At 45.7% G+C, this 57671-nt stretch carries 57 protein-coding genes and 1 pseudogene (1 of these 58 running past the window's edge); 24 read left to right on the top strand and 34 right to left on the bottom strand.

All coding sequences use genetic code 11. From position 1 onward, the window contains the following. Window positions 1-69, bottom strand: partial view of a flagellar assembly protein H gene (locus QUA02_RS15030; RefSeq protein WP_333028916.1) — the start only. Its footprint begins 1101 nt before the window's first position; the window shows 69 of its 1170 coding nt (coding positions 1-69); it begins with the start codon at window positions 67-69; its stop codon lies off the left edge, out of view. 70 nt (window positions 70-139) lie between these two features. Further along, on the bottom strand, window positions 140-745 hold the full coding sequence (locus QUA02_RS15025; protein ID WP_333028914.1) for a pentapeptide repeat-containing protein: 606 nt from the start codon (window positions 743-745) through the stop codon (window positions 140-142). A 135-nt stretch (window positions 746-880) separates the two neighbouring features. Here QUA02_RS15025 and purL point away from each other — a divergent pair, with 135 nt between their 5' ends. The 3 genes from purL (at window position 881) to QUA02_RS15010 (ending at window position 5760) form a co-directional block, all read left to right on the top strand. Continuing rightward, window positions 881-3442, top strand: a complete 2562-nt coding sequence (gene purL, locus QUA02_RS15020) for a phosphoribosylformylglycinamidine synthase subunit PurL (RefSeq protein ID WP_333028913.1) — start codon at window positions 881-883, stop codon at window positions 3440-3442. 211 nt (window positions 3443-3653) lie between these two features. Further along, window positions 3654-5381, top strand: coding sequence for a bifunctional serine/threonine-protein kinase/formylglycine-generating enzyme family protein (locus QUA02_RS15015; protein WP_333028912.1), 1728 nt, complete (start codon window positions 3654-3656; stop codon window positions 5379-5381). A gap of 226 nt (window positions 5382-5607) precedes the next feature. Beyond that, window positions 5608-5760, top strand: a complete 153-nt coding sequence (locus tag QUA02_RS15010) for a ribbon-helix-helix domain-containing protein (protein WP_333028909.1) — start codon at window positions 5608-5610, stop codon at window positions 5758-5760. Window positions 5761-5766: 6 nt separating this feature from the next. Here QUA02_RS15010 and QUA02_RS15005 read toward each other — a convergent pair whose 3' ends face one another. Both QUA02_RS15005 and QUA02_RS15000 read right to left on the bottom strand, forming a co-directional pair. Further along, entirely contained in the window at window positions 5767-6138 is a 372-nt protein-coding gene (locus QUA02_RS15005; protein WP_333028907.1) for a GNAT family N-acetyltransferase, read from the bottom strand. Window positions 6139-6251: 113 nt separating this feature from the next. After that, the gene (locus tag QUA02_RS15000; protein WP_333028906.1) at window positions 6252-6533 is read right to left on the bottom strand and encodes a hypothetical protein; all 282 of its coding nucleotides are present in this window, start codon (window positions 6531-6533) and stop codon (window positions 6252-6254) included. A gap of 374 nt (window positions 6534-6907) precedes the next feature. Between QUA02_RS15000 and QUA02_RS14995 the strand changes: the two genes are divergently transcribed. From QUA02_RS14995 to QUA02_RS14985, 3 genes are all read left to right on the top strand, one after another. Then, the gene (locus QUA02_RS14995) at window positions 6908-7159 is read left to right on the top strand and encodes a hypothetical protein (RefSeq protein ID WP_333028905.1); all 252 of its coding nucleotides are present in this window, start codon (window positions 6908-6910) and stop codon (window positions 7157-7159) included. Window positions 7160-7298: 139 nt separating this feature from the next. Further along, a complete protein-coding gene (gene purF / locus QUA02_RS14990) occupies window positions 7299-8765 on the top strand; it encodes an amidophosphoribosyltransferase (protein ID WP_333028903.1) in 1467 nt (488 codons plus the stop codon). A gap of 602 nt (window positions 8766-9367) precedes the next feature. Continuing rightward, on the top strand, window positions 9368-10453 hold the full coding sequence (locus tag QUA02_RS14985; RefSeq protein WP_333028901.1) for a DUF3474 domain-containing protein: 1086 nt from the start codon (window positions 9368-9370) through the stop codon (window positions 10451-10453). Between the two features lie 589 nt (window positions 10454-11042). Here QUA02_RS14985 and QUA02_RS14980 read toward each other — a convergent pair. Both QUA02_RS14980 and QUA02_RS14975 read right to left on the bottom strand, forming a co-directional pair. After that, window positions 11043-11633 carry a hypothetical protein gene (locus QUA02_RS14980; protein WP_333028900.1) on the bottom strand — a complete coding sequence of 197 codons (591 nt, stop codon included), beginning with the start codon at window positions 11631-11633 and terminating at the stop codon, window positions 11043-11045. A gap of 237 nt (window positions 11634-11870) precedes the next feature. Further along, window positions 11871-12260: a DUF1830 domain-containing protein gene (locus QUA02_RS14975; protein WP_333028899.1), complete on the bottom strand. Its 390-nt coding sequence runs from the start codon at window positions 12258-12260 to the stop codon at window positions 11871-11873. Window positions 12261-12636: 376 nt separating this feature from the next. Between QUA02_RS14975 and QUA02_RS14970 the strand changes: the two genes are divergently transcribed. The 3 genes from QUA02_RS14970 (at window position 12637) to QUA02_RS14960 (ending at window position 15909) form a co-directional block, all read left to right on the top strand. Beyond that, window positions 12637-14217: a photosystem II high light acclimation radical SAM protein gene (locus QUA02_RS14970; protein WP_333028897.1), complete on the top strand. Its 1581-nt coding sequence runs from the start codon at window positions 12637-12639 to the stop codon at window positions 14215-14217. A 458-nt stretch (window positions 14218-14675) separates the two neighbouring features. Continuing rightward, complete coding sequence (locus QUA02_RS14965; protein WP_333028895.1) at window positions 14676-15170, top strand: hypothetical protein; 495 nt, start codon at window positions 14676-14678, stop codon at window positions 15168-15170. A gap of 139 nt (window positions 15171-15309) precedes the next feature. Beyond that, complete coding sequence (locus QUA02_RS14960; RefSeq protein ID WP_332944556.1) at window positions 15310-15909, top strand: hypothetical protein; 600 nt, start codon at window positions 15310-15312, stop codon at window positions 15907-15909. 86 nt (window positions 15910-15995) lie between these two features. On the opposite strand, the gene QUA02_RS14955 is transcribed toward QUA02_RS14960, so the two are convergent. From QUA02_RS14955 to ntcA, 4 genes are all read right to left on the bottom strand, one after another. Continuing rightward, window positions 15996-16406 (bottom strand): pre-16S rRNA-processing nuclease YqgF, encoded by a 411-nt coding sequence (locus QUA02_RS14955; protein ID WP_333028893.1) that lies wholly within the window; start codon window positions 16404-16406, stop codon window positions 15996-15998. Between the two features lie 573 nt (window positions 16407-16979). Then, window positions 16980-18113 carry a formylglycine-generating enzyme family protein gene (locus tag QUA02_RS14950; RefSeq protein WP_333028891.1) on the bottom strand — a complete coding sequence of 378 codons (1134 nt, stop codon included), beginning with the start codon at window positions 18111-18113 and terminating at the stop codon, window positions 16980-16982. A gap of 363 nt (window positions 18114-18476) precedes the next feature. Beyond that, window positions 18477-20165, bottom strand: coding sequence for a DUF3084 domain-containing protein (locus QUA02_RS14945; protein WP_333028889.1), 1689 nt, complete (start codon window positions 20163-20165; stop codon window positions 18477-18479). Window positions 20166-20242: 77 nt separating this feature from the next. Beyond that, a complete protein-coding gene (ntcA, locus tag QUA02_RS14940; protein WP_006634020.1) occupies window positions 20243-20908 on the bottom strand; it encodes a global nitrogen regulator NtcA in 666 nt (221 codons plus the stop codon). 340 nt (window positions 20909-21248) lie between these two features. Here ntcA and fabI point away from each other — a divergent pair, with 340 nt between their 5' ends. Next, window positions 21249-22025, top strand: coding sequence for an enoyl-ACP reductase FabI (fabI, locus tag QUA02_RS14935; protein ID WP_333028886.1), 777 nt, complete (start codon window positions 21249-21251; stop codon window positions 22023-22025). Between the two features lie 209 nt (window positions 22026-22234). After that, entirely contained in the window at window positions 22235-22873 is a 639-nt protein-coding gene (gene hisB, locus QUA02_RS14930) for an imidazoleglycerol-phosphate dehydratase HisB (protein WP_333028950.1), read from the top strand. An 80-nt stretch (window positions 22874-22953) separates the two neighbouring features. Here the strand turns inward: hisB and QUA02_RS14925 are convergent, their stop codons facing one another. From QUA02_RS14925 to QUA02_RS14905, 5 genes are all read right to left on the bottom strand, one after another. Beyond that, window positions 22954-23493, bottom strand: coding sequence for a hypothetical protein (locus tag QUA02_RS14925; protein ID WP_333028884.1), 540 nt, complete (start codon window positions 23491-23493; stop codon window positions 22954-22956). 21 nt (window positions 23494-23514) lie between these two features. Further along, window positions 23515-23844, bottom strand: a complete 330-nt coding sequence (locus QUA02_RS14920; protein WP_333028883.1) for a hypothetical protein — start codon at window positions 23842-23844, stop codon at window positions 23515-23517. 26 nt (window positions 23845-23870) lie between these two features. Continuing rightward, entirely contained in the window at window positions 23871-25046 is a 1176-nt protein-coding gene (locus QUA02_RS14915; RefSeq protein WP_333028880.1) for a DNA cytosine methyltransferase, read from the bottom strand. Between the two features lie 92 nt (window positions 25047-25138). Further along, window positions 25139-25285, bottom strand: coding sequence for a hypothetical protein (locus tag QUA02_RS14910; protein WP_333028877.1), 147 nt, complete (start codon window positions 25283-25285; stop codon window positions 25139-25141). 72 nt (window positions 25286-25357) lie between these two features. Next, window positions 25358-25783: a DUF7689 domain-containing protein gene (locus QUA02_RS14905; protein ID WP_333028876.1), complete on the bottom strand. Its 426-nt coding sequence runs from the start codon at window positions 25781-25783 to the stop codon at window positions 25358-25360. Window positions 25784-26371: 588 nt separating this feature from the next. Here QUA02_RS14905 and QUA02_RS14900 point away from each other — a divergent pair. Beyond that, entirely contained in the window at window positions 26372-26620 is a 249-nt protein-coding gene (locus tag QUA02_RS14900; RefSeq protein ID WP_333028874.1) for a hypothetical protein, read from the top strand. Between the two features lie 185 nt (window positions 26621-26805). Here the strand turns inward: QUA02_RS14900 and QUA02_RS14895 are convergent, their stop codons facing one another. Both QUA02_RS14895 and QUA02_RS14890 read right to left on the bottom strand, forming a co-directional pair. Beyond that, window positions 26806-28524 (bottom strand): hybrid sensor histidine kinase/response regulator, encoded by a 1719-nt coding sequence (locus tag QUA02_RS14895; protein WP_333028872.1) that lies wholly within the window; start codon window positions 28522-28524, stop codon window positions 26806-26808. A gap of 40 nt (window positions 28525-28564) precedes the next feature. Then, window positions 28565-28756 carry a hypothetical protein gene (locus QUA02_RS14890; protein WP_445305171.1) on the bottom strand — a complete coding sequence of 64 codons (192 nt, stop codon included), beginning with the start codon at window positions 28754-28756 and terminating at the stop codon, window positions 28565-28567. A gap of 303 nt (window positions 28757-29059) precedes the next feature. On the opposite strand from QUA02_RS14890, the pseudogene QUA02_RS14885 reads away from it, so the two are divergent. Continuing rightward, window positions 29060-29360 (top strand): annotated as a pseudogene (locus QUA02_RS14885) (transposase); the annotation flags it as partial. Window positions 29361-29845: 485 nt separating this feature from the next. After that, the gene (locus QUA02_RS14880; protein ID WP_333028870.1) at window positions 29846-30682 is read left to right on the top strand and encodes a metallophosphoesterase; all 837 of its coding nucleotides are present in this window, start codon (window positions 29846-29848) and stop codon (window positions 30680-30682) included. A 158-nt stretch (window positions 30683-30840) separates the two neighbouring features. Here QUA02_RS14880 and rppA read toward each other — a convergent pair whose 3' ends face one another. From rppA to QUA02_RS14865, 3 genes are all read right to left on the bottom strand, one after another. Beyond that, window positions 30841-31527, bottom strand: a complete 687-nt coding sequence (gene rppA, locus QUA02_RS14875) for a two-component system response regulator RppA (RefSeq protein WP_333028868.1) — start codon at window positions 31525-31527, stop codon at window positions 30841-30843. A 59-nt stretch (window positions 31528-31586) separates the two neighbouring features. Next, on the bottom strand, window positions 31587-32237 hold the full coding sequence (locus QUA02_RS14870; protein WP_333028866.1) for a glutathione S-transferase family protein: 651 nt from the start codon (window positions 32235-32237) through the stop codon (window positions 31587-31589). A 292-nt stretch (window positions 32238-32529) separates the two neighbouring features. Next, entirely contained in the window at window positions 32530-32673 is a 144-nt protein-coding gene (locus tag QUA02_RS14865) for a hypothetical protein (RefSeq protein ID WP_333028864.1), read from the bottom strand. 186 nt (window positions 32674-32859) lie between these two features. Here QUA02_RS14865 and hisG point away from each other — a divergent pair, with 186 nt between their 5' ends. After that, on the top strand, window positions 32860-33504 hold the full coding sequence (hisG, locus tag QUA02_RS14860) for an ATP phosphoribosyltransferase (protein WP_332982837.1): 645 nt from the start codon (window positions 32860-32862) through the stop codon (window positions 33502-33504). 356 nt (window positions 33505-33860) lie between these two features. On the opposite strand, the gene QUA02_RS14855 is transcribed toward hisG, so the two are convergent. From QUA02_RS14855 to QUA02_RS14845, 3 genes are all read right to left on the bottom strand, one after another. After that, window positions 33861-35327 (bottom strand): response regulator, encoded by a 1467-nt coding sequence (locus tag QUA02_RS14855; protein ID WP_333028863.1) that lies wholly within the window; start codon window positions 35325-35327, stop codon window positions 33861-33863. Window positions 35328-35550: 223 nt separating this feature from the next. Beyond that, window positions 35551-37764, bottom strand: coding sequence for an ATP-binding protein (locus QUA02_RS14850; RefSeq protein ID WP_333028861.1), 2214 nt, complete (start codon window positions 37762-37764; stop codon window positions 35551-35553). A gap of 665 nt (window positions 37765-38429) precedes the next feature. Beyond that, the gene (locus QUA02_RS14845) at window positions 38430-39143 is read right to left on the bottom strand and encodes a DUF1997 domain-containing protein (protein ID WP_333028859.1); all 714 of its coding nucleotides are present in this window, start codon (window positions 39141-39143) and stop codon (window positions 38430-38432) included. Window positions 39144-39274: 131 nt separating this feature from the next. Between QUA02_RS14845 and QUA02_RS14840 the strand changes: the two genes are divergently transcribed. Both QUA02_RS14840 and QUA02_RS14835 read left to right on the top strand, forming a co-directional pair. After that, window positions 39275-39934: an NAD(P)H-binding protein gene (locus QUA02_RS14840; protein WP_333028857.1), complete on the top strand. Its 660-nt coding sequence runs from the start codon at window positions 39275-39277 to the stop codon at window positions 39932-39934. A gap of 158 nt (window positions 39935-40092) precedes the next feature. Beyond that, complete coding sequence (locus QUA02_RS14835; RefSeq protein ID WP_333028856.1) at window positions 40093-41379, top strand: glycoside hydrolase family 24 protein; 1287 nt, start codon at window positions 40093-40095, stop codon at window positions 41377-41379. A 108-nt stretch (window positions 41380-41487) separates the two neighbouring features. Here the strand turns inward: QUA02_RS14835 and QUA02_RS14830 are convergent, their stop codons facing one another. Continuing rightward, window positions 41488-41880 carry a hypothetical protein gene (locus tag QUA02_RS14830; protein WP_333028854.1) on the bottom strand — a complete coding sequence of 131 codons (393 nt, stop codon included), beginning with the start codon at window positions 41878-41880 and terminating at the stop codon, window positions 41488-41490. A 255-nt stretch (window positions 41881-42135) separates the two neighbouring features. Here QUA02_RS14830 and QUA02_RS14825 point away from each other — a divergent pair, with 255 nt between their 5' ends. Next, the gene (locus tag QUA02_RS14825; protein ID WP_333028853.1) at window positions 42136-42333 is read left to right on the top strand and encodes a hypothetical protein; all 198 of its coding nucleotides are present in this window, start codon (window positions 42136-42138) and stop codon (window positions 42331-42333) included. Between the two features lie 47 nt (window positions 42334-42380). On the opposite strand, the gene QUA02_RS14820 is transcribed toward QUA02_RS14825, so the two are convergent. Further along, window positions 42381-42725, bottom strand: coding sequence for a Dethiobiotin synthetase (locus QUA02_RS14820; RefSeq protein ID WP_332979451.1), 345 nt, complete (start codon window positions 42723-42725; stop codon window positions 42381-42383). 587 nt (window positions 42726-43312) lie between these two features. Here QUA02_RS14820 and QUA02_RS14815 point away from each other — a divergent pair. From QUA02_RS14815 to QUA02_RS14800, 4 genes are all read left to right on the top strand, one after another. After that, entirely contained in the window at window positions 43313-43555 is a 243-nt protein-coding gene (locus tag QUA02_RS14815) for a hypothetical protein (protein WP_333028850.1), read from the top strand. 221 nt (window positions 43556-43776) lie between these two features. Then, window positions 43777-44577, top strand: a complete 801-nt coding sequence (locus tag QUA02_RS14810; RefSeq protein WP_333028849.1) for a class I SAM-dependent methyltransferase — start codon at window positions 43777-43779, stop codon at window positions 44575-44577. Window positions 44578-44623: 46 nt separating this feature from the next. Next, on the top strand, window positions 44624-44920 hold the full coding sequence (locus QUA02_RS14805; protein WP_333028847.1) for an antitoxin family protein: 297 nt from the start codon (window positions 44624-44626) through the stop codon (window positions 44918-44920). Further along, window positions 44914-45381 (top strand): type II toxin-antitoxin system VapC family toxin, encoded by a 468-nt coding sequence (locus tag QUA02_RS14800; RefSeq protein WP_333028845.1) that lies wholly within the window; start codon window positions 44914-44916, stop codon window positions 45379-45381. The genes QUA02_RS14805 and QUA02_RS14800 overlap by 7 nt, the downstream gene beginning before the upstream one ends. Window positions 45382-45471: 90 nt before the next feature. Here QUA02_RS14800 and hisC read toward each other — a convergent pair whose 3' ends face one another. The 4 genes from hisC to QUA02_RS14780 form a co-directional block, all read right to left on the bottom strand. Continuing rightward, on the bottom strand, window positions 45472-46518 hold the full coding sequence (hisC, locus tag QUA02_RS14795) for a histidinol-phosphate transaminase (RefSeq protein WP_333028843.1): 1047 nt from the start codon (window positions 46516-46518) through the stop codon (window positions 45472-45474). Between the two features lie 73 nt (window positions 46519-46591). Beyond that, window positions 46592-47305, bottom strand: a complete 714-nt coding sequence (locus tag QUA02_RS14790; protein WP_333028841.1) for a glycerophosphodiester phosphodiesterase — start codon at window positions 47303-47305, stop codon at window positions 46592-46594. After that, window positions 47302-48156: an alpha/beta fold hydrolase gene (locus QUA02_RS14785; protein WP_333028840.1), complete on the bottom strand. Its 855-nt coding sequence runs from the start codon at window positions 48154-48156 to the stop codon at window positions 47302-47304. The genes QUA02_RS14790 and QUA02_RS14785 overlap by 4 nt, the downstream gene beginning before the upstream one ends. Window positions 48157-48255: 99 nt before the next feature. Continuing rightward, window positions 48256-49536 carry an esterase-like activity of phytase family protein gene (locus QUA02_RS14780; protein WP_333028839.1) on the bottom strand — a complete coding sequence of 427 codons (1281 nt, stop codon included), beginning with the start codon at window positions 49534-49536 and terminating at the stop codon, window positions 48256-48258. Window positions 49537-49558: 22 nt separating this feature from the next. Between QUA02_RS14780 and QUA02_RS14775 the strand changes: the two genes are divergently transcribed. Next, entirely contained in the window at window positions 49559-50893 is a 1335-nt protein-coding gene (locus QUA02_RS14775; RefSeq protein WP_333028838.1) for a tetratricopeptide repeat protein, read from the top strand. A gap of 166 nt (window positions 50894-51059) precedes the next feature. Here QUA02_RS14775 and QUA02_RS14770 read toward each other — a convergent pair whose 3' ends face one another. Further along, window positions 51060-51581, bottom strand: a complete 522-nt coding sequence (locus QUA02_RS14770; RefSeq protein ID WP_333028837.1) for a GNAT family N-acetyltransferase — start codon at window positions 51579-51581, stop codon at window positions 51060-51062. Window positions 51582-51667: 86 nt separating this feature from the next. Next, the gene (locus QUA02_RS14765; RefSeq protein ID WP_333028836.1) at window positions 51668-52249 is read right to left on the bottom strand and encodes a GNAT family N-acetyltransferase; all 582 of its coding nucleotides are present in this window, start codon (window positions 52247-52249) and stop codon (window positions 51668-51670) included. A 152-nt stretch (window positions 52250-52401) separates the two neighbouring features. On the opposite strand from QUA02_RS14765, the gene QUA02_RS14760 reads away from it, so the two are divergent. Continuing rightward, window positions 52402-54276: an ABC transporter ATP-binding protein gene (locus tag QUA02_RS14760; protein WP_333028834.1), complete on the top strand. Its 1875-nt coding sequence runs from the start codon at window positions 52402-52404 to the stop codon at window positions 54274-54276. 295 nt (window positions 54277-54571) lie between these two features. Here QUA02_RS14760 and QUA02_RS14755 read toward each other — a convergent pair whose 3' ends face one another. The 3 genes from QUA02_RS14755 to QUA02_RS14745 form a co-directional block, all read right to left on the bottom strand. After that, window positions 54572-54790 (bottom strand): hypothetical protein, encoded by a 219-nt coding sequence (locus tag QUA02_RS14755; protein ID WP_333028832.1) that lies wholly within the window; start codon window positions 54788-54790, stop codon window positions 54572-54574. Window positions 54791-55022: 232 nt separating this feature from the next. Continuing rightward, the gene (locus tag QUA02_RS14750; protein ID WP_333028830.1) at window positions 55023-56240 is read right to left on the bottom strand and encodes a DNA double-strand break repair nuclease NurA; all 1218 of its coding nucleotides are present in this window, start codon (window positions 56238-56240) and stop codon (window positions 55023-55025) included. Between the two features lie 528 nt (window positions 56241-56768). Beyond that, entirely contained in the window at window positions 56769-57563 is a 795-nt protein-coding gene (locus QUA02_RS14745; RefSeq protein WP_333028828.1) for an HAD family hydrolase, read from the bottom strand. Window positions 57564-57671 lie beyond the last annotated feature (108 nt).

The following is a 57671-nucleotide window of genomic DNA, read 5'->3' as shown; positions in this document are numbered from 1 at the left end:
TTCTCCGAGGGGCGACAATAACTCTTGCAGGTATTCTTTAGCAAACTGATCGTGGGGAAACTTAGTCATCCGATTTTGAGATTTGAGATTTGAGATTTGAGATTTGAGATTTGAGATTTGAAATTTAGAAGCAGGTTGTCTACCACGGCAATCCTCGCGCATCGGAAAAATCTGCATCGAGAATCGCCCCCGCATCGAATACAGCATCAGTCAAATCAGCCTTTCTAAACGAAGTTACCGACAATTTTTCTATTTCCTCAACAGCGATAAAAAAGCCGATCGCAGTTAACCCAAGAATTACCCCAGAAACCAAAAATAAGACAATTCCCCTGATAGTATCTCCGCCAAAAAATGTCACAATACCGCTAGCCCCGATCGCAGCAGCAGCCCCAGCCACAGCCCCCGCCACAATTCCCGCCTCACCGCGAGTCGCAGCAATCGCCGTAGCAGCCGTTCCGGCCACCGCCACAGCCCCCGCATCCGCCCCGCCAATCAGTCCAGTCAAAGCCCCAGCCGTCGTCACTGTCACCGCCGTTACCCCAGCCCTAGCAATCAAATTTCTCACCCGCCTGCGGCTTTGTCCGGTTCTGACACCCTGAAAATTTGCCCCTCTCAAAATCGCCCCGGTGAAATTGCAGCCTCGAATGTCGCAACCGCTGAAATTCGCCCCAGACAAGTCAAGCCCTTTAAAAGAACGGTTCCGCAAGTTTTGGTTAGCAAAATTGAGATTTCGAGGTTGAGTCATTCGATTTTAGATTTTAGATTTTAGATTTTAGATTAGCAAACCAAAAGCTTGGGATTTTAGATTTTAGATTGTAGATTGTAGATTAACCAAGCACAGGGCATTTAGAATTAAGCCTGTGGTTTATAACGAATTTCCATGTCTCCCATCTCCGAATCCCCATTTTCCCCCGAACAGATTGCCGCTGAAAGACTCACACCAGAAGAATATGAAGAAATAGTTCAGCGTCTCGGCCGCCATCCCAATAAAGCTGAATTGGGAATGTTCGGCGTTATGTGGAGCGAACACTGTTGTTACAAAAATTCGCGACCGCTATTAAAGCAGTTTCCCACAGAGGGCGATCGAATTCTCGTCGGACCCGGAGAAAATGCCGGCGTCGTAGACTTGGGATACGGCTTGCAACTCGCCTTCAAAATTGAATCGCACAACCACCCGTCAGCAGTCGAACCCTTCCAAGGTGCGGCAACCGGTGTCGGCGGGATTCTCCGCGATATCTTCACAATGGGTGCACGCCCGATCGCACTTTTAAATTCCCTGCGTTTCGGCAACTTAGACGATGCTAAAACTCAGAGATTGTTCAAAGGCGTAGTATCGGGAATTTCCCATTATGGAAATTGCATCGGCGTGCCCACAGTTGGCGGCGAAGTTTACTTCGATCCCGCTTATTCCGGCAACCCATTAGTTAACGTCATGGCCTTGGGTTTAATGGAAACTCAAGAAATCGTCAAATCCGGCGCATCGGGAATAGGAAATCCCGTGCTTTATGTCGGTTCAACTACTGGCAGAGATGGCATGGGAGGAGCAAGTTTTGCCAGTGCAGAATTGACCGACAAATCAATGGACGATCGCCCCGCCGTCCAAGTAGGAGATCCATTTTTAGAAAAATCCTTAATTGAAGCTTGTTTAGAAGCATTCAAAACCGGTGCAGTCGTCGCCGCCCAAGACATGGGCGCGGCCGGAATCACCTGTTCCACATCAGAAATGGCAGCCAAAGGCGGCGTCGGCATTGAATTCGATTTAGACAAAGTTCCCGTTCGAGAAAGCGGTATGATTCCCTACGAATACCTGCTTTCGGAATCCCAAGAACGGATGTTGTTTGTGGCCCAAAAAGGACGCGAACAGGAATTAATTGATATTTTCCACCGCTGGGGATTGCACGCCGTAGTAGCGGGTACAGTGATTGAAGAGCCGATCGTCCGAATTCTATTTAAAGGCGAAATCGCTGCCGAAATTACCGCAACTGCTTTGGCAGATAACACACCAATTTATCACCGAGAACTGTTGACAGAGCCGCCAGAATATGCTAGAAAAGCATGGGAATGGACGGCTGATTCCCTGCCACAATCCACAGTTACAGGTATCGAAATTAACGGCAATTTCCAAACTTGGAATCAGATTTTGCTGACGCTTTTAGATACTCCCACCATCGCTTCTAAACGCTGGGTTTATCGCCAATACGACCATCAAGTGCAAAACAATACTGTTATTTTACCGGGAGGGGCTGATGCTGCGGTTGTCAGATTGCGTCCGCTAGAACCTTGCCAATCTTCCCTTGCTAACGGGTTAGAAGTACACCCCCTTGCTAAGGGGGATCTACAGAGAGAAAATGCTGTTTCTCTAGCTTCGGAAAGCAAACAGGAAGAAGAGGTAATTCCTCTATTTAAAAAGGCACAAGGTAGGGAAACTCCAAAAGTTTCTCCCCCCCTTAGCAAGAAGGAAGCGCCCCTGGGGATGATTCCTGGAGTTGCTGCAACGGTTGATTGCAATTCTCGTTATGTTTATCTCGATCCTTATGAAGGTGCAAAAGCCGTCGTAGCAGAAGCAGCGAGAAATTTAAGTTGTGTGGGTGCTGAACCTCTGGCAGTTACTGATAATTTGAATTTTGGCAGTCCCGAAAAGCCGATCGGATATTGGCAGTTAGCGTCAGCTTGTCGCGGGATTGCTGATGCTTGTCGGGAGTTGGGAACGCCTGTTACTGGTGGCAATGTTTCTCTTTACAATGAAACGGTTGATGCTGAGGGAAATCCTCAACCAATTTATCCGACTCCGGTAATCGGAATGGTGGGGTTAATTCCCGATTTGAAGAAGATTTGCGGCCAAGCTTGGCTAAAGAAAGGCGATTTAATTTATGTGCTGGGAATTGGGGAATTTTCCCAAAACTCAGAACTTCCATCTGAAAGCTCAAAAATCGAAACTTCTCCTACTCTGGGAGGTTCGGAATATTTAGCGGCAATTCACGGGATTGTAGCTGGGAAACCGCCAAGGATAGATTTTGAGTTAGAAAGAAAAGTGCAATCAGTTTGTCGCGATGGAATTCGGCAAGGTTGGGTAGGTTCTGCCCATGATTGTGCGGAAGGTGGAATTGCGATCGCCCTCGCGGAATCCTGTATTTCTGCTAAACTGGGTGCAGAAATTCATCTCAGTTTTAATTCGGCAAATGTCGGCCGCTGGGATGAAATTTTGTTTGGTGAAATGGGCAACTGCATTGTAGTTTCAGTCGCACCGAAAAATCAAGGAATTTGGGAGTCTTACCTGCAAGAACATTTGACTAAAATGTGGCATAAAATCGGTGTGGTTGGTGGTGCTGACTCGCCTCTGCGGGTGGTGAGTGCCGACAATCAAGCGTTAATTGAGGTTGGGATGGGTGATATGGGCGATCGGTACTGGAGTGCGATCGAGCGTCGGATTGCATCTGTTTGATTGGGATTAAAAAACCCGGCGGTTGAAACCGCGTCTACAGAGACGAAACCCGCCTTCGCGGGTTGCATTTCTTGAGTTCGCGAAGGCGGACTTTGTTTGTGTAGAAGCGGTTTCAATCGCCGTTTCAAGTTCCGGGTCAATCCCCCAATCAATCGCCGTGTCAATCACCCAATTCATCTATATAATATGAACAATATCATTCATAAAATAAATGATTTGCTGTATCAATCCCGACTGCCCCAATCCTGAAAACCCGGACGGGCCATATTGCATTACTTGTGGCGTCAAACTCGTACCCATCCTGCGAAATCGTTTCCGCACGATCAAATTCCTCGGTAAAGGTGGCTTCGGCAGAACCTATTTAGCAGAAGATATTGATAAACTAAATCAACGCTGTGTCGTTAAACAATTAGCACCCAATGTCCAGGGAACTTGGGCGATTAACAAAGCGGTAGAATTATTTCAGCAAGAAGCTAGACAACTGCAACAGCTAGGACAACATCCTCAAATTCCATCACTAGACGCCTATTTTGAACAAGACAAATATTTGTATCTCGTACAGCAGTTTGTCGATGGGGACAATTTGTTAAACCTTTTCCAAAATCAGGGAATTTGGCAAGAAAACCAAGTTAAGCAACTATTACTCGAACTTCTACCTGTTCTCAAGTTTATTCACGAACAAAAAATTATTCACCGAGATATCAAGCCTGACAATATTATGCGCCGTCGCAGCGACGGTGTGTTAATGTTGATTGATTTCGGAGTTTCCAAACAGTTGTCGGGAACAGTGATGTCGAGACTGGGAACGCGAATTGGTTCGGATGGTTATGTACCCATTGAACAAATGAAAGGGGGTGAAGCTTATCCAGCCAGCGATTTGTTTAGCTTGGGGGCGACTGCTTTTCATCTACTGACAGGGCTATATCCTTTTGATTTGTGGGTGGATCAAGGTTATAGTTGGACAGGAAATTGGCAGCAACATTTGAAAAGTCCCATAGACAAGGGATTGGGATTGATTTTATCTAAGTTGTTGGCAAAAGATATCCAGCAGCGCTATCAATCAGCCGAGGAAGTTCTCAAAGATTTTCAACGTCAGTCAACGCCAAATTTTATACCGACTTTAAAAAGGTTTGACTTTGACACGGTGACGGCTGATGTGCGGGGTAATATAACTAGCTATCAACGCCGTCAAGCACAATTTTTTAGGGAAAATTTAGGTGGCGGTGCAATCTTAGACATGGTAGCAATTCCTGGTGGCCGTTTCGTGATGGGTTCTCCCAATACGGAAGCAGGGCGAAGTAACAATGAAGGGCCGCAGCGTACTGTTAATATCTCTCCTTTTTTTATGGGTACATATCCCATTACTCAAGAACAGTGGGAAGTAGTGATGGGGAATAACCCTTCTGATATCAAAGATTTGAAACGTCCTGTGGAACAAGTAAGCTGGAATAATGCTCTGGAATTCTGCCAGAAAATTTCTCAAAAAACCGGCAAGATTTATCGCTTACCTTCGGAAGCCGAATGGGAATATGCTTGTCGCGCCGGAACTACAACGCCTTTCTATTTTGGCGAAACAATTACCCCGGATTTAGTTAATTATGATGGCAATTATCCCTACGGTGCTGCGCCGAAGGGACTTTACCGCAAACAAACAACGGATGTGGGGAGTTTTCCGCCGAATCCGTTTGGTTTGTATGATATGCACGGGAATGTTTGGGAATGGTGCAGCGATAAATGGCATGGTAATTATAACGGCGCACCGACTGATGGAAGTTCTTGGGAAACTGGAACAGATAATAACCGAGTGCTGCGTGGTGGTGCCTGGAACTGCAATACGGTCTATTGCCGTAGTGCCTATCGTGGCAGGCATTGGGCGGTCCATCGCAGCAGGCACCTCGGTTTTCGCGTAGCGGTAGCTTCGGTTTCTTCCTCGTCCTAGTTTCCGCGTAGTAGTGGTAGGGTGCGTCGCCCGCAACAATCTACAAATCACATCGACAATCTCGCAGCGACACACCGCGAGAGTCAGTCAGGTGCGTCGCCATCTCAAATCTGCAAATTTTATCAAAAATCTCACAGCGACGCACCCTACAAAAACGGAAATTGATCGAACCTGATTTATAATAGTTAAAATATGCCAAAGTCGCACATCAGGAAGGACAAAAAATATGACCCTCAATCTTCCTCTTCCCGATTCAATTCAAAAATTTATTAACGAACAAGTGGCAATCAAAGGCTACAGCAATGCAGCCGAATACATCTTGCACCTAATTTGCCAAGAACAAGCAAGAACCGCGCGGGTTGAATTTCTAATTTTATGACTACATTTATAATTCTCTCAGAATAGTCCGAACTGGCAAAAATAGAGAACGCTGAGTCTTTCTAAAAGGCACAAAACCCTGTTTTAACCAAAATGCTTTGGCCTCCTCGTTTCTAGTGTCAACCCTAATCGCCTGAAATCCAATAATTTCTTGTTCAAATAGCAAGCAAATTCGACGATAGGCATCTGCCAAAAGTAGGCGGCTTATTCCTTGCCCTTGCCACACCCGATCGATTGCAAACTGTCCTATCAAGATAGCCGGAATCGGGAAAGGAAGCGGTTGCTTGTATTCATCTGGCAATTCTTTAACAGGAATTGTCGAGGCACTAAGAGTATAGAATCCACAAACCTTTGCCTCTCCCGGTTCCAGAATCATCAAAAAAGTTCTAGAAAAACCAGCTTCATCAGCCGTTTAAACTAGATTTTTTAGATAATTATTAATTTCCTCCTCTCCACAGTCAAACTCCTCTCTTTGTAGAGTAGGAAAAGTTTTCAGGCTGCAAAATCTCCATCCCACGGTTCACTCCTGTCATACTTATCCTTAAATTCAGCAACAGTCAATTTGAGTTCCTCTGATGCTGGTGGCGGGTTATCCCATAAATTTTTTGAACTTGCCCTTTGTTTCTGGATTGTAGCCTTTGAAAGTTGAGATTCTCCTCGGACACCCAAACCTTCTGGCAACAACTGGTACTCGCGCTGTAGAATTAAAAAGATTAGCACGATCTGCAAAATAATTACGACTGTTAACAGCAAAGTTTCCATATTTTCTGCCACTAATTTTAGTTGAAAAGACTTTATATGACCGCACAGATTCCCCTGATGATATCGTATGTCAATTTCAGGGAAAAGTCAATCGCTCGCGGTAAAAGTTACCGCCGCCGATACGACCAGTTTGGCAATCAGATTCAATTTATCCCAGGTTCAAGCACCCACAGTACCGGAGAAAATATAATTATATGACTCTTACAGCCGATCGCCCTTTAAAACATTTTTGCATATAAGACTTGAAAAGTGCCGACCTCGCAGGCATTTCTCTAAGTAAGATGCAAATCTCATAGCTACGCACCTACAAAATACGACATTACTTAATACTCGATCGCGCCAAAAATGACTTGACATGGCCGCACAGATTCCCATGATGATATAGTATGTCAATCTCACAGAAAAGTCAAGCTCGATCGCCCTTAAATTCTAATATTTCAAAAAGCCCATCAAGCAAGTTTATAATTTATTTTCTATTGCACGATCGCCGATCTCTTCTGTCTGGCGTTGCGCCCACTTCGTTTGACAATCGCCGCATCCCTCGCCGCATCCCTCGCCCGCCCTTAATCAAGGTTAGTATAGAATTTGCAGGCGATCGATACTACAATGCCATTGAACGCCGCATAGCTTCTGTCTGAAATGCTACACGAGTTGGAAATAATGACAGATCCGTGGCAAGATTAAGGGAATGTTAAGTTATGCGACGCTCTCGCAAACAAGATTTCCCGCTGAAACTGTCCCCCTAACCCACCCTCCCCATTAGGAACCCACCCATCTATGATTCCCAACCATTCCTTCGCGGCTGACGAGCATTCTAGCAAACCCGACAAGCCCGAGGAAGCTTGTGGCGTTTTCGGTATCTACGCACCGGGTGAAGATGTCGCCAAGTTGACTTATTTTGGTCTGTATGCCTTGCAGCACCGCGGTCAGGAATCAGCAGGAATTGCCACCTTTGAGGGTGAAAAAGTACACCTGCACAAAGATATGGGACTGGTTTCCCAAGTCTTCAACGAATCGAATTTAGGTCACTTGCCCGGTAACTTAGCCGTTGGCCACACTCGCTACTCTACTACCGGCTCGTCGCGGGTGATCAACGCTCAACCTGTTGTCGTCGAAACCCGTTTGGGAAGTCTCGCATTAGCACATAACGGGAACCTTGTCAATACTAAACAATTGCGAGAAGAGTTGATGTCTCGCAACTGCGAGTTTGTGAGCACGACGGATTCAGAGGCGCTCGCAGTGGCGATCGGCTCGGAGGTAGACAAGGGCAAAGATTGGCTCGAAGCAGCGATCAGTGCCTTTGGTATGTGCCAAGGAGCCTTTAGTTTGACGATCGCCACCCCCAAAGGCGTGATGGGAGTCCGAGACCCGCACGGCGTCCGACCGCTGGTAATTGGGACGATCGGCACTAATCCGGTACGATACGTTTTGGCATCGGAAACTTGCGCCTTAGATATTATCGGTGCTGAATTTTTGCGGGACGTAGAACCGGGGGAATTAGTTTGGATTACAGAGGAAGGTATGGCTTCCTTCCACTGGAGCCAGCAGCAGAAGCGCAAACTTTGCATCTTTGAAATGATCTATTTTGCTCGACCCGACAGCCAGATGGAAGGTGAAAGTTTATACAGCTACCGGCTGCGGATCGGGCGTTTGTTGGCAGCAGAATCTCCGGCTGAGGCTGATATAGTCATTGGCGTTCCCGATTCTGGAATCCCGGCGGCGATCGGCTTTTCTCAAGCTTCCGGCATTCCTTACGCCGAAGGATTGATTAAAAATCGCTACGTCGGGCGCACTTTTATTCAACCGACTCAAGCAATGCGGGAGTCAGGAATCCGCATGAAACTCAACCCTCTGAGAGATGTGTTGGAAGGAAAGCGGGTAATCATTATCGACGATTCGATCGTGCGCGGTACTACCAGCCGCAAAATTGTCAAAGCCTTGCGGGATGCGGGTGCGACCGCAGTTCACATGAGAATTTCCTCGCCGCCGGTGACTCATCCTTGTTTCTACGGGATCGATACCGACAATCAAGATCAGTTGATTGCTGCTACTAAGTCAGTCGCAGAAATCGCCGCCCAAATTGAGGTTGATTCTTTGGCTTTCTTGAGTTGGGATGGAATGCTGAAGGCGACTAACGAAGACCCGATGAGTTTTTGTTCGGCGTGTTTCACAGGCGATTATCCGATCGACGTTCCAGAAGTGGTAAAACGGTCTAAGCTCATATTAGAAAAGGCTGCAACCTAGAAAATCAAAAAGCGAGAAAGCGATCGCCCGTCACTTTCCGCGATTTAGGGATTTTCAAGTTTTTCTGGTAAGTCATTGCCAGAATGTGTGTAGAAATGTTACATTAACTTAGCTGTAGCAATAATTGCAGAATTTGTGAACTGTAGTGAACAGTCGGTTGGGTAGAACTTGTGTGAAACCCAACACTCCGATTTTAGATTGGTGATTTGAGATTTGATATTTGTCCTTCAATCTAAAATCACCAATCTAAAATTGATGGGTTTTTCCCTACACTCTCGTTCACAATTCCTGCTCGAAGCGCTGTATGCTACCTGCAGACTGGAGATAGTTCCTCCAGATGTCCACTCTCAGATTGAAGTCGCATTTCGCACCAACAACGGGCACATGAGATTTTTTCAGATAACAGGGTCGATCGCACTAATTTTTCCCACACAAGTATTCCGCAAGCCAACTTGCTTGAGAATCGAGGACGGGCTGTTCATGCGAACTAAAGAACTTTAGGCACCCTTGCAGAGTAAAAAATATGGCTCCTTGCGGGCCCAAAGTGACTGTTAAAAGAAGGCGGAATGCGGTTTCTCAAGTCAGCTTAAATCGGAAACTTCGTGCAATCAAACACTGTTCTCAATCCCCCGAGCAATCAAGGCTCATCCTCTCGTACAACAGAGTTACCTTTTACTCTTGGTGATATCAAGGCAGCCATTCCAGCCCACTGTTTTGAACCCTCGGCATGGAAATCTCTGGCTTACTTCTTTTTAGATATTGGAATTATCGCAGGTTTGTATGCGATCGCCTACACCGTCGATTCCTGGTTCTTTTACCCAATTTTCTGGTTGATGCAGGGAACCATGTTTTGGGCATTGTTTGTAGTGGGCCACGACTGCGGACACGGTTCATTTTCTAAGAGCAAATGGCTCAACAACCTGATCGGACACCTCTCCCACGCTCCAATTCTGGTGCCCTTCCACGGTTGGCGGATCAGTCACAGAACCCACCACGCGAATACAGGCAGCTTGGATAATGATGAAAGCTGGTATCCCGTGTCGGAGAGCCATTACGAACAAATGCACTGGTACGAAAAGCTGGGACGTTTTTATTTGATGTTATTTGCCTACCCAATTTATCTGTTTCGCGGATCGGGCGATCGGGCAGGTTCTCACTTCATGCCCGGTAGCCCGCTTTTCCGTCCCTCCGAAAAATGGGATGTGTTGACGAGTTCCGCATCCTTGGTACTGATGGTAGGCTTTTTAGGCGCGCTAACCTATCAGTTTGGTTGGCTGTTTTTACTCAAGTTCTACTTGGTTCCCTATGTAGTCTTCGTGATGTGGCTGGATTTGGTAACATTCCTGCACCACACAGAAGCCGATATTCCTTGGTATCGCGGTAAAGATTGGTATTTCTTGAAAGGTGCATTGTCTACGATCGATCGCGACTACGGAATCATCAATTCCATCCATCACGATATCGGGACTCACGTAGCCCACCACATTTTCTCGACCATGCCGCACTATCACTTGAAGGAAGCAACGGAAGCCATCAAGCCCGTGTTGGGCGATTATTATCGCAAGTCAACCGATCCAATTTGGAAGAGCTTTATTCGCTCTTACTGGGATTGTCATTTTGTCTCGGATACAGGTTCTGGAATTTGCTACGAATCCCCTAACACTCGGCGATCGGCTGAAGTTAAGTAGCTTAAATAAACAATAAAATACGCAAAAACTCGGCTTCTCAAAGAAACCGGGTTTTTCATTTTTTGGCGTGTTTGAAATTCAACTTGTATGGTGCGCACTGCACACATTCCGCTTAGAGAATTGCACGCTGACATTTAATTTTTTGGGTGCGCCGAAGAGCACCTTATATCACTTCCGGCGGCGCCGGAATGATAACAAGTGATATCAGGACACGGCACTGCCGTGTCCCTACAATTAATCGGGCGATGGTTACATCTCTCGTGAGTGCGATGGCGAGCGAGCTTGCAGCCCGTGCTACGATTATTTTGGGGTAGGGAAACGGCGGGAGTGCGGTGTCCTCCGTTGCCGTGTTGTCGATGGTTATATCAACAGAGCACTGCAACGAGTGCAATTTCATTATCCAATCCGGTTGATTTTACCCGTTATATCAAATCCGGTTGCATCGGAATAATATATTTGGATGATGTCCGCGCTCACGTCGTCCATAGCGAACGATTCATGCCGTTCGCTATGGACGACGTGAGCGCGCTTATAATTCTCAAATTACCGGATTTGATATTATATCATTCTGGCGCAGCCGGAATTGATATTACATATTACCTTTAAGCCCGATCGCATTTACAATCGTCCACGCATCCACCAACAGCAGAAGCAGCGTACATCCCAGCAAAATAAGATACATCCAAGGCTGCGACAAAGGGCGGACATCTCTAGTATCAATACCTGTTTTTGCTTCCACCAAACCGACTAATTTAGCAAATCCAGCCACCCGCATTGGCAACAAATAACCTTCACCCGAATGACTCAAAAAATAGTAAACTAAACCTCCTTGACCTGTCGATCGAGGTTTGAGAGCTTTTACCTCAGTCCAAGGTAGCGACCAACCCTTGCGAAAAAAACGCGGAAACCATTTGGGATATGTGACTTCAATCCCTTCCTCGCTCAAAATTACCCTTTCACTGAGCACGCCGTACAGGCCCGCTGCGCCGACAACAATTGCTGCCCAGAGTGCGGCGGGGGGAACCGCTGCTTTCGTTACTTCCGACAAAAATGGCAAGGGAATTGTCAGGGCTGCGTACAAGCTCAACAGCGTGATTCTAATCAGGGGAGAAAGCCGGAATATCGCCGGCTCAAATACTGTGGCAGAAGATGGGGAAGAGGCAAGAGGTTGTGCTGACATGGCTGAAATTCGAGAAGCTGTTTAAGGATATTTTTGCACAGCTTTCGGGCCCCCCAACAAAACTCACGGAAATACGAAAAACCGGACAAGATTTGCAGTCGGGAGTTTTGATCTAAAATTCATTTCAGAAACTTTGATTCTTAAGTGTTGAGTTTTTACCACTTTGCTGAAGTTGGAATTTTGAGCGCAGAGTTATCAATTAACTGACAATTTATAACTCAAAACTCACAACTGGGATTAATCGACGGCGGTTAGTGCCGGTACAGTCAAAGGTTCTGATATTTCTCGGGATTTGGGGCGACCGGCCGTTGCTGTTCGATCGCCCTGAACAGCCTCTGGGGATCTGCTAGGATTAACCTTTGAATAGGGGCCTTCGTTAATCTGCAAGCGATCGCAAGGAATTTTATCCGACAAAATTGCACTGGCCATCATCCCGGTGTGAATTTCCAATGCGGAGGCCGGCATCGCTTCAAACACTAAGCGCTGTCCGGGAAACACCACTCGTTCAAAGTACCAGTTAGGAATGTTGGAGATGCGAGCAATCTGAATCTGACTGGTGGCGTTGACGTAGCAGCACAGAATCTTGCTGTCGGTGTCTGAGGGTAGGGGGTCAAGAATTTGAGCCATAACTGCTGAGGGAGCCTTGCCTAAAAGTTTTAGTTATCTTCTCAGGCTAACACTAGGCGATCCCAGCCTACTGTAAAGCCGACTACCAACTCCCTAACACATTAGAGACCGATCGAACTTTAATTTATAATTTACTGGTATAAATATTGTTTTTTTGACCCCCTGGTTGGATATTCGGTCAATATACGCTGTATTTGCTTAAAAATTAACTTTTTTTTGCTGCTGTCGCCGATCGACACCAATACGCTGGGCCTTGAGCCGAATAGAAAAATTTAAGAATATTTAATATCAAATTGCGAAAATTAGACAGATTGTAAAGTTATATTAAAAGAATATTAACATAGTAGAAAAAGTTCCAGTTTAGGATATAGCAATCATGGAAAGCCGAGAAAACCGAGTCCTGTACGTTCGCCTCCCTTGCAATCCTATTTTCCCGATCGGAGTTGTGTATCTTTCGGATCACGTACACAAGCTGTTTCCCGATGTCGAACAGCGCATTTTCGATTTAGGTGCGGTGCCGCCCCTGGATTACGCTAAAGCTTTGGATGCCAGCATAGACGAGTTTAAGCCGACGCTGCTGGTTTTCTCTTGGCGGGACATTCAAATTTACGCACCCGTGGGCGGCCGGGGCGGCAACCCGCTGCAAAATGCCTTTGAATTTTATTACGCCAAAAATCTGCTGATCAAGTTCCGGGGAGCACTCGGAGGACTGCGTTTAGCCGTGTCTTACTATACCGAACTCTGGCGCAATTTGGGACTGGTTACGCGCGGATTGAAGCGGGCCCGAAAATACCGCCCCGAAGCTCGTGCAGTGGTCGGTGGCGGTGCTGTGAGCGTGTTTTACGAGCAGTTGGGGCGCAGTTTGCCGGCGGGAACTGTGGTTTCGGTGGGGGAAGGCGAAGCTTTGCTGGAGAAGTTGATTAAGGGCGAAGATTTGGCCGAGGAAAGATGTTATGTGGTGGGAGAAACCGTGCCGCGCGATCGGCTAATTCACGAAAAGCCAGCCAACATCGAGAAAACTGCCTGCGATTACAACTACATCGAAACGATTTGGCCGGAGTTTTCATATTATCTACAGGATATGGACTTCTACGTGGGAGTGCAAACCAAGCGCGGCTGTCCTCACAATTGCTGTTACTGCATTTATACGGTGATTGAAGGGAAGCAAGTGCGGATCAATCCGGCGGATGAGGTGGTGGCGGAGATTCGGCAATTGTACGATCGAGGTATCCGCAATTTCTGGTTTACCGACGCTCAATTTATCCCGGCGCGCAAATTCATCGACGATGCGATCAAATTATTGCAAAAAATCATCGCCTCCGGCATGACAGACATCCACTGGGCTGCTTACATCCGTGCGGACAATCTCACACCAGAGTTGTGCGATTTGATGGTAAAAACGGGGATGAATTACTTTGAAATCGGCATCACCAGCGGTTCCCAGGAACTGGTGCGGAAAATGCGGATGGGCTACAACTTGCGAGTAGTTTTGGAAAATTGTCGCGATTTAAAAGCAGCCGGTTACAACGATTTGGTTTCCGTGAATTACTCATTTAACGTCATTGACGAAACCTTTGAAACCATCCGGCAAACTATTGCTTATCACCGAGAATTAGAGCGGATTTTCGGAGCCGATAAAGTAGAACCAGCGATTTTCTTTATCGGGTTGCAGCCGCACACAATTTTGGAAGAATACGCCTTTAAAAAGGATATTTTGCAACCCGGTTACGATCCGATGAGTTTGATGCCTTGGACAGCGCGCAAGTTGCTGTGGAATCCCGAACCTTTGGGTTCGTTTTTCGGACAAATTTGTTTAGAAGCTTGGCAGCGTAATTCCAATGATTTCGGCCGCGAAGTGATGGCTATTTTGGAGGAAAAACTCGGCTGTGCGGATTTGGAAGAGGCATTAACCGCGCCTGTGGAAACTAAAGATAAACAGTTTGCAGCAGTTAAATAATTACCAGGTTCGCAGTCAGGACGATGGTTATAAAAAAAGGGGAAATGGGAGGAAAAATGTATCTTCTGTTTCCCTTTTTATTATTCACTAAATAGGTAAGCGCAAATAAACATTACCGTGTAACTGAGTCAGTTGGCGCTCGCATGGGGGCGCTTATTCCCGGTTTCTAGGAAAATCAAAGGTTTAGTAACGAAAAATATATGAAGAAACCCGGTTTCTCAGATCGGCGCGTACAAGTCATAAAATCTTAAAAATCTCCTCAATGCAAGAGATTGCTTTCCTTCGATCGCATTGACATACTTATGTATTTTTACTGGTGTAAAGTGCACAGTTCGCACCTTACTTAAACCGACGGTGTACCGTGTTCCTGCACCTTTCACCTCTGATATTAAATATTATTAATATCCAGCAAACATCGCTTAAGATGTAATTATATAGTTAAAACCAGGAGTGACAAGATGTTTTGTAAAGATAGAGTTAAGGGCATTAAAAGAGTAGTTCTAGTTATGGCAGGCATTAGTGCGATTCCCTACCCTTCGGGAACCCCTGCGGGGAACGGGATAGCTTCGCTTCACGGCTTTTTGACCGCTTCAGCACAAGCAACTGCATTAAATGAACCGATTGGCAAAGTTCGGGCGATCGCGCCGAACACTTTGGGCAATTCTCAACCGCTGCAAATTGCCCAAGTTGAGGGATGTCCGAGGGCCGAAATGGTGCAATTTTTCGCAACGCCCAACTTTTCTATATACATTTGCAAAACCCAAGAAGGCGATATTTTTTACCGAGGCCTCAGCAAAATAAATGGCACCCAAATCAATGTCATGCAAGTAACAACAGGTGACGACGGAACTTATGAAGCGACTAACGGCAATATTATCTATTCGATTAACTCCGAACGCCTGCAAGTCCGGCAGAATGGTAAGGTAATTTTGACCGAAGCTGTCATCAAGTAGCACTAACTGTTATTCAACGATCGATCGGATAAATTTAGGGTGTATTTTATTAGCTGAACTCAAACAAATTGCAGATTATTTCAAATTGAGGCATAATTATAAGAATAAAAGTCTGTATTATCAAAAGAGCTATCGGATTATGCCTTACAGTCAATTCACAATTACTAGAGCTAAAAAAGACTTTCAGTTAACTATCGTGGAGGAAACTCGGTTTTTTCCAGAGGTAGAATCAATTAATCCCAGTCCGAGATTGAGTAGCGAATTAGAAGATTTGCCTTGGACGATCGCAGTTGGTTCAGAAAAAGCCAGATCGGAAGCCATTGTCTACCCAGTTTTGCAAGAAGTCCGGCGCTTGATGAACCGCCAAATCAGTTTATTTTCGGGACGGGAATTCAATGTTGACCCCAGTTGCGATCTCACCGGATACGTCGATTTTTTAATTAGCCGATCGCCCGAACAGCTTACCGTAGAAGCACCCGCGATCGTAGTTGTGGAAGCAAAAAAAGCCGATCTGAACGAAGGTATCGGTCAATGTATTGCTGAAATGGTAGCGGCACAGCGCTTTAACGAAGCAGCAGAACACCCGATCGCCACTATTTACGGTTGTATCAGCAGCGGTACTCAATGGCGTTTTCTCAAGCTTTCAGGAACAACAGTGACGATCGACCTTACCGATTATCCGCTGCTTCCCGTGGAAACCATTTTAGGATTCTTGGTGTGGATGGTTCAACAAGATTAGCTAGATTTAACTGATTCAGTAAAAAATAGGATTTCGCACGAAACCCAAAGTTTTTAGAACTTGCTTGAAAACCTCGCTGTCAACTGTCAACTGTCAACTGTCAACTGTTTGTTCAAATATCTTTCAATTAGGACGATCGCCACAATATCGTCTACCGGTCTCGGCGGCGTCCGCATTCCCTTCGGAATCAAGCGATCGAGTCCCGTCGGAGGGTACATTTGCCAGTAGCGTTCCCTCGCTTCTAAACTGCTGTACCTCTCGTCAACCTGAACAATTTTGAGCGCAGGCGACAAACTCTGCGTTAGTTTTTGTTTCCAACTCTTAGAAGTCGTTTGATCTCCGAGTACCAATAACTCAATCGAAAACTGTTCGCACAGAGATTGAATAGTCGAAATTGCACTCTCGGACGGTACAACTTGATGGTAGGAGACATTGTTGTCTGTACTCATGACGGCGATGCCGCACTTGTCTTTACCGGGATCGAAACCTAAAATCATATTTATTAGTTCTGAGTTAATAAGTTTGTAGTTGCGCTGTTGTAGTCGAGGAAACCCATCACCAACCTATATCTAATCTGACACTTACATTCTTGAATGTCTCAAAATCTTTGCGGGCGATCGTACTTATTTTACTTGACTTTTTTGCAGGATTGACATATTATATCATCATGGGAATCCGTGCGGCCATATAATGCCTAAAATCAGAAACCAAGCTTTTGCCATAATCTTTACTTCCCGTTTTAATTGATCGAAAAAACCCGGTTTCTTTGACCCCCCGCAACAATCAGAAACCGGGTTTTTGTCACAATCTTTGCTTTCCCGTTTTAATTTATCGAAAAAACCCGGTTTCTTTGACTCCTCGCGCAAAAACCTGGTTTCTCTCACCCCTGTGCAGGCGGTGCGTCGCTGTGAGATTGTCGATTTGATTTGCAAATTGCAGATGGCGACGCACCCTACTATTTTGAATCGGGTGCAAAGATGAGTTCCCCCAAAAAAAAATTAAAGCGCGCGCAAGAGGGTAAAGAGGAAACAGGGAAAAAAGCTAAAGGGCTAAAGAGTAGAGAAGAGTCTTCACAGGGAAGACAGGGAGGAAGGGACAGCCAAAGCTACCGCTACACGAAAACCACAGTTACTGTAACTCAGCGCGAAGCCCGCAGAGTAGGATTTGCGGGAGGCCGCACGGCAATGGACCGCATAGTAGTTCCACGAACCTCCACGCAACACCCGGATCTCATAGGTTGTTTCACTTTCCCAAGAACTTCCGTTAGTCGGTGCGCCGTCATAGTTATGGTGACGCTTATCGCTGCACCATTCCCAAACCTCACCGTGCATATCATAAAGTCCAAAGGCATTCGGCTCAAAACTCCCCACATCCATTGTTTTTCCGCGATAAAGTCCCCTGGGTGCAGCACCATAGGGATGATATGCGTGATAATTAACTAAATCTGTTGTAGTTGTCTCGCCAAAATAGAAAGGTGTTGTAGTTCCGGCGCGACAAGCATATTCCCATTCAGCTTCCGAAAGTAAGCGATAAATCTTGCCTGTTTTTTCAGAAAGTTGGCGGCAGAATTCTACAGCCTCATTCCAGCTTACATTTTCTACAGGAAGTTTTTCACCCATAAATTCTGAGGGATTATTTCCCATCACTACTTCGTACTGTGCTTGAGTGATGGGGTATTTTCCTGCATAAAAAGCCGGTACAGTTACTTGATGCTGCGGACTTTCTGTTTCACTCCTACCTGATTCTGTTGCTGGCGAACCCATCATAAATGTGCCGCCAGGAATATAAACCATTTCTAGTACAACTGCATTACCTAAGTCTTCAGGGAAGTAATGAGCAAAGGACTTTCTGCGACTGTTTTCTTTTCCTTCAGCATCGACTGTGATGACATCAAATTCAAATATAGCCAAATAGTTTTGTAACCGTCGTCTAATCTTTTTCTCATTTCTATCTTTCAGCAGTGAATAGACAGCAAATTTTACCTGCATTGATTCATCGTGCAATGCTTGAATTATCAAATCTAAACCTGCTTCTCCATATTTCAGTGCTTCAGAGAGGGCGGCGATTCTCACTTCGACAATGGGTGAGGCTAAGCGGCTTTTAACACCGGGTATGCCTCCGAGTACCGCAGCATTGACAGGAATTGAATTTTGACCGCCAAGGACGGCATCGTATTCTCTGGGTTCATTTTGATTATCTGACATTACACCGCACGCTCCTGCATTTTAATTGAGCCAAATTTTGTTCTGTGATGTCAATATCTCAGGGATCGATTCTTATTTTCTCTCTTTGCGCTCTTAGCGGTGCGGTGCGTCGCTGTGAGATTGTTGGTGGTGCTTCCAGATTTTTGGTGGCGACACACCCTACTAATTGGGTATAGTGCGTCGCTGTGAGATTGTTGGTGGTGCTTCCAGATTTTTGGTGGCGACACACCCTACGATTGCTATATATATAGCGGCACGGATTCCCATGATTTAATGATATGTCAAGGGCGCGAAAATGTCAAGCAAAATTGTAATTCGATCGCCCAAAATCTTGGCTGTAATTCGATAGGTCGATCGCACTTATTATTTAACTTTCACATCTGGGTCGCCCGGTGGTTGTTGTCCGGTGCGGAAAACAACGGCTCCGTTTTCAAGAGCAACTAAATCTATTTTCAGCGGGCCGGCGATGTAAGTGACATCTGCGGCGATCGCCTGAACGTCCAGCGGTTTCTCGTACTGCTGCAACCGAGCGATAAAACCAGCCAAAGTTTCAATCTGACTGTCGGCAACTTGGACTCTACCGCCGACAACGCCGATCAGGCGAGCCCGAAATTGACAAGCTTCTATCAATTGCAGCAACTGCTGCCGCACCTGTTCGTCGGTCAAAGTCACCGGATCGACAGCAACCCCTGCAATCACATCTCCAGCGCGGAACACAACTCGATTGATTTCTGCTTCTGCAAATACCTTAATTAGCTTTTCTTGCCGCAGGTAATTAGCGCCGGCGACAATTCGCACCACGTAGTCTTGACCGTCTTTAATCTGACTAATTAGTTGATCGATTTCTGCTTTAGTAATTTGAATAACCTGGTCTCTAACCTTCTTATTCTCCGGCTGCATCAGTCCGACGGTGGTTTTATTTGCTTCTTGCAAAAGTCGATCGATCGCGGGGCTCGCCGTACCGGGATCGAGGATGCGAACCACGCCAGCAGCTAAAATTTGACCGCGCCTGATGGCAACTGTACCCTCGCGGATTGCCTGAAAATCGCGTTCCAAAACTTGCACTTGCTGCTGCAATAAAGTTTGTTGCTGTTCGAGTTGAGCTTGTTGCTGTGCCAAGGTTTCTAAGAGTGCTTCCCTCTCGGCAATTACTTTGTCGCGATCGACAATTATTCGATCGCGATCGGCGAGATTTTGCACCCGCTGGGCAATTTCCTTGTCCCGCTCGGCAATTAGTTCGTTGCGAGCGGTAATTTCTGCGTCTCGCTTGGCAATTTCTCCCTCTCGCTTGGCAATTTCTCGATCGCGCTGGGCAATTTGAGTTTTTACCTGCTCTCGCTGCTCGATTAACTGTTGGCGTTCCTCTTGCAGTTGGGCAATTTCCGCTCCCAAAGTCGTTTTTTGAGCAGAAACTGTTTTCAATTGGCTTTCAGTACGATCGAGCTGAGCTCTTGTAGTCGATCGCGCCGTTTCAACCAGTTTCAATTGTGATTCGGTGCGGGATTTAGCTGCTTCCACACTGCTGAGCTGTTCTTCTGTCTGAGATTTAGCCGCTTCTACCTGACTTAACTGCTGTTCTGTTTTAGACTTGGCTGCTTGCACGCTGTTAAGCTGGGCCCGCAGCGAGTTTAATTTTGTTTGCGTCCGAGCTTGCTCGGCATTAGCTGCTTGGAGCGATTGATTAATTTGCTCTAAATTGGATTTAGCTTGCGCTTGAGCGGTTTTGGCTCCATTTAATTCAGTTTCAACTCGATTTTTTTCTTGAGTGGTTTCTTTGAGTTCTCTGCGGGCTTGGTTGAGCCTTTTTTGAATCTCGTCTATTTGAAAAACCCCGGTTCGCAGAGGCTTGCTAGTAGCAAACAAAATGCCCAGAGTAATTGCTGACAGGATGCTGCCGGCCATCACTGTCACCACAACAGCAGTATCGCGGGGGCGAAGTTTGAACAAACTCAACCTTGCCTTGCCGACTTTCGTCCCAAGGCGATCGCTGATAGTGGCGATCGCACCCCCCAACACTAAGATTACAAATACCAGGATGTATCCAGCAGTCATTCCGATTTTAGATTTTGGATTTGGGATTTTGGATTGAATCTAAAATCTCAAATCCAAAATCCCATACTTTCTCGGCATCAAGTGAATTGCTGGCTTAAAGCCACCGGGTTGTGGACTGTGATCTTTTTCTTGTGGATCGAGATCATGGTTTCTTGTCTGAGATCCCCCAGCAAACGAGTCACAGTTACCCGCGTCGAGCCGATCGCTTCGGCGATCGCCTGGTGGGACAGCTTCAAATCAATCGTAATCCCCTCTGTTCCCGGCACGCCAAAATCCCGGCACAGAATCAGCAAAAAGCTGACGAGTCTCGAACCCATATCTCGGTGGGCCAGCGTTTCGATCATCATCTCGGTTTGCAAAATCCGAGACGACAGTCCCCGCAGCATCACCATCGACAGTTCGGGGTCTTCCTTGAGCGCTTTCTCGACTTGTTCGATCGGCAGCGAGATCAATTCCACCGGGGTAAAGGCTACCGCGTGGTAAAACCTGTCCGATCGGTGTCCCGTAATCAGAGACAGCACCCCAAATACGCTATTTTCGCGCAGGAGGGCCACTGTAATTTCTTCCCCTGCTTCGTACACCCTGGAGAGCTTCACAGCACCTCTAATGAGAACGTAGACGCGCTCAGCCGGGTCTCCAGGGAAAAAAATTGTCTTGCCCCGTTCAAAGGTTTCCACAATGGGTGGAAACGCCCCGCCGCTGATTTGGCGGAACACGGCTGCTAGCGGTCTATCATGCGTCACGACTAGATCCTTTGTACTAATCAATAGTTTGTAACTTGCCTATTAAGCTTATTGAGTAAATATACTTCCCAACCTCCTGTATCCTGGGATTCAGTTACTTCCATTCAATGTTAAGGTAAGCACGCACTGTATGATTAAATCTAGCCCTTCTCTTAACTTTTTCAACTCCGCCCCCATGTAGCTCCACAGCAAAATTAATATCAATTGTGTCTCAATTGTGTCTCACTTGCGTCTCAATTGTGTCTGAATCAGTTAAATCTGAATCAGTTGTGTCTAAACTGGCGGGGTTGTCAGATATAGCCAATGAGAACGGTGCAAGTTGCTTTTAGATAAACTACAGATGATAGATTTGACCGGAAAAAATGCTCTTGTTACGGGCATTGCCAACAATCGCTCGATCGCCTGGGGCATCGCTCAGCAGATCCACAAAGCTGGGGCTAACCTCGGCATAACTTATTTGAAGGACGAGAAAGGCAAGCACGAGCGCAAAGTCGCTGAACTGGTGGAACCGCTCAATCCCAGCCTGTATTTGCCCTGCAATGTCCAAGACGAGAGCGAAATTGAGTCTACTTTTCAAACCATCGCCGACAAATGGGGCAAGTTAGATATTCTGGTTCACTGTCTGGCCTTTGCCGGCAAGGACGAACTTTCGGGAGATTTCAGCAACACCTCGCGCCAAGGTTTCTCCAATGCTTTAGATATTAGCGCTTACTCGCTGGTGCGGCTTTGTGCTGCTGCTAAACCGCTGATGGCAAGCGGCGGCAGTATTGTGACCCTGACTTATTTGGGCGGCGTCCGGGTAGTTCCTAATTATAATGTGATGGGAATTGCTAAGGCGGCTTTGGAAATGAATGTTCGCTATCTGGCTGCTGAACTCGGCCCGTTAAATATTCGGGTAAATGCGATCTCTTCTGGCCCGATTAGAACTTTGGCTTCGTCAGCAGTTGGCGGTATTCTGGACATGATCCACCACGTTGAGGAAGTGGCACCGCTGCGGCGGACGGTGACTCAGCAGGAAGTGGGAAATGCTGCGGCTTTTCTGTGCAGCAATCTCGCTAGCGGGATTACGGGTCAGATTTTGTATGTCGATGCCGGTTACGAAATCATGGGAATGTAACAGTTGTCGATAATTTTGAGTGATGTAGGGGCGGGTGAGAGACAATAAACTTTAACTTTAACAAGTAAGTTGTATGCTCTCACCCGCCCGTTTCGAGAGTTTTGAGTTTTGAATAATTCTCTTAACTAAAAACTTGAGACTCAACACTTATCAACCTGTAATCTTCAATTACTAATTATCAATAACTAATGAATGACCAATTGCGAATTATGGAAATAATCGATCGCCCTTCTGTGCCTCCTGCAAGTTCAGTTCAACCAGCTAGGGCCGCCTTGGTGAAGCGCACGACACTGGAAACGGATGTCACTGCCAGCCTCAATCTCGACGGTGTGGGAACTTGCAAGGCATCTACGGGGATTCCGTTTTTAGACCATATGTTGCACCAGATTGCTTCTCACGGATTGATCGATTTGGACGTGCAGGCGATCGGGGATTTGGAGATTGACGACCACCACACGAACGAAGATGTGGGAATTACCTTAGGCCAAGCGCTGGCAAAAGCTATCGGGGATCGATCGGGCATTTCTCGCTTCGGCCATTTCATCGCCCCTCTCGATGAAGCATTAATTGAAGTAGTCTTAGACTTTTCGGGGCGGCCTCACCTAAGTTACAGCTTGGAAATTCCCAACCAGCGGATCGGCACTTACGATACTGAATTAGTGAGAGAGTTTTTTTCGGCGGTGGTGAACCACACTCAGATGACACTGCACATTCGACAGTTGCAGGGCGGAAATTCTCATCACATTGTGGAAGCGGCGTTTAAGGCATTTGCGCGAGCTCTGAGGATGGCCGTAGAAATCGATCCGCGGCGCGCCAGTCGGATTCCGAGTTCTAAAGGGGTTTTGTAGTATGTGGTTTGCAGTTGCGCTTCTGGGCTGCTGCAAACCTGTAAATTAAAATAGCCCTATCACTCTCTGATTTTTGAGCATTACTCAGTTAATATCTTTCGCATTAATGAGGTAAAGCTACAAATATTTCTGAAAGTAATGGCTCCTTTAACACCTATAAAAGGCTTCACAATGCTATGTCTAGAATTAGCTAAAGGTAGCATAAAATTCACAATAGCATACTTTTCATTGTCTGAGGTAATATCTGTTTCTAAAGTATGCAATTGAAAAATGCTACTATTAAAAATTTGAAAAGGGCTTTCTAAAGCTGCCAACTTTTGGTCAGAAAGCTCAATGTATTGTTCAAAGGTTTTGATAAGAGCGCATAAATCTTCAACCTCAATTGGTTTTGGCACAGAACTGATGGAAAATTCAACAAGCTGAGTCGTGCCAATGTTTAAGACGATAAATAGATTAACAACATTTTTAGAAGACAGAAGTTTTCTTATATAAAAAGTAATCAGGTATCCGTCAGCCTCAAGGCAACATTTATTCACCTCCTTTAGTTTCGGTAGATTTGAAGGAGAGGGCATATATGAAGCTCTTCTGGCTTCCTGAAGAGCTTCCATCTCTTTTGTCACATTACACACCCACTCTAAAAGTTATTTTGCTTCTTCTTTAGACTTCCCTAATTTTATTTCAAAATCATTGATGACTATCGCGTTACAAGCTTCATTCAGTAAGTTCTGCAATAGACACATTTCCTGAAACAAAAAGCTAATATTCATCAAGCTTTCACCGGACTGTTTAATATCTTGAAGAATAGATTCAAAAAAACCTCTAGCTTGTCTGGGAGAGGTATTCACTCTTGTTGTAAAACTATTTGGTATTACCTGTTGCACTTCCTGAACAAGTTTCAGGAAAAATTCCACTTCTTCGATCGACAACTGAATCGCAACGTTGTTATATGCTATTGTAGCAACCTTCATCATAATTAAAACCCTATTTTAAATATTAGTTAAATGAAAAGAGAAAGCTGTTGAATTATTTCTCGTGCTCTAACTCGATCGCCCTTAATTACCTGACAAAGGTATTGACCTATCGCCTCTCCCAATAATACCGGAACTGCATTCCCAATTTGCCGATATTTAGAAGCAGTCGAGCCATAAAAAACCCAATCATCTGGAAACGTTTGAATTCGCGCGCACTCCCTGACGCTCAAAGGACGCAATTCATCAGGATGACACATATCTGTAGCCTTTTGATGGGGACTCGTTGTGACAGTAGGCGACGGTTTATCCCATGCCAAGCGCCGATAAAAACCAACTTTGCCACCTTCAGATTTATAAGCTCCTCCCATTGCTTCTTGCTTTAATTCGCTGGGTAAATCCCTCCAGTTTTGACCTGCTGTTAACAGGCGCAAATACTTGAGGCGATTTTCTGAGTAAGGGACAAATTCGGGCCCAGAATCTACTAAATCCTTTAATCCTTCTCTAAGAGTCAGCCATTTGGGTTTTTTACCAGTACCTTTCTGACTGTAATTTGGCAGCGGCAAAGTAACTGAATCATTACCTTTATAACCAATAAAAATTACTCTTTCTCTAGCTTGAGTAACGCCGTAGTCAGCAGTATTGAGCAGATCGTACACAACTTCATAACCAATGCGTTTCATCTCTGCCAAAATCACTTGTAAAGCAGCACCGGGCATCTCATCTGGTTCTAATTGCGGGAAATCTAAACCTCTGCGATCGTGAGGCCGATGTCGAATTGGAGCTGACAGCAATCCCTTAACATTTTCCATGATAAAAAAGCGCGGTTTGATTTCATCAACAATGCGTATGAAATCCATAAATAAGCTGCCGCGCGGATCGCCTACAGACCCCCGTTTTCCGGCTGTACTGAAGGGTTGGCACGGAGGACCACCAGTCACTAAATCTACTTCTTCAGCACGCAAAGGTCTATCTAAACCTAAGATTTGTCCGCCTTCTTCTAATAGAGTTTTGGCGCTGACTTCGCAAATATCTCTCGGTACAGCGCATGGGGATAAGTGAGGACGATTTAGAGAGATAGTTTTGGTAGCATCAGGTTCGATTTCTACTAAACTTACTGTCTGAAATCCGGCTTTTTCCAGGCCTAAATCTAAACCGTATGCTCCAGCAAAGAGGCTAATAGTTATCAGTTTGTTATTAATCACAAGTTTAAGCCTCAAAATATAGTATTGCTGTAATGTAATGAAAACAGATATGCGATTCACTGACAAACAAGCCTCGCTAACACCATTTCCCATCAGCGTTCATCTGTGGTCAACAAAAAGATCGATCGCCCCAAATCAAACCTTACCAACCTCCACCAACTCAACAGCACCTGCTTTTTCCACTTCATCAAGAAAGAGCAACCGAAACTGTTAACTTCAATCCCAAAGCCTTCAGCCAATTAGCTCGATCGTAAATTATTGCATAAATTGTTGCAGATACTCGATCTACTTTAGTAGATTTACAGGTCGTTTTAAAATTTGTTGAACGACCCATAATAATTAGGATTTTCTAACCCTTGTAATTCATGTTTGATATCTCCCCAATCCCCTAATTTACTTTTCCACATACCATTGTCTTCTTGTATTGCAGCGTGCTGTGGTTCACCGTTATAGGTGTATATTGCTATCTTTTGAAATCCCGGTTCAATGTCACCATTATCGCAACATTCATATCCAATAGTTTGATAAGCCTTGACAAAAGCATCCAACGTTAACTCTCTTGCTACACCATCGAGCCAGTATCCATCTGGGTCTACCGGGTCCCACCTACAGTCCTCTTCGCCAGCTACGAAAGCAAAGCAATTATAATCTACTGTTTCTTCACTTGTTACTTCATATTCAGTATTCTCTAAATTAGGAAATCTCAAGAGTTTGCGATATTCCAGCCTACCATTCATAACCGTGTTCTTTTCCCCATTGTATCCACGCTTGAGCCATTTGTTTCATTCGACCGCGCTGCTCTGGTTTTACCGGATTATCACCAGTAATTGCCTTCACGGGGTGACAACCAGAGTCAGAACATAGATAGAATCAATGACATAGCCCTCATACCCCTCTGAAAAAATGGTAGTTTGTTACGCCTGATTCTCATTAATTCAATAATAATATCTTGACTTGCATTCCATCCCAACCACCCAGCATTGACCCTATAATCCAATCCAAAAACTACTGTGCCGCCCGAGCGAGCGCCCATATTCAGTTAACCTACCCACATATTTTTGAATTCCCGTAGTCTTAATTTTTTGCCCGTGTAAGAGTGCAACTATAGGCAATGGCTATCAGTAATATCAAACTGATTATTAGCATGACTTTTCTCGCTTGTTATAATTACCTGTCTGACAATCTTTCAACATTGCTTCAATTCCACTCCGACAATAGTAAATTGAGACTAAATCTGCTTTAATATATGTCAAAATGCGCTCCAAAACGCGGAAATCAAAAATGTTAGAGTTCGATCGACTTTCCAAACAATCGAAGAGTTATTCATGCTGCACTCTCCCAGCGGTGCGGAGTCGGAAATTAACCAGCGGTTGATGGAAAAATTCGCCGCCCTGGAAGTGAATGCTTGGCTCGATCGCGCGGACAATGCGATCGCCCTAATTCCCGGTCGCAATCGGCAAAAGTCGATCGCCATTACCGCTCACCAAGATGAAATTGGCGCCCTAGGGAATGTAGAAGTCCTGCCGGCTCTACTCGATAACCACTCCGAGTGCTTCCTATCCTTGACACAGTAGACCTTTTGCCTGAATCAAATTAAGAGATGTTTGTGCTGGAAACCACACTCACAAGCTTGATTCAGCACAACCCCTAGCCTTCACCCAAAGCTCACAAGAACCCAATTATCCTCAAACGCGACATTTGTTCTCGAACAGTTTTTGGGACAGAAGCAGTAAAAGGACGAGCTCAATATACCAGGGTTTTAGCACCTGCCCGTACGTCCGGTCAGGCTGGCAACCACCGCCACTAACTCGGCAGCATCTACGGGTTTGGTCAAATGCATCTGAAAACCTGCTAATAGTGCCTGCCGACGATCGTCACTCCCGGCATAAGCCGTCAGCGCGATCGCGGGTAGCCGACCGCCTCGCTGCGCTTCAAGTTGCCGCAACTTGCGGATCAGGGAGTAGCCATCCTCATCCGGCATCCCAATATCGCTCACTAAAACATCGGGGCTGCGATCGGTTGAGGTTTCGATAATCGTCAACGCCTCCTTGACCGAAGCAACAGCGATGACATCAGCACCATACTTTTGCAGAATCGTACTCAGCAACTCTAGCGCGTCGCCCTCGTCCTCTACCACTAAGATTTGTAAGCCTTCAAGGGTCGGAGACGCATCAACCCTCTCATTCGCCCCGACGATCGAGTTTAATCGCTCTGGGTCGCTGGCTGGTGGATGGATAATCATCACGGGCAGTTTGACTGTAAAAGTCGTCCCGTGTCCTATCCCTGGACTCGCTACCGTTACAGTCCCGCCATGCAATTCAACTAATTGACGCACAATGGCTAACCCTAACCCCAGTCCCCCATAACTGCGAGTGGTCGTGCTGTCGTGCTGGCGGAAGCGATCGAAGACAAAGGGTAGAAAGTCCGAGCTGATGCCTTGTCCAGTGTCGCTGACAGTAATTTCAACATGAGAATTAACCCGCTCCAAACGAATCTGGACTCGCCCCTCTTTAGGCGTGAATTTGATGGCGTTAGAAACGAGATTCCACACAACTTGCTGCAACCGAGCGGCATCACCCAAGAGCGGGCCAGCTTCAGAATCGAGCACGCTTTGCAGGCGAATTGACTTTACCTCAGCCGCCAAGCGTACAGAGTCAATCGCCGATTCAATCACGGGCAGGAGCTTGACTGGACGGACTTGGAGGCGCAGTTTACCTGTGATGATGCGAGAAATATCGAGAATGTCTTCGATGAGCTGGGCTTGAGACTTGGCGTTCCGCTCGATCGTCTCCAAAGCCCGCACGACCTTATCCTCACTCAGAGTTCGCTGCCGTAAAATCGTTGACCAACCTAAGATGGCGTTGAGAGGAGTTCTGAGTTCATGAGAAAGAATAGAGAGAAACTCATCCTTGGCACGGTTGGCTGCTTCTGCCTCGGCCCGAATCATTTGTTCGCGCATCAATAATTCGTCTTTGGTGTCATTAGACGCTTCCAGTTGGGCGGTGCGTTCCTGCACCCGTTGCTCTAGCTCCACATTAATCGCCTCGATACGGCGGCGGCTCTCCTCTAGTTCCTGGTTTGTAAGCGCAAGTTGGGCTGGACTGGGCGTATCGAGCGCCACTGGAATTAAGGGAATCAGTAAAAAGGTGAACGTATAGAAAGACCAAGCACCAGTTACCGCTTTGATCAGTCCTGAAACCCAGTATATAGGGTGCCAAAGTGTCACGACTTCCATCAGGTGGGTCGTGCCACATAAGGCAAAGATAAAAAAGAAACCCACCAGCAGCATCACCGTCTGGGCAGGCAAATCCTTACGCTCCTTCGTAAAGTAAACAATGGCAAACGCCACCGAGTAATAAGCGAGGGTAGTCACTACATCTGACGTTAAGTGCAGCCAGACTAACCCCGGTTTCCAGAGATAACAATGCCCGTGAGGAATGAAATTGGTCGAAAAGAAGGTGCTCAAAAGGTCAGGCATATTAGTTTACGGCACTGTCAAGTTAATTTAGGGCGTGTCATCAATTCAACCAGATGACCGCAGCAGCGAGATGAATCGCACCCCGAAAGTTCACCGCCCTAGGATGATAGCGCGTCGCGATTGCCCAATACAGCAGCCGCTTGGCGAAAAAGTTCTCAATCAAATGACGGGCTTTGTACAATTTTGTATCGTAAGTTCGCAGGGTCTTGCGGTTGCCGCGACGTGAAATCACGGCGGTCTTCCCCTCGGCCTTGAGGCGGTCAGTCACGCGCCGCTTTGCATCATAGCGGCTTTTTAAAATCTAGGTAAACCTCGATAGACTCAGCGGTGTAAGTTTCTTAAGCGCTCTCTTAAGCGTGCCACAAACCCTAATACTCAAGCTTCCCCTGGTTCGAGGAAAGCTCGGAAAATTCCAGTTAGAAACGGTATAATAATCGTGTCGGCGATTAATACCGGAACGCTTGATTTTATTATTAACTTGATTCCACTAAGCAGGATTGACCGTTATTAACGGGACTTAAACAATGAATCAGAGATAGGAGAAGTTCGGAAAACAGACAACGGGGTAGTGCTAGTGACGACCCATTTATATGATGGAGTTGCATAGCCTACCATTAGACGTTGAATTATATCAACACGCGAGTTCACGTTCGCGGAGGGAAAGCAGACCCAGAATTCATGAAAAAGCCAGATATCGCATTAAAATTGGTAGACAAATGTCTGGAGAGAGGCTTACGACCAGGAGTAGTATTAGTAGATGCCTGGTATGGAGCGGTAAATTTTTGAAGCAATTAGAATTTAAAAAGTTAAAATATATAGCATACTTAGCGAAAAACCCCTTCAAACAAGAGCGCTACTAAAGATATTTTTAAATTTATAAAAATTGCGTCTGTGATAGTTAAAGATAAGAAAAAAGTTGTCGAAAAATTTGAGGTTATTTATCAAAAATGAAGTCATCAATCATGAGTCATTAGTAGAGTGCGCACCTTACCGCTTAGTTATTAGTAGGGTGCGCACTGCGAACCTTACCGCTTAGTCATTAGTCAGCAGTTAGTAGTTATATCGTTTCGGGTTGCATTGGAATAATATATTTGCATGATGTCAGTGCGAGCGTCCCCGCTCGCGACTTGGATCGCGAGCGGGGACGCTCGCACTATATAATTCCGATGCCACCGGAATTGATATCATTAGTTATTAGTCAGCAATTAGTAGTTATTAGTCAGATGACCGAAGGAAGAGGGAAGAATATCTAGTTTTGCAGTCTTGCCTGTTTATTTGCTAAGCTAGAGGTTGCGCTCTGTCATCAATAAACCTTAGATTTATGCACAGGTTATTAACTGGGAAATTGCGGGTAGACTATTTAACAATACCGATCGCCAATCTGCCAGCAAATCTATCCGGTACTAAAATTGTACAGCTTACTGACTTTCACTATGACGGGGTGCGGCTGTCGGAATGGTTGCTTGAAGAGGCGATTGCGGCGGCTAATGAAGCCGAACCAGACCTGATTTTTTTAACCGGCGACTTTATTACCTACGACCCCGCACCTATTTACGGCTTAGTGCAGCGATTGAAAAACTTGCAAAGTCGGGCGGGAATTTACGCGGTTTTGGGCAATCACGACCATTATTACCCAGGGGCAAAAAGAGAGGTTGCTAATGCTTTAAATAGCGTCGGGATTCGGGTTTTGTACAATGAAGCAATCTATCCTTTGGGGTCTGAATTGGCTTTAGTTGGGTTTGCAGATTTTTGGTCGGGCGATTTTGCCCCTAAACCTGTAATGGCATCAATAAATCCCGCGATTCCTCGGATTGTATTGTCTCACAATCCTGATACTGCTGAAAAGCTGCAAAAGTGGCGGATTGATTTGCAGTTTTCTGGGCACACTCACGGCGGTCAAATCGTGATTCCAGGTATCGGGCCTTTGTACGCTTGGGTCAGAAAAATTGGCTATTTGATTCCTGAACCAATACGAAAGTGGATTCCTTATCTGTCAGCTTGCGATCGAGTAGTTACTCACTGGGAATGGGCTAGCGGTTTGCATCGGGTTGGCAGTAATTTGCTGTACGTGAATCGCGGTTTGGGAACTTATGCGCCAGGGAGGCTATTTTGTCCGCCAGAGGTGACAGTAATTACTTTGGTTTGTCAAGATCCGTAGGGGCTGGTTTAGGGCGTAAACTTTAGCGACAACAGATAATATAGCAGATGTTCAAGGAAGAACGAAGAAGGAAGGAAGGAAGGAAGGAAGGAAGGAAGGAAGAACGAAGAAGGAAGAACGAAAAACGAAGAAGGATTTTTGTACAGTTCCTATTATTATTAATTTGCTTCTCCAAAGCGATAGCCTCTGGCGTAGACTGTGTGAATTAGCACGGATTCGCCCGGGGCTTCTATTTTTCGCCGCAGCAGGCGAATTTGAGCTGCTAATACATTGCTGCTGGGTTTTTCTGCTTCACTCCACAAATATTGGTGGATTTGTTCGTGTGTTAGCAATTGACCGGGATGGCGCATTAAGTATTCTAATAACTGACATTCTTTTTCTGATAAGTCAATTGTGCGATCGCCCCGATAAGCTAATTGATTGTCGTAGTCTAGCTGTAAGTCTGCAACTTGCAGCCGCCCGACAGCAACCTCGACATCAAAAGTAGGTGGCCGCCGCAGCAAGGCGCGGACTCTGGCTAGCAGTTCTCGCAGTTCAAAAGGTTTGACTAAATAGTCGTCTGCACCAGCGTCGAGTCCTTGTACGCGATCGTCCACGGTATCTTTGGCGGTGAGAAATAGCACTGGCGTATTCAGTCCTTGCGATCGCAACTTCTGGCAAATTGCCAGTCCGGTTTGTTTCGGCAGCATCCAATCCAAAATTAGCAAATCGTAATTTCCCTGCATTGCTAAATTGCTGCCAGTTGCCCCGTCAAATGCCACATCAACTGTATAACCTTCGCGGCTTAAAACTCGACTCAAAGGGTCAGTTAACTCAACTTCATCATCAACTAAAAGAATCCGCATCCTGATTTCAAATTTTAGATTTTAGATTTGAGATTTTAGGTTAACTAAACTGATTTTTGCTACATTTTAAAGTGTGCAATACTTTCCGATTCGCTGTAAGCTGCGGCTACCCATTCCTGGATTGCAGGCAGTGCCAAAATCGCATCAGCATAAGCTTTTGCTTCGGAATCTAATTTGACTCCGTAAGTAACAAAACGCATGACAACGGGGGCAAACATAGCGTCAACAACTGTGAATTTTCCGAACAGCATATCGCCACCTGTTCTGAATTTTTGGCGGCACTCGCGCCAAATGGCAAAGATGCGAGCGATCTCTGCTTCGACACCGGGAGTCATTCCTTCTCCGGGATAGCGGTTGCGGCAGTCCATCGGCATATTTTCGCGCAAATGTTGGAATCCCGCGTGCATTTCGGCGCTGATGGAACGGGCGATCGCCCGTTCCGCTACATCGGCCGGCCACAAATCCTTCGCAAAGCGATCGGCAATGTATTCGCAAATTGCTAAAGATTCCCACACTTTCAGGTCGCCGTCGATTAAAACTGGCACTTTTCCAGAAGGGGAATAGCGCCGAATTTCCTCATGGGTTGTCGGCGCATCGAGGGAGATTCTGACTTCGGCAAATTCCAATCCTGCTTGTTTAATCGCCAGCCAAGCGCGCAGCGACCAAGAGGAGTAATTTTTGTTGCCAATAACGAGTGTCAATTTGGTCATAATTTAGCTGTCAGCTATTGGCGATCGCCCGTTAAGTTTTAAGTTTTAGAGTTGAATACACAAAGGCGCGATACACAATGGCGATCCTCTTCGAGGGCTTCGCGCGAAGCGCGATCGTCCAGTTATCTGCACCAGCCTCTGCAAGCATTTTACACTAACAGCCTCCCAGCGTTCCGCGTTTTTCTGCAAACTTCGATCGGGCTGCGCGATCGAACACCCTTGATTTCACATGGGATGAGAAGCCTTTGACCCTGGGGATTCTGGCGCGGTTAGCGTTAGGTACGGCTACTGTCTAGTCCATTTCCTCGTCCTCTAGACCGCCGCCTGAGAGGATTTCATCTACTGTAATTTTCAGGGAATCCGGGTCTACACTGTGAAATTCTCCGTCAAATTCTTGACTGTCAAACTCTCGATTGTTTTCCCTAGTGACCGCCATAAAAAAAAGTGAGTCTATAAAAAGTTATTAAATATAATATATACCCAAACAAAGGATCGAGCAATACCCGAAATTTATTTTTCGCTGTGAACTCTATGTGTTATTCTGAGTTTGGTAAAAGCTGTTTCTGCTTGTACCGCGATCGCCCCCTTCCCAAATTGAGCAATTTACACTCTAAAAATTGACATGATTACTGTTGCACTTCCCAAAGGCGGACTGTTAGGAGATAGCATTCGGCTGTTTAAATCGGTTGGATTAGACTTCAGTGCTTTTCTCGATTCCTCTAACCGCCAACTTCAAATTTATGACCCTACCGGAACTGCAAAAGCTTTGCTAGTAAGGACGCACGACGTGCCGGTTTATGTGGAATACGGTCAAGCTGATTTGGGGATTGCTGGTTATGATGTTTTGCGGGAAAAAAATCCGAAAGTGGCAAATTTAATAGATTTAAAATTTGGCAAGTGTCGGCTGTCGGTGGCGGTGAAAGAGTCTAGTTCTTATCGACGAACGGTAGATTTGCCTCCTCACGGTAGAGTTGCTTCTAAGTTCGTACACTGTGCGAGGGAATATTTTCACAATTTGAATTTGCCGGTGGAAATTGTGCCGCTTTACGGTTCTGTGGAGTTGGGGCCGATTACGGGTATGTCGGAGGCTATTGTGGATTTGGTTTCGACTGGCAAAACTTTGCGGGAAAATGGTTTGGTGGAAATTGATGTTTTGTTTGAAAGTTCGGCTTATTTGATCGGTCATCCTTTGAGTTACCGTTTGAATGCGGGAGGGGTTAATGAGTTGATTGGGAAGTTGAGAGAGCAAGTTTTGACTGCTGTTTGATGGTCTAAAATTAGTATGGACACGGCGCCGTGCCGTTTCCCTGCGAACGAGTGATATCAATTCCGGTTGCATCGGAATTAATATTACCCGAAATCAGGACACGGCAGTGCCGTTTCCCTACAATTAATCGGGTTAGGGAAACGGCACTGCCGTGTCCTCTATATCATTCCGGCGCAGCCGGAATTGATATGATATTTATACTAATTCTTAAAACTCATGCAACAGTATGTGTAGGGTGCGTCGCCACCCTTAAATCTTAAATAATATCCACAATCTTTGAGCGACGCACCGGTGCAGAATAGTGAGCGTAAACAAACCCACACTCATCATTGTTGCAAGACTTTGAAGAATTGGTATTAGCTCAATTCTGAGCTGCTATTTGGAGGTATCAAACCTAGTTTTTCCTGGCAGCGGTTGATATAAAAACTGACGACTGTATCAGCAGGGTTTTGTTCGATTAGTTGCTGAAAATATCCCAAGGCGGCGACAAATCTTTCGGATTGCCATCCTTGAATTCCTTTGTCAAATAAAACCTGGGTAAGCTGCTTTGCTTCTGAGTCTGGACTGGAGGCGGCCCAGATTTCGTAGATTTCAATAGCTTGCTGCTTGCCGCGGGGAGTTACTCGATCGATCCAGCGATAGTAATAATTGTTTCTTGGCGATTCGCTGTCTGCCGCAGTCGCCTGATTCGTAGAAATCGTACTCTCCTGTGTTTCCACTTCCAAGTGGCACTTTAATAATAGACTTTCTTTTGAGTTTGAGTTCGGACTTATGCTATTGAGAAATTCTCTCGCATGAACGATCGCATTTTCGCTAACAATAATTTGGCAACCGTATATTTTAGTTAAATTTTCTAACCGAGAAGCTGTATTTACCACATCGCCGATGACTGTAGAGTCCATCCGGCGGTCGGAACCCAAGGTGCCGATCATGCCGATACCTGTGTTAATTCCCGTACCGATATTGACGGGAAATTCTAAATTGTATTTGTGGCGGCTGGCATTAAATTCCTGCAAACTTTCTTGCATTGCTACTGCGGCTTCGATCGCATCCATAGCGTGAGAATTCGGCTTGTCAAATACTGCCATGATGGCATCGCCTAGGTATTTGTCAATAAACCCACCGTGGGACGTTATGCAATCGTTCATTTTAGTAAAAAAAGCGTTCAACCATTCAAAGGTCTCGCGTGCTGCTTGAGATTCTGCGATCGCAGTAAACCCGCGAATGTCGCAAAATAAAATAGTCAGCTCTTCTTCTGTGACATTGCCCAACTGAATAGATTCTATTCCTTGGGGCGCAATTCGTCCCAGAAGCTGCTCCGGCACAAATAGGTGAAATTTTTCTGAAAGATATTCGTTTGCCTCCCAAGCTGCGGCGATTTGGCGTTTGCTTTGCTCTTTTACCTGCTGGTTGAATTGAGAAGAGACAGCTTGCGATCGCATTTGGCTCAACTGCAAAACATTTTCAACTTTCGCCAGCAACAAGCGACTGTTAAAAGGCTTGGTTAAATAATCATCGGCCATCATTTCCAACCCTCTGAGGCGAGATGTATCGTCATCGAGGGCAGTCAAAAAAATCACCGGTACAGTTTGCAATGTTGTATCGTTCCGCAGGCGCTCGCACACATCAAAACCGTCCATCTCCGGCATCATAATATCCAGTAAAATTAAATCTGGTCGAGATGCGCGGGCGAGGGAGAGCGCTTCATGGCCAGATAGCGCCGATACTGTGGCGTATCCTTCCAGGCGCAATAACTCTTCGAGTAAAATCAGATTAGCTGGCTCGTCATCAACCAACATGATGCAGGGCGACTTGTTTGACATGGAATATGATATATATTGAATTTAGCTCTGGACTGGCGCGTGTAGATGCTCTAAACCTGGTTGATTCGTGTATTTCTAGTTATTCAATTCGATATTTTTCTTAGGAACCGGGTTTCGGAGGCAAGTGTGCGCAATTCCTATAGATATTTATCTAATATTGAGTTTAACCTTTCTGGTTATCAATTATTATAAATGGCAGTGCTGCAACTGCAAATAATTATTGTTAGGTGAGAAAAGAACGGACAGTAGCGATCGTCAAATTCAAATCCAGCGGCTTGCTCAAATAACCAGAAGCGCCTGCTTCCAAACATCGATCGCGGTCACCTGGCATCGCCATCGCCGTCACCGCAATCATCGGTATCGACTCCCAGACAGGATCTGCTTTAACTCGGCGCATCAACTCAAAGCCGTCAACATCCGGCAACTGAATGTCCATCAAAATCAAATCCGGCAGCAAATCCGGCGCAGTAGAGGCGGCGAGAATACGATCGAGCATCGCCTTCCCATCCGCGAGTATCTCTACCCCGTACCCCTCCAATTCCATCACCTCAGAAATTAACATTTGGTTAAAAGGCTGGTCTTCGACAACCAAAATCCGCTTGCAGCCAATTGGTAAAGCAATCGCAGAAGCAGGGACTAACTTGGAATCCAAGGCACAATTCGCAAAGTTTCCCAACTCTTGACGCATCTCCGTCAAAGGCAGCCAAACGCGGAAAAGACTTCCGCGATCGCAAACAGATTGAAAAGAAACAGTCCCCCCGTGCAATTCTGCCAGCCGCTTAGTCAAAGCCAAACCCAAACCTGTACCTTCGTGGCGCCTGGTCAGGGAAGAATCCACCTGTTGAAAAGGTCGAAATAGCAAGTGCCAGCGGTCTTGAGGAATGCCGATGCCGGAGTCTTTCACCTCAAAACAAAAATAAGGAGTGCTGGCATTTACAGGAGAACAATCCGGCCGGTAGTCGCCCTTTATTTCACTGCCGTAGACCAGACGCCCGCTGAGTTTAACTTGTCCCTGTTCTGGGGTAAATTTGATGGCATTGGAAAGTAAATTTATCACAATTTGTCGCACTCGCCGTTCGTCGAGCAAAACTTTAGTAATGCGGTAGTCGAGTTCTAAAGACAAACCTATCCGCTTTTTGTCGGCCCGCGGCTGCATCATTTTCAGACAGTCTGTCGCGAGTTCGTGAACGCGAACAGGCTGTAAATTGAGTTCTACTTTCCCCGCTTCTATTTTAGAAAGGTCGAGAATATCGTTGATTAGCTGCAACAAGTGCTGGCCGCTTTTTTCGATCAGTTCTACATAGTTGATTTGTCGATCGCCCAACTGTCCGGCCGTTTGCCGCAGCAGCAAGTCAGAAAAGCCGAGAATGCTGTTGAGAGGCGTCCGCAATTCGTGGGACATCGAGGCCAAAAACTCGGATTTCAACTGAGAAGAATACTCTAATTGTTTGTTAACTCGGCGCAGATTTTCTTGTGTCTGAGTCCGCTCGATCGCCGCCCCCAGAGTCCGGCAAGCAGCCTCCAGAACTTCTTGGTGGAGGGCGGTTTGCAGTTTTTTGACGTTGCGGGACTCTAGCGTCAGTACGCCGATAATTGTACCGTCGGTGGCTGCGATCGGAAAAATGCCCAGTTGTCCGATTCCCGGATGCCGAAATTCCGGCACGGCATTGGGATGTTGGGCATAATCCTCGACCAACAAAGGTTTACCGGTTTTCACAACTTCCCACAGCAAACCGGTGCCGTAGGGAATGCCTTTGTCTAGGAATTCTTGCATTTCTGCGGCGACTGGTTCCCCGTAAGTAGCCAGAAATTGACTAGAAACTTGGTTGTAAATCGCCACCGCTTGCCGATCGTTTCCCTTGCCGCTAATCACCTTGACATCTCCGAAAGCTGCATTCATTGCCCCTACCAGATAGGTGAGGGCAAACTGACCTATTTCTTGCAAACTGTGAGAGTTTTGCAGCCGTTCAGTTAAACCTAACAGAAATGTCAGCCGCCGGACTTCTGCGTTCAAGCTAGCTTGGGAGTTTTGGTATACCGTAACGTCTCGAAAGGTAAACAGCCGTCCGCCGCTGTTGGTAATCGTGGCGCACACCTCCAAACAAACCGCATTGGATTGCTCGAAATAAAATGATAAACTTTCATCCTGAGATTTTTGCAGTGCTTGCTGAAACTGTTGCCACTGCTGAACGGACAAGTAACCCCGATCGACAATTTCGGCAAACAGCACATCGCACTTGGGCTTTGTTGCGAGCCATTCTGGGGACAGTCCCCAGGTTCCGGCCAATTTTTTGTTAAACAAAACTAAACAGTCAGACGAGTCGAACAGAGCGATCGCATTGTCTACTTGATTGAGAATTAGTTCTTGGTCTGCCCTCAACTGCTGCCAGTCTATCTCCATTTTTTCTATGTCTGTAGCTCTTAGTTTTGTTGTCATAACTTTCTAGGGATATGGCAAGAGTTCTTTGATAACCCTTTACTTAATGTGACATAATTTTAGTTTTTTTGGTAGTGAGGGGGAGCGAGCGGCCTTGTGATCTGAGACACTTGCTGCTTTGGGACGGCGATCGGAGCCACCTTTGAACTGCATCGGCTACACTGCTTAATTATGAGGTAATAAGGAGGGAAAGCATGATGACAGAAGGATCATCTTTTAATAACAATGCTGTCGAATTTTATGGCCTCTGACTTGAAACTATTGTGTTCCACTCTGTGCTAAATTTACCCAAAATAAAAACTAATTGGCGCGATCGTAAAAGAGCATATGTCAAAATGCAATCACGACCTTACCCTTAAACTATATTAGCAATAACTTGGTTATTTAGATTAACCGGTCAAGCAAATGTTGCGTTCAATAAAACAGGGTTAAGGTGTGCCTAAGCACCGGGAGGAAGTGATATAAGTTTCAAAAAAGGATGCAACTGTAGGCAATATCCCAACACATACAGAATCAGTTATTCCCAATTATTTTATCTAAAATCGTTCGACTGAGCGCTCACGCCGAAGTCTAAAATCTAAAATGGTATGAGTTATTACGATCGCACTTATGAGTAAGGTGCGCCGAGGCGCACCCTACAAATGTGAGTTAGAACGCAAGTCTTGTTAATGTTTCTTAGGATTTTTCGGAAAAGGAATGCCCAAACTTTCGTGAAAAACAAGCTGAGTTTTATAAGTCAAGCGGCGGTTAACTTGTTTGATAATTTTTTCCAAAAGCGCATCGCCGGTTTTTTCTATCAAAGGCTGAGACATCGATCGAATAAACTTGGGAAAGCAAACTCCCACAGCCAAATCCAGCTTCCACGTCGCACTGGTAATCGCAGGCGGCAGCTTAGCACGTTCCGACGCAGGCCAATCGGCGGCAAACTCCTGAGACGGTATCTCAACTAGCTTCATCGCCGATCGAAAATCCACCTCATACCCGGGCGAGGTATAATTCGGAACCGGAATAGTCTTAATCAAATAGCAGCCTTCAGCGTCAGGCGGCAGCAACTCTAAACCAATTCTCGCTTCAACGCGGTAGCCGAAAGCCCCAAAACGCCCGATTAATAGATCGTAGCCGTTTTCGCCGATCGGCTCGGCCTTCATCGGCGAAGCGCAATGGCAAAACCAACTCTTGTGGTCATTCAAATGCTGCGCCACCGTCTCAGCATCCGCGTACATCTCCATGCTGTCTTCAAAATGCGTGTGAAACCAAATCGGCTCAAGTTCCTCTGCTGCATCCGCACCTCTACTCTCGGGAGGCCCAAAACTCGCATCTGGGTAGTAATTTTCGTCAGAAGCTTCAACAGTTTGATATTCAGCGGAATCCTGTTTCATCGTATGCTCTCCTGTTATACACGCCAATCGATCCGGTTGGGGATGTGCCAAGGAAGTTTCCTCCCTACAATTGAGAAATGGATAGTTGCAGATAGCAACAAAACTTACCCTCGTTCAGCATAACTCGACTTATGAAAGCATTTGTAGCAGGAGCCACTGGCCAGACTGGCCGCCGAATCGTCGCAGAATTAGTCAAGCGAGGCATTCCCGTGCGCGCTTTAGTGCGGAATCTAGAGACAGCTAGGCAGATTTTACCACCGGAGGCTGAGCTAGTGACTGGGGATGTATTAAATGCGACTTCTCTGGGCGATGCCATCGGCGATAGTACGGTGTTGCTGTGCGCGACAGGGGCAGCCCCTGGTTTTGACCCGACAGCGCCTTACAAGGTGGATTTTGAAGGTACTAAAAATTTGGTGGATGCAGCTAAGGCTAAGGGAATTGAGCATTTTGTGCTCGTGACTTCTCTGTGCGTCTCTAACTTTTTTCACCCGCTGAATTTGTTCTGGCTGATTCTGGTTTGGAAAAAGCAAGCCGAGGAGTATTTGCAAAAAAGCGGCTTGACTTATACGATCGTCCGTCCGGGCGGTCTCAAAAATGAGGATACTTCAGATGCGATCGTCATGGCTGCTGCGGACAAACTATCAGACGGTAGCATTCCCCGCACTAAGGTAGCCCAAGTGTGCGTGGAGGCGCTGTTTCAGCCGACTTCTCGCAACAAGGTTGTGGAAATTGTGGCTAAGTCGGAGGCTCCGCAAAAGAGTTTTGAGGAGTTGTTTGCCAGTGTGATTTGATTGAATTAGGCTGGCTTGGGTTCGGTGCGTCAGACAAAAAAAAATTTGATTTGGGTCAAAGATTTGGGCTGACGCACGCTACAACAATTTTCCGATCGCCAAATCTGGCAAAATCTTAATAGTTTTACAATTCGCCGTCGAAATTTCCCTCTCTCAGCATGAAAACTCTCAAGTGGCCAGCTTGGTTCCCCTATCCGATTTCGTGGTTAAGGGCATTTGCTCTCGCTCAGAGTTTTAGTTTTGTCCTTCGCAGGGGCATTCCTTTTGTCAGTAACGATTTCGGCTTTCTGACTCTACTGCTGGCGGCTTGGCTGATTCAGTTGCCTTTGTTTTTTGTTTGTCACTTTTTAGCCGTCAAAATCTTAAATCCCTTACTAATTATGCTGCCGGGCCGCTTTCGCGTTGCGCGCAAGTTCAAGCGCCGGCATACTGGTATTCGATCGCACTTGCGAGAAGGCTTGAATGCTGTTGTAGTGCTTTTTTTTACCTTTAATCTGTCCCTGTTGGTGCAACTTGCAATTTTTTATTGGCCAGCGCGATCGATCGATCCGGCTCAGTTGCTAACAGGAATATCTACTCTAACAAATGTTGCGATCGCCGGTGAATTCGATTTCTGGCTCATCAAATTGGCGGGGGTTTTATCGAGTTTAACGCTGTTAGCGGCGCCGCTATATCAATACGATTTTCGGGTGCGCCGGATGCGGGCGGCTCGAAAATTAGCCGAAATTGCGGAAATGGAAATGACTTGGCTAGAAGCTGAGAAATTGGGCCGTCGAAAAAGGGGTTTGCTGAGGCGATCGGAAATTCAAATCCTCGGATTTCTACTTTTAATCGGCGCTGTGATTGGCGGCGCTGTTTTTTTGGCTGCCAATTTGCGGGGAAATCAGCAGTTGTCACAGTCGGCGAGTGAGGTTAGCAAATCGCCGCCGCTGGCGATGAAAACGGGCGATCCTTACATTCGGGCGCTGATGCGAACTATTTCTGCTAGCGAGTCGAATGTTTCTCGGCCTTATCACGTTGTTTACGGTGGCAAATACATATTAGATTTGAGCCGCCATCCTGACTGGTGCGTGAAGATTGTTAATGGCCCGAATCGGGGCAAGTGTACTACGGCTGCGGGCAGGTATCAATTTCTGACTACGACTTGGAAGGAGAAAGCTAAGCGCTATCGGGCCCGTCCTGCTAATTTTTTATTCTGGGAAGATTACAGTTTTCAACCGGAAGATCAGGATGCTGTGGTTTATGCTTGGTTGAGCGATCGCAAGTTTTGGAAAGCTGATATTTCACAGATGCTGCGGCAGGAAAGATTAACTGAGGTATTGCGGATGCTTTCGGGAACTTGGACGAGTTTGGGATATGGAATTGAGAACAATTCTATGAGTTCTAGTTTGCCGGAAGTCTACCGGGAAATGCTGCGGCAAGAATTGGAAAATGCTGGTTCTTAGGGAGCTAAATGTTCGCTGTTGACTGTTGACTGTTGACTGTTGACGAATGTTATTGGTTATTAACAAGCCAAAGCGATTAAGAAATAACCACTAACAAGTAATGAATAACTAATCCTTCAATTTTGGCAAAAATGCTGTCAGACATTTGTACAATTCTAATCCCGGCCCAGCTTGCAGCGGATAAAGCTTGTCGAAATTAATTGGGCTTCCCGGTGCCAATTTCCACTCGGTTTGCTGTGCTTTTTTTGGGGAAATTTCGATCGCTACCGTGATGTTAATAATGTTGTTGTGCTGGGGGATTCCCCGGAAGCAGTAACTTTTTCCCGTGCGTTTGTCGGAATCGCTGCCGGTGATGTATCTGTCTTGTTTGCGAAATTGGATTTCTCTGAAAGGTCGATCGATCGCAAACGAGTCTCGGTAGCGGTAGTCTCCGTCGGGCAAGCTTTGCACAGTCGGTCTGATTTGAGCTAGAACTGTTGTTGCACTAAGAGTTAGCATCATTGATACGAGTTCCTCCTGTGAAATCGGTGATTTTGCTGTCTGGTGTCTGAGTCGCTGTGGGCGATCGGCTTAAACAGGAGGGGCCAGTAACCAATTAATAAGACTTGTTATGCAGTTTTACTTGATCCCTGCCTATCGTGAATAATTATTTCATGGTTTCATCTCTTTTACGGATATGAGTGATAATAGAAGTATTGAGTCAAGCCCTGAGAAATTTGGCGGGCGCATATCTAAGGATAAACGGAGGATACTGCTATGTTTGGGCTGACGCGAAGAACAAAAAATTTAGGGCGGGTTGAAACCGGCAACTCGGAACTGCGAGGCTCTATCACCTCTGCGTCTCAAAGTAGCCGCACTGTTCGATCGCGAGTTTATCAAGATGAGGCTTTGGTGTCGGCGACGCTGGCGGGACTGCCGGCTCTTTTGGCATCGCTGGAAAGCTTTCGCGAGTAGAGTTTGACAATTTCTCTTGTTAAACATCGGGAGTTGACTGAGCTAAACTATTGCCAGACGCCGGAAAAGATATTCTTGACGGCGATGGCAATTCGATTTAAGTCTTCTTTCAGCAGCGGCGGCCAAGCAACTCCTTTGCGGAGTCCTGCTTCAAATTGCAGCAAACCTTCTACTGAGAGTAAATGCAGTGCCGAGATTAATTGCCGATCGAGCATTGGAGATTCTTGCAGGCCTTCAAACAATATTTTTAAAGCTAATAAAATTGATGTCACCTGTCCGGGTACGGGCGGCTGACCTTGTTTGAGACGCATCAGGAAGGCGTCGGGATTTTTCTTGGTTTCGAGGGCGGTTCCTTGGTCGATCAGAAAACTGCGGGCTGTTTTGTAATCCATTTGATGTGCGATCGATCTCCTGCAATTAATTAGCTGGTATTATATCACTTTTTGTCTCGCTCAATTTGGCAATATATTTCTATAAAGGATAAACTACAGCTACTCGTGAGGTGCGCGGGCCCTGTACCGTACAGCTACTCGTGAGGTGGTTTTCGGCGCACTCTAAAGCTCTGGTAAGGTGTACCGAAAAGCACCCTACAGCTACTCTTGGTAGTTATGAGTAGGTTTTACAGAACGGAAAAATAAAACAGTCAGTAACTCAGGTCATGTGATTTGTTGATTAGCGAATCACGGCAACCAGTCCGTACATAGCTAATCCAACTCCAATCAACAACTGGAAAGAGCAACAAGGGGTTCAACGATCGCGCCCGATCCAAGTGCTGCAAATATGTTTTAATAGAGTGGCGCTGGCGGGGTGACAACCCCGCCGGAAACCCAGACATGGCTCATATTTGACCGACTTGTGTTAAAAAAATATAGGAGTAATGAAAGTTACACTCGACCTATAAAAATATATGTTACCTAAATTCTATCAGACTCACTTCCAAAGACAACAAACCCGCTCTCAATTTTTAGTTTGAGAAATTGTGCTTAACCTCTACGCATCAGAAAAACAAGTAAGATTAGAGCGACTGCGGCGACGCGAATTTCCCTACCCCATTACCCCCGAAAGTCGTCGCCACAAGCGGAATAAGATTTCTGGACTTACCTCAACTCACCCTAACCTGTTTGTGGTTCCCCCTAGTTACCTATTGGTTGACAACCTACTGCCAACCCCGACAGAAGGTATCTGTAGCGCGATCTATCCTGCGTCAATGGGGATGTATTAATCTGTTTGCGGTCAGTCTAATATGTCCGCGAAGAGCAATCCCCTTATCTTGGTAACAGTTACCAAGTGGATAAACTATCTCGAAATATTATATGCTGAACCTGTAGAAGAGTAAACGCAAGTTAACTCGTAATAAGTGTCACTCTTATCGACATGGACTCAGAGCTGCAACGTTACTCAGGCATGGTTCCTAGCTATATTTGTCACCCCCCCCCAGAAAAAATGCAAGACGAAACTTTAAAAAAAGAGCGACAATTCCACGATGCTTGGGCATCCACAATTGATGTTGACGGCATTCGGGTCAATGATTACTTTGAAGCTTGTACCGCCCCAGAAAATAGATTTATCCTCAAGCAAATGGGCGATATTACGGGCAAACGCTTGTTAGATTTAGGCTGCGGCGCGGGAGAAAATAGCGTTTATTTTGCTAAAAAAGGCGCGCTTTGTATGGCCGCTGACTATTCTCAGGGCATGGTAGAAGTTGCTCTGAAATTGGCCGAGAAAAACGGCGTCAAAATAGACGGCTGCACAGTGAATGCAATGGCGATGGAGTTCCCGGACAACAGTTTTGATATTGTTTACGCTTCTAATTTGCTGCACCATTTGCCGGAACCATCCAAGGCTATTCGCGAAATGCACCGCGTGCTGAAGCCTGGGGGAAAAGCTTGTTTTTGGGACCCGATGAAGCACAATCCGGTGATTAATGTTTACCGCAGGATGGCGACTGAGGTGCGGACGGAGGATGAAACTCCTTTGGATATTAATATTGTGAAATTTGTCAACTCTTTGTTTTCGGAGACAGCTTATGATACGTTTTGGCTGACGGCGCTGTGGATTTTTTTACGCTTTTATTTAATCGAAAAAGTGCATCCGAATGAGGAGCGTTATTGGAAAAAGATTATCATTGAACAAGAGAGATTGAAACCGGAATACTCTCGGTTAGAAGGGTTGGATGGGTTTTTGAAGAAGTTGCCCTTGATGAAGCGCTTGGCTTGGAATTTGGCTGTGGTGGCAACGAAGTAATTAAAATAAGTACAATAAGTCAAAGCATTTAATTAAGAGGCTAATTATGCCAGAAACTATTACTGCTATCTACGAAAACGGGGTTTTTCGTCCCTTGAGTTCTGTGTCTTTCAAAGATGGGGAAACTGTGCAGATTCAACTCTGGTCAGATGATCCAAAAAAGCAGGCAGAATTGGCAATCAAGTTTTTAGTTGACCGAGGATTGGTGACTCCACTACCTAACGTTCCCCATAACGTCGAGGCTGTCACTGATGAAGATGTGTATGAATTGGCTCAAAGGTTAGGGGCAAAACCGGGCAAGCCTCTCTCAGAAATGATTATCGAGGATCGCGGCCCGTGGTAAACATTTATTTTTTGGATAGCAGCGCCCTCATCAAAAGATATGTGGTTGAAATTGGCAGCCCTTGGATAAAAACGCTCACGGATTCCCAGACTGGTAACTCGCTGCTTGTAGTCCGCATCACCTGGGTGGAAGTTCTTAGTGCTTTTGCACGCAGACAACGTGAAGGCGGTATAACTGCTGCGGAAGTTGCTGCACTTATTGCAAAGTTTCGCTCTGAATTCAATAGTCGGTATAGAGTTATCGAAGTTGATCTGGCACTGGTGGAAAGGGCGGGTGAACTGATTGTTCAATATCCACTGCGGGCTTATGATGCTGTGCAATTGGCGGCTGCTTTGCGCGTTCAATCTGTGTTAACATCAATGCCCGAAACTCAACTAATTTTTGTTTCTGCGGACAACAGATTGCTGGATATTGCTCAGTCGGCAGGGTTGGCGACGGATAATCCTAATAATTATCAGTAATCAAGCTGTTTGTAGTGAGGAATGCAAGTCCTCATAAAAATTTTAGGACTTGCATTCCTCATTACAAACTAATTTTAGTGCGATCGTTATTTAGAGAATTTCTTTCAAAGTTTTAACTAAAATGTGATTTTGTTCCTCCGTACCTACACTAATCCGCAATTTGTCTTCTAATCGCGGCTGATTGAAGTATCGAATCAATATTCCCCGTACTTTCAGTGTTTGATAGATCCTTTCTGCATCGCCGTTTGGTGGCCTAACTAACAAAAAGTTGGCTTGCGAGGGCCAAACTTCAAAGCCTAATTCCTGGAAGCTAACAGCTAGTTTTGCCCTGGAAGCCTTAATCTTTTCGGCGTTGGCTGTTTTGTGGTCTCGATCGGCGATCGCCGCCGCCGCCACTGCATAAGCTAAAGCATCCACATTGTAGCTGTCTTTGACTTTATTTAATTCTGCCAGCAGCGCCGGATTTGCTATGGCAAAACCCAACCTCAATCCTGCCAGGGAATAACCTTTTGAAAGCGTCCTCAAAACTATAACATTACTGTACTTTTTTGTCAACTCCAAAGCATTTTCTTCAGCGAAATCTACATAAGCTTCATCGATGACCAGAATCCCGGATAACTCTTTAGCCAGTCTCTCCAAATCTGCAACAGATATGGCTGTTCCCGATGGACTGTTTGGCGAAGCTACAAATGTCACTGCACCCTGGGCTGCTATTAGCAAATCTACTGGTAACTTGTAGTCGTCGGGATAAGGAACTTCAACAAATTCTGCATCTTGAATTTCTGCCAAAGTGCGGTACAATACATAGGTTGGCGCGGGACAAACAATCTGTTTCCCAGATTCGCCCACAGCGCGAACTATCAAGTTTAATAAGTCATCGCTGCCGTTACCTACCGCAATCCAATCGTCAGCAACTCCCAAAACTTTACTAGCAGCCATGCGGAAACTTTTGCCCGTTGGATCTGGATAGCGCCGCAGCATTTCTCCGTCTATTTCCTGAAGCACTTTTAAGGCTTTGGGAGAAGGCGGATAGGGATTTTCATTAGAATTTAGTTTAATAATTTTTGTGCCTAGTGGAGGCTGTTCCCCCGGCACATAGCCGGACATTTCGTGGATGATTTTGCGAAAGTAATTCATCTATTAATTGAGTTTTGTGGAACGGGCATCTTGCCCGTTCTCGATAATGGTGCAAGATATCAAGTTAAACAAATCATATCAAACAATTAGTCACTATCCGCGTTATACCCAAATCAATTAACTTTTGCATATCTGCTCGATCGTCCACCGTCCACGCCACAACGTCAACTCCCTGACTCCGGCTTTCTTGAATTAGTGCGGGGTTTTCCAGCAACACGCGGTACTGGCTGCTAATCAAATTATCTCGATGCGCCACAGCTCGAGCTAATTGAGTTTTGTACGCTTCTAGATTAGCAACGATGTGTCCGATCGCCAAATCGGCAGATAGCCGCCGCACTTGTTCGAGAAATCCATCGTTAAAGGAAGTAATAACGCATTTGTGTTGAATTTCTTCACCCTTCAAAGTATTGACAAAATCCGCGACATCTGCATCAGACCATTCGCAGTGCGGCTTGACATCAAAGTAAAGAAATTTGTCAACATTTTTGAGGATAGCTAATGATTCTTTTAAGGTAGGAATTTTTTCTTGTGAAAATTCATCGCTAAACCATTTTCCCGCATTAAGTGTCTGCAATTCAGACAGGGTTGTTTCCCTAACTTTGCCAGAAACTCCAGTGATTCTATCTAATGTTGCGTCGTGAAAAATCACTGGTACGCTGTCGGCGGATAGCTGGATGTCAAATTCGATCGAATGAGCTCCGCGGGCGATCGCCAGTTCAAAAGCTGCTAAAGTATTCTCAGGGGCGATCGCCGAAAATCCCCGATGTGCGATAATTTCTAAATTCACTGTCTTGTGCCCTCTAAAAAATCTGCCACAGTTTGATTAAAAGTTTCCGGTTCAGTCAAAAAAGACCAGTGATTCCCCGGTACTTTTGCAACGGTAAGATTTTTCAAGTATCTCTTGTACGGCTGCATTTGCCAAGCCATGCGATTTACGCCTTTTTCCGGCTGTACAAACAAAGTCTGGATATCAATATTTTCAGTTAAACCGGCAACTTTCATCACTTCTGCAAATATCTGATTTCTGGCTGCAATCCCAAATTTACTTCCCCAAGTTCCATCGGATTTTTGTTCTATTTGGTGTTGGAATACCATTTGCTGCACGTCACTCCAATCTGCGTATTCTCCCGATTGTTTTGCTGCTGCTTCTGCTTGGGATAAAGTCGCAAACGGGCCCACACATTTGAGACAGTCTAATTTTCGGTAAACAATTGGCAGGGTGAGTTTCATCGCGGCGGGCAGTTTGGTGATGAAGATGGGGTCTACTAAAATCATACTGCAAAAGCGATCGGGATTTTGCCTGGCCCAAATCGCTGCTAGTTTGCCCGTCCAAGAATGTCCTAAAATGTGGGCGTCTGGCCAGTTGAGATGTGCCATCAAAGCTTCTAAATCTGCGATCGCACTTTCAAAAGTATAGCCTATTTTCGGTTTGCTGCTCTCTCCGTGACCGCGCATATCTGGCGCTACAATATGATAGCCGTTGGACAAGTAATTGCCCAAGCTAGTCCAGACACACGCACTATCTGCTAAACCGTGTAGCAGCAGCAAACGCGGAACTTTTTTTAGCCCTATTTGTGGCTTCCATTCTAGGTAGGAAAGTTCGATTTCTGCTAAGTGCAAGCTGTTGCGTGTTGGCATGACTGGCGGTAGTTAATTACTTCGTAGAACTCGGCGGTTGAAACCCTACTACACAAACAAAGTCCGCAAAGGCGGACTAACAAATAAGACATCTTAATACTAATTTTTGCTTTTTAAACTCAACAAGATAAACTGAGTTTTTTGCGCTTCATCAAAATTGTCGTCGCTGACCAAAACTACACTCTGGCTGCCATCTGGCAAGCGCGGGCCGAGGGTCATCCCCTCTAAATTGTACAGCGGAATTCCGAGTTCGCTTAAGTCTAGCAGCAACTTTTTCTTAACAGGTTCGACCGCCATTCGCCCTTTGAAACTCTTGATTCTCGAAGTATCCGTAGCCGCCCCAACCGCTACTTGATAAATTCTAGCGCTGTATCCCGACAGCCCAAAAGAACGTTCTAAACTCAGAATCTGACCGCCGCCGATTGTTACTAATTCGGTTAAACCGTTCAAAATAGTCATGGGAACTTGGTCTAGCGTGTAAAGATTTTCCGAGACTAATTGCGGCGTTTTATCGACGATGATATAATGTAAAAGACGGATTTTGCTTGCCTGTTCTGGGTCTAAATCTTGCATTAACGGCGCTTCCGTAGCTGCGAACAAACGAAAGGGATCGAGACCGCCCGGACTAAAAGTTTCTGGGTCGATGGTTAAAGATTCAAAACCTAAATTTTCCACCACTCCTTGCTGCTGTTTTTCATCGCTGGTATCGGGAATATAGCGCTTTGGAATCGGCAAATTTCCCCGCAATTTCCCAGTTTTGAGGTCGAATTCTCCGAGAAAAGGAGGGATGCCAACATGAGTAACGCCTTCGCTGGCGACAAATACTGAGTTGCGGGGAGAAAGGGCTATGCCTTCGGGATTGATGGAACCCCAAGAGAAGGTTTCACCGTCTGCTTTTTTGAGGGAGGTAACGCCTTCAACGGTAACTTTTTTCAGGCGAATATTTGCTGGGTCACTTGATGTGAGGTCGAGTCGGAGACTGTAAAATCTGGCTTCTCCGTTTTCGCTGGGGTCGTCGGAAAGAGCGTAAAAGCGATAAGCTTTGGAAGTGACTGCGCTAATACCTTTGGGGTCGTAGGTAATTCCTGACAAGCCGCCGACTGGTGTTCCTTCAAAAGTGATTTTTGGCAATTGGTACTCGCCCAAAAAGTCCAGGGATATTTCAGGAAAAGAGCGGTCTCTAGCAACGGCGGGAGGCGGGGCGCAAGCTGTGCAAACAGTTAAGAGAATTAGGGCTAGACTGAATAAGCGTAAAATACGTTGGCGAAGCCCTCGAAGAGGATCGCCCAGCGTCTTTAAATCCCAATAATTGCTCAGTGCGGTGACATTTATTTTGTTGCTCTTGTTGAATTGTTTGCTTTTGTGCCATCTTTGTGACATAATTTATACCGTTTTGTATGATATGCAAAACTTGATGTTTCCAGAAGGGATGCCGAATCGCGGCAACCAAATTTTGAAAATGAGAAATTCTGTGCCAATTGGGTGCTTGCTTTTCTTGTGGCTGTGTGCTGGTTCTATTGCTAGCGCCCAAACTAATCCAGCAGGCTTGGATCAATTTTCTCCTAATCCTCTAGAAATTACCACACCCGATCCCCTAGCTCCCGCTAATGAATCTTTGAGCACCACTCAGCGGGACGAACTGACAGCGGCTTTGGAAGAGTTAAACTTAGAAGCAGCGGCTAAACTGCAAGCTGGAGACGGCCCGGGTGCTTTTGAAATTTGGTTCCGAGAATTGCGGCTGCGGAGGTATCTGGGCCCGGCGGCGGAAATTGCTGCTTTGAGTCGGGTGGGAAGTGTTGCTTGGAGTAGCAGTAAAACCCTCGAACTACAGCTTATTACCAAACGGCTGCAAGCAATTCAAAAACAAGTCAAATCCCAAGTACCAGTTAATACTGAATTGCTCCCCGTCTTGGCTGCGGCTTTTCAGCAGGTGCGCGCTAAAGGCCCGACTGTAGAAGTTTACCAAGAAATTCTCGAAAATGCGCGCCAAAACGAAGATATATTGGCTCAAGGTCAGATTTTAAAGGCGATCGCGCTAATTCACGTCAATTGGTTGAGTTACGATAAAGCGGCTCCGGTGTATGAGGAATTGGCAACTTTAATTCAGGAAAACCGCGCTTTATTTGCTGCTAATTCTGCTGTGCAAAATTCTGCTGTAGTTGCGGGAAACGGCGCGCCGCCGCAGCCTGTAACTCCTCCAACTGAGGTAGATACTCTCAGACAGTTGGCTTACGTTTACCAGCAGTCGAAACAACCCCTAAAGGCGATCGCAGCCAGGGAAAAACTAGCATCGGTGTATGTCAACCTGCAAAATCCCAGCGCCATACCACCGCTCAAAATTGCGATCGCCAGCGATTACCAAACCATAGGTCAAATCAATTTAGCAGCTCAATACTATCAGGAAGCATACAATTTAGCCGTCCCCATTCAACAGTATGCTCAGGCTAGCGAAGCTTTGGATAAATTAGCATTGCTTTACCGAGCGCAAAAGCAGTGGGAGCCGACTTTGCGGATTTATCAAATGCAGTTGCTGTTAGAAGAGCGGGCTTACAATTTCTACGGATTGATGAACGCTTACGACAATATCGGTCAAGTTTATCAGGAGATGAAGGCTTACGATAAAGCTTTGGAATCCTATCAAAAAGGGTTGGACGTGGCTAAAAGATTGGGACACCGACAAGAGTATTTTGCTAAAAAAATTCAAAAAGTTAACAAGCAGTTGCAAAGGACTTCGTAGTTGTCAGCCGACAATAATGCGAATTTGCGATGTGAGTAATTTAAATGCAGTGATATCTATTCCGGTTACACCGGAATGGTATAGAGGACACGGCACTGCCGTGTCCTGACTGTGGGTAACATTAATTCCGATGCTACCGGATTTGATATGAGGTGCAATGCACACCCTACAAAACTACTTTTGACTCGTAGGTTTCTCGCGAGATAGAGTAATACAGTACATCAGTTTCGTAATAACGAGCATTTTTTTCATATTTCATGCCAACTTTCTGTACCACCCGCTGGGAGGCGATATTTTCTGGTCGGGCGATCGCAACTATTCTCTCTAACTTTAATATTTTAAATCCATAGTTTAGACTAGCAAAAGATGCTTCAGTCGCCAATCCTTGATTCCAGTAAACTTTGTCTATCGCATAGCCAAGCTCAACTTCCGGTGTTTTGTCCAGAAAAGCAAGTCCGCAGCGACCGATCAATTTACGGTCTATTTTATGTATTAAAGCCCACATTCCGAAGTTGTTTTGTTCCCAACGTTGGAGCATGGTATGAATGGCGATTTCTGTTTCTTCTCTAGTTTTAACTCCTGTGAGGTATTTCATTATTTCCGGATCGCTGTAGATGCGGTACAGCTCATCTAAGTCGTCTGGCGTAAATTGTCTCAGATACAATCGGGCTGTCTCTATTTCCTGCATGATTGATATAATTTATCCCACTATATTATGATACCAGTTTTGATAAGTATTGCTACAAAAATAGTGGTTGGATTTTCTTTCTGAACTCAACTCAACTCAACTACTTTTGACTGGTAGATTTTTCGCGAGATTGAATAATATACTCGATCCGAATGGTCGAGGTTATGCTGGTATCTCATCCCCACTTTTTCCATTACCCGCCGCGAGGGTCTGTTTTCGGTATGTGCAACAGAGCCAATTTTTTCTAGTTTCAATACTTCAAATCCATACTTGAGGCTAGCCGCTGCAACTTCTGATGCTAAACCTTTCCCCCAATACGCTTTTGCTAACACGTAACCGACTTCTACTTCAGGTGTTTCGCGTAAGAAGCGAAGCCCCCCGTCGCCGATCAATTGGTTATTTTCTTTATTGACAACAGCCCACAAACCGAAAGCGTGTTTTTCCCAATCTGCGATTATCTGAAATAAATCTGCTGCTGTTTCTTCTCTATTTCGGACGCCTTCGCTCAAATACTTCATCACTTCTGAATCGCTGTAGATGCGGTACAGCTCATCTAAGTCGTCTGGCGTAAATTGTCTCAGATACAATCGGGCTGTCTCTATCTCTTGCATGATAAATATAACTTCTACCAGTAGATTATAATACCATTTTTGTCTGCCTACAAACATTTTGGTTGGGTTTCGTTCCTCAACCCAACCTGCTGTTACAAGAAAACACTCTTTGTGAAACAGGCATCTTGCCTGTTACTGATAGTAGTGCCAAATATTCATTTTATTTGTTACAATTATTACTTAGATATATTGTACAGTTTTTGCCATCAATGACTATTTCCTCACCAGTAGCAGACACCAAAAACCAACCCCGCCGCGAAACAGACTGGCGGTTATTCATGAGGTTGGCATCTTACGCAACCCGCAGCAAACGCTTGCTGATTATTTCGATCGCACTATTAGTACCGCTAGCAGTCTCAGGAGCAATTCAACCCATTCTCATCGGACAGGCAATTTCGGTAATTCGATCGGAACCTACATACCAATTTTTGCGGGGATTGCCTCTATCTGCTGCATTGAATTTTTTGGCTATTTTGCTCATGCTAACTATAACACTTAGATTGGCACTGCAATCAGTTCAAGGCTATTTAGTCACGAAAGTAGGGCAAATAATTACTACTGATATTAGAAATGATTTGTTCGCCCACGTCACATCGCTAGCAGTGAGATTTTTTGACCGCACTCCTGTCGGTAAATTGATGACTCGCCTCACCAGCGATGTAGAAGCTTTGGGAGAGGTTTTTTCTTCAGGGGCGATCGGCATTGTCAGCGATTTATTTTCAATTTTAGTAATTGCCATTTTCATGTTTACCATGCAGTGGCAACTAGCTTTAATGTTGGTGCTGATGATGATACCAATTACCGCAGTCATAGTTTATTTTCAGTACCAATATCGCATAGCAAATTATACTACCAGAGAAGAACTTTCCGATCTCAACGCCCAACTGCAAGAAAACCTGACGGGTATTGGCGTAGTGCAGCTATTCCGCCGCGAAAGATTCAACTCAGAATTGTTTCGCGTTACCAATAAACGCTACATTAAAGCAGTTGATAAAACTATTTTTTACGACTCAGCAGTATCTGCGACATTAGAATGGATTGCTTTAGTGGCGATTGCAGCAGTTTTGTGGATGGGCGGCCAAAGGGTTTTAGCAGGTAATCTCAACTTCGGTACTCTCTCGGCATTTATTTTATTTGCTCAGCGTCTCTTCGATCCGCTGCGGCAATTTGCGGAGAAATTTACCGCGATTCAAGCAGGATTTACCGCCGTCGAACGGATTAGCGATATTCTCAACGAACCGATCGAAATTAAAGATCCAACTAGGGAAGAACAGGAAGAAGGAAGACGGAAGCAGGAAGCAGGAAGAAGCCAAAGGGAAGCAGGAAGAAAGCAAGATTATTCAGGTGAATCTGAATCGGGAGAAATCCAATTTGACAATGTGTGGTTTGCCTACAAAGAAAACGAATACGTCCTGCAAAATCTCAATTTTACTATCAAATCCGGCGAAAAAGTAGCATTAGTCGGCCCCACCGGTGCGGGCAAAAGTTCGATCATCCGTCTCCTGTGTCGCCTTTACGAGCCCACCCGAGGACGGATTTTGGTTAATCATGTCGATATTCGCGATTTGCCTCAAGCAGAATTGCGCCGACACGTAGGTGTGATTATTCAAGATGGCTTTCTATTTGCGGGCGATGTGAAGAGCAATATTAGCCTGGGCGAAAATTACTCGATCGCCGAAATTCAAGCAGCAGCAGAAAAGACCAATGTTGCGCGTTTAATCGAACAGTTGCCTCAAGGTTACGACACGCAATTGCGGGAACGGGGAACCAATCTTTCGGGGGGACAAAAGCAATTATTAGCGTTTGCTCGCGCCGCCATTCGCAATCCCAGTATTTTAGTTCTAGACGAGGCAACTGCTAGTTTGGATGTGGGGACCGAAGCTTTAATCCAAGAAGCTCTGGAGCGTTTAATGGCGGACAGAACGGCTATAATTATTGCCCACAGGCTCTCCACTATCCGAAATGTCGATCGTATTTTAGTGCTCAAACGCGGGCAATTAGTAGAGTCTGGCAGCCACGAAGAATTGTTGCAGCTAGAAGGGTTGTATGCCAGTTTGTACAAGTTGCAAATGCTAGGAAGTTAATATCTGAAGGAAGAAGGAAATTCGGCAACAGATTGTGTAATATCAATTCCGGTTGCATCGGAATTAATATTACCCGAAATCAGGACACGGCACTGCCGTGTCCCTACAATTCATGACGGTAGGGAAACGGCATTGCCGTGTCCTCATCATTCCGGCGCAGCCGGAATTGATAACGGATGTAATGGATATCAGGAAGAAGCAAGGAAGAAGGAAAATTCTTCCTTATTTCTTAGTCTGCGGAGGCAGACTTTGTTTGTGTAGTAGCGGTTTCAACCGCCGAGTGTTTTTATGGGATTCACTTGCCTGAAATCATTTTCCCCAGGGTTTCGGGCAGGTGAGTTATGTGTTGGAAAAGCTGATTTGGCCCGATGCCAAACAATAACTGCATCGCCAGCACAATTGCTGCTAAATAAATCGCTGTCCCGATGCTGGCTTTCAACACTTTAAAAGCCCAATTAAATACCAGGAAAGACACAAGTAAGGAAGCAATTAAGATAATTAGTTCTATTGGCATATAACATTTTTAACTTTTATTCAGGACTGGCGCACCGGAAACTAAAAACCCGGTTTCTTCGTATATATAGGAATTATGCACAAAATGGTCTACTCCACTATTGGTAGTGGTAAGGTGCGCAGTGCGCACCCTACAGATAGAGTGTTTGCGTAACTCCTGATATATCTAATTGTCAAACGAAACAGCTTTGGCAGAAACCGGGTTTAATACCGCAAGTCCTTTGATTGTAAGTTCAAGCAATACTGCCGCGCTTCCGTGTTTCCTTGTAAGAAATTCCGACATTTTTTAAGCCGGCTTTAATCATTTGCTGCTCTAACAAAGCGAAAAAGCGAGTTCGATCGCCCCCGGTGACTACCGCTTGATTGTGAGCTTCTGCTAGCGTCACCGGATAGCCGCCGCCTTTGTGTACTTGAGCTAGCATCATTCCTAATGCTAAATCTAGCTCTGCTTTATCTTGTGCTACCCATTCCGGCACTTCTATTCTAGCAATTTCTGTGCCGACGTGAACGTAACAGAAATAAACTGAATTGAGGCCGTACAAATCTAAGATTCGAGCTTGCGATTTCCATAAAGGGCTTCTTTGTCCCGGCGACAGGATTGTTGCCCACAAGATGGCATCCCGCAAAGGTTCAAATTCTTGACAAGGTGCTTTTTCGGCGAAAGAAATTGTGGCGGCAAATCCGACGTTCGGGCAATTTGTCATGCAGTCTGGTACTTCGTGGGTGCAAGCTTCAAACCGTAAAAAAGATAAGCTTTCGCTGCTGCGAGAAGCGCTTAAGTATCCTAACAGGGGAATTCCTGCTAAACGCAACTTGTCCCAAGCTTCTAAAATTGGCTGCAAAATTCGATCGCGCGCTTCGCTGGGTAACGGTTCCAAAAACCAATAAATCAGGGAACCGTCTACCATTGCTAAAGCTGGCGCGGGCAATTTATTGTCGTTAACTTTTGCCCAATTCTCGCCCATTTCTGCCAAAGCAATTGCTTCGGAAACGGCGCGCCTATATCCCATCCATTCTTCGGTTCTAATTCCCCACTGCCGCGAAGCATACAAGTCTTCGGGTTTGTAGAAAACCTCGGGCACGCTGTCTAAAACTGGGTGCCGGCTTTGGCCGTAGTGCAGCATGACAGTGCCGACGTTTAGCAGGTAGCAGTAGGCTATTTCGTGATGGTTGGGCGAAATTTGCGATCCGTCTGTGGCGAAGACTGTGTGGGCGACGGGGGGTGCTGTGATGTAGGTGCGATCGGACAATGGCTCGATCGGCGTGGCAGCATTGAATAAAGTGCGATCGCGCCAACTCTCTTGCAATTCTACCAATTTTTCTTGTCCCGCTGCTGCCTCGATCAGCAAATTTTGAGCCACTTGCAAACGTTGGCGAGCCGCCTGAGCTTCCACATTCAAATGTTGGCTCATCCCCTGCATTGCCTTAGCTGCTTTAGTTAAATCGAGCATTCGTTTTAAGTCTCAATATTAGAAAGCTTTCAAGTTGATTTCGCGATCGCACTTGCGAATCATAAACCCGGTTTCTGAGTATATTTCTCGTTCCTGGACCCAAAACTCGTAGAAACCGGGTTTCTCACCCGATGCGTCAGCCCTGAATCTGAGAGATTATCAAAACACTTTTCAAATTTTGGGTTTTTCAGCTTGCTTTTTTTAGCATAAACTGGGTTTGACGGATGAAATTACACAGATTATAACCCGTAGAAACTGTAAAAAAATCGGATTTCTCAGCTCAAGAGAGCTTCCCAGACTGTATCAAAAAAAAATCGATTTTTTTTCTCGATATCCTTGCTTTTTTGGGGAATTCCTGTTATGTTTATTTTATAGTGGGAGTACGTCTAAAAATATTATTTTCGCAACCATCCCATTATATAAAAATACCATGCCAGCGCCGCAACAGTCAACCCCAAAATGTAAAAAATTGTGGATTTTTTTTGACTCTGGCAATCGAAAAAAAACCACCTGCCAACAAATCTAACATCAACATCCGTCGGGGAGCCAATCGGCAAAATCTCCGGCAAACTGCGACAGAGAAAGCAATTGAACGGGCGGATTTTGAGCCACAGATTCCCGTTCTGCCAAAGTATTGTAACCCCAATCAGCCAAAAACAACCTCACCTGAGATAAATCCGGCTGCTGCTTCACCGACAGCAAAGTTTTTAACCGGTCTTCCACAAACCAAATAGTCGAATCTTTGCCAGACGCTGCCAAAAATTCCCGCAAGATTTGGTGTTTCGGCTTGTTGTATTCCTTGCCAAAAATCAACTCAGACGGCATTTGTACGCCTGCTAACTGCAAAAGTTCCCGCACAAAACGGCCTTCCTTCGTGGTGACGATCGCCACTTTCACTCCCCTCTCCTGCAAAAAGTGCAAGCGTTCAGCTACCCCTGGATAAAAGCGGTGCAAAGACAGCCACCCAGCTAAATCCTCAGCAATCCAATTATCGCGCAATCCGTCTAACATAGCGCCGACAAACTGGGCTTTTAAATTATTTTCGGTCAATAAATGCGGTACAATATTTGGCCATTCCCGCAAAATTTGCTCTTCCGTAATTCCTGTCAGCAGCGCGCGGATCAGCAGCGGCATTTCCCAACCGGTTTCGATGGCCGGCCGCACTCGGTAAAAACTCAAAGCTAAATCTGGACCGGGCACTGTTTCGACTGGTTTCCAAATTTGACAGTATGTACGCCAAGCTGTTTGGAAATATTCGATTAGTCCGTCACAAATCACACCGTCAAAATCAAGAGCTAGAATTGTCGGAAAGTTATTAGTCATCAGTCAATCGATTTTAAATTTTAGATTTTAGATCAATAGTTCGGACAGTTTTTAAGCAGCCAGAGTACCATAAGACAAGACTGAAGGAAGGTTAGGGTGATTTAAAAT

Origin of the sequence: Microcoleus pseudofavosus SVA1_A4, from assembly GCF_036700565.1 — a bacterium.
In the GTDB taxonomy this organism is placed as follows: Bacteria; Cyanobacteriota; Cyanobacteriia; order Cyanobacteriales; family Microcoleaceae; genus Microcoleus.
The sequence above is the reverse complement of the archived record's forward strand: the minus strand, read 5'-3'. Positions and strand labels throughout refer to the sequence as shown.

Bases quoted from the DNA above. Each gene is read 5' to 3' on its own strand.
- QUA02_RS14745 (WP_333028828.1), bottom strand. From the start codon at position 57,563: ATGACTAATAACTTTCCGACAATTCTAGCTCTTGATTTTGACGGTGTG.
- QUA02_RS14835 (WP_333028856.1), top strand. From the start codon at position 40,093: ATGAAAACTCTCAAGTGGCCAGCTTGGTTCCCCTATCCGATTTCGTGG.
- purL (WP_333028913.1), top strand. From the start codon at position 881: ATGTCTCCCATCTCCGAATCCCCATTTTCCCCCGAACAGATTGCCGCT.
- QUA02_RS14750 (WP_333028830.1), bottom strand. From the start codon at position 56,240: ATGCTCGATTTAACTAAAGCAGCTAAGGCAATGCAGGGGATGAGCCAA.
- QUA02_RS14760 (WP_333028834.1), top strand. From the start codon at position 52,402: ATGACTATTTCCTCACCAGTAGCAGACACCAAAAACCAACCCCGCCGC.
- QUA02_RS14980 (WP_333028900.1), bottom strand. From the start codon at position 11,633: ATGTCAGCACAACCTCTTGCCTCTTCCCCATCTTCTGCCACAGTATTT.
- hisB (WP_333028950.1), top strand. From the start codon at position 22,235: ATGGAAATAATCGATCGCCCTTCTGTGCCTCCTGCAAGTTCAGTTCAA.
- QUA02_RS14825 (WP_333028853.1), top strand. From the start codon at position 42,136: ATGTTTGGGCTGACGCGAAGAACAAAAAATTTAGGGCGGGTTGAAACC.
- QUA02_RS14945 (WP_333028889.1), bottom strand. From the start codon at position 20,165: ATGACTGCTGGATACATCCTGGTATTTGTAATCTTAGTGTTGGGGGGT.
- hisG (WP_332982837.1), top strand. From the start codon at position 32,860: ATGATTACTGTTGCACTTCCCAAAGGCGGACTGTTAGGAGATAGCATT.
- purF (WP_333028903.1), top strand. From the start codon at position 7,299: ATGATTCCCAACCATTCCTTCGCGGCTGACGAGCATTCTAGCAAACCC.
- QUA02_RS14840 (WP_333028857.1), top strand. From the start codon at position 39,275: ATGAAAGCATTTGTAGCAGGAGCCACTGGCCAGACTGGCCGCCGAATC.
- QUA02_RS14960 (WP_332944556.1), top strand. From the start codon at position 15,310: ATGCCTTACAGTCAATTCACAATTACTAGAGCTAAAAAAGACTTTCAG.
- QUA02_RS14845 (WP_333028859.1), bottom strand. From the start codon at position 39,143: ATGAAACAGGATTCCGCTGAATATCAAACTGTTGAAGCTTCTGACGAA.
- QUA02_RS14755 (WP_333028832.1), bottom strand. From the start codon at position 54,790: ATGCCAATAGAACTAATTATCTTAATTGCTTCCTTACTTGTGTCTTTC.
- QUA02_RS14880 (WP_333028870.1), top strand. From the start codon at position 29,846: ATGCACAGGTTATTAACTGGGAAATTGCGGGTAGACTATTTAACAATA.
- QUA02_RS15025 (WP_333028914.1), bottom strand. From the start codon at position 745: ATGACTCAACCTCGAAATCTCAATTTTGCTAACCAAAACTTGCGGAAC.
- QUA02_RS14765 (WP_333028836.1), bottom strand. From the start codon at position 52,249: ATGTTTGTAGGCAGACAAAAATGGTATTATAATCTACTGGTAGAAGTT.
- QUA02_RS14900 (WP_333028874.1), top strand. From the start codon at position 26,372: ATGCTGCACTCTCCCAGCGGTGCGGAGTCGGAAATTAACCAGCGGTTG.
- QUA02_RS14775 (WP_333028838.1), top strand. From the start codon at position 49,559: ATGCAAAACTTGATGTTTCCAGAAGGGATGCCGAATCGCGGCAACCAA.
- QUA02_RS14955 (WP_333028893.1), bottom strand. From the start codon at position 16,406: ATGATTTTAGGTTTCGATCCCGGTAAAGACAAGTGCGGCATCGCCGTC.
- QUA02_RS15015 (WP_333028912.1), top strand. From the start codon at position 3,654: ATGATTTGCTGTATCAATCCCGACTGCCCCAATCCTGAAAACCCGGAC.
- QUA02_RS14805 (WP_333028847.1), top strand. From the start codon at position 44,624: ATGCCAGAAACTATTACTGCTATCTACGAAAACGGGGTTTTTCGTCCC.
- QUA02_RS14855 (WP_333028863.1), bottom strand. From the start codon at position 35,327: ATGTCAAACAAGTCGCCCTGCATCATGTTGGTTGATGACGAGCCAGCT.
- QUA02_RS14920 (WP_333028883.1), bottom strand. From the start codon at position 23,844: ATGATGAAGGTTGCTACAATAGCATATAACAACGTTGCGATTCAGTTG.
- QUA02_RS14780 (WP_333028839.1), bottom strand. From the start codon at position 49,536: ATGTCACAAAGATGGCACAAAAGCAAACAATTCAACAAGAGCAACAAA.
- QUA02_RS14810 (WP_333028849.1), top strand. From the start codon at position 43,777: ATGCAAGACGAAACTTTAAAAAAAGAGCGACAATTCCACGATGCTTGG.
- fabI (WP_333028886.1), top strand. From the start codon at position 21,249: ATGATAGATTTGACCGGAAAAAATGCTCTTGTTACGGGCATTGCCAAC.
- rppA (WP_333028868.1), bottom strand. From the start codon at position 31,527: ATGCGGATTCTTTTAGTTGATGATGAAGTTGAGTTAACTGACCCTTTG.
- QUA02_RS14785 (WP_333028840.1), bottom strand. From the start codon at position 48,156: ATGCCAACACGCAACAGCTTGCACTTAGCAGAAATCGAACTTTCCTAC.
- QUA02_RS14830 (WP_333028854.1), bottom strand. From the start codon at position 41,880: ATGATGCTAACTCTTAGTGCAACAACAGTTCTAGCTCAAATCAGACCG.
- QUA02_RS14770 (WP_333028837.1), bottom strand. From the start codon at position 51,581: ATGCAGGAAATAGAGACAGCCCGATTGTATCTGAGACAATTTACGCCA.
- QUA02_RS14850 (WP_333028861.1), bottom strand. From the start codon at position 37,764: ATGACAACAAAACTAAGAGCTACAGACATAGAAAAAATGGAGATAGAC.
- QUA02_RS15010 (WP_333028909.1), top strand. From the start codon at position 5,608: ATGACCCTCAATCTTCCTCTTCCCGATTCAATTCAAAAATTTATTAAC.
- QUA02_RS14895 (WP_333028872.1), bottom strand. From the start codon at position 28,524: ATGCCTGACCTTTTGAGCACCTTCTTTTCGACCAATTTCATTCCTCAC.
- QUA02_RS14975 (WP_333028899.1), bottom strand. From the start codon at position 12,260: ATGGCTCAAATTCTTGACCCCCTACCCTCAGACACCGACAGCAAGATT.
- QUA02_RS14820 (WP_332979451.1), bottom strand. From the start codon at position 42,725: ATGGATTACAAAACAGCCCGCAGTTTTCTGATCGACCAAGGAACCGCC.
- QUA02_RS14905 (WP_333028876.1), bottom strand. From the start codon at position 25,783: ATGAATGGTAGGCTGGAATATCGCAAACTCTTGAGATTTCCTAATTTA.
- QUA02_RS14970 (WP_333028897.1), top strand. From the start codon at position 12,637: ATGGAAAGCCGAGAAAACCGAGTCCTGTACGTTCGCCTCCCTTGCAAT.
- QUA02_RS14950 (WP_333028891.1), bottom strand. From the start codon at position 18,113: ATGTCAGATAATCAAAATGAACCCAGAGAATACGATGCCGTCCTTGGC.
- hisC (WP_333028843.1), bottom strand. From the start codon at position 46,518: ATGAATTACTTTCGCAAAATCATCCACGAAATGTCCGGCTATGTGCCG.
- QUA02_RS14995 (WP_333028905.1), top strand. From the start codon at position 6,908: ATGTCAATCTCACAGAAAAGTCAAGCTCGATCGCCCTTAAATTCTAAT.
- QUA02_RS14965 (WP_333028895.1), top strand. From the start codon at position 14,676: ATGTTTTGTAAAGATAGAGTTAAGGGCATTAAAAGAGTAGTTCTAGTT.
- QUA02_RS14870 (WP_333028866.1), bottom strand. From the start codon at position 32,237: ATGACCAAATTGACACTCGTTATTGGCAACAAAAATTACTCCTCTTGG.
- QUA02_RS14865 (WP_333028864.1), bottom strand. From the start codon at position 32,673: ATGGCGGTCACTAGGGAAAACAATCGAGAGTTTGACAGTCAAGAATTT.